The sequence below is a fragment of the Coprococcus intestinalis genome, from assembly GCF_023656595.1.
In the GTDB taxonomy this organism is placed as follows: domain Bacteria; phylum Bacillota; class Clostridia; order Lachnospirales; family Lachnospiraceae; genus Coprococcus_A; species Coprococcus_A intestinihominis.
On record NZ_JAMOKJ010000008.1, the window covers coordinates 1 to 57,671 of the forward strand.

Consider the following 57,671-nt stretch of genomic DNA (forward strand, 5'->3'; position numbering starts at 1 on the left):
TGTTTGATTTTGGTTAAGATTCACAGCTAGCTGTTATCTCTTCCCGTTTTACTTTGGTTTGTGTTCTTAAAAATTCTTTTTAGGAATTTTCGGGATTGTTTTGTTGTTCAATTATCAAAGTTCGTTACTGCTCGTTTGAAGCAGCTTGTCTATTTTATCAAACCGGAAAAAGTTTGTCAACAACTTTTTTCATTTATTTTCAAATTTCTTTCTGATCTGATGGAATCTGTGCTGTTTCGCATTGTTCTCGCTGACAGCTTGATTATGATACCACTCCCATTTTGAATTGTCAACAGTTTTTTTAATATTTTTGATAATTTGTTGAATTTCTTTTCCTTCCTTCAAAATCCGATGCTGTTATCGTTGTTAACAAACTATCTCTATTATTGTTTCTATATTATCTCTATTGATCTTGAATTGTTTTAAAGTCATTCTTCCAAAATGATGCACATTTTGGAAGATGACCTTTCTGAACATCCCCCCAACCGTTTTGTTATCCCTATATGAAATTTAATGCTGCTTTCATACCATCAATCCTAATCAAATTCTTTCAACACTTCACTCATTGTCAATTCAAGTCCCGGCAATGTGCCTACCGGAATCTTTTCATGGAAATCATAAACCGATGTTTCTATATTGTCCTCCCCTTCTGGCACAGATGGCAGATAACGAACCACCATGACCTGCTGCTTCCAATCATTGACAATCCAATACTCACCCACACCATGGTACTGATACAATTGGGCTTTGTCGATATAATCCTGTGCGGCCGTTGCAGGCGTTACAATCTCAATAATCCACTGCGGCACTCCCCTGTAAATATTATCATAAATCACTTCCCCACTGCTGATGAGGAATAAATCCGGCGACACAACCGAATCCAGCAGATCCAGTTTCTTCAGTTCCACCAAAATAGGAGCAAAACACAACTGATAGGGAAGTTTCTCCCTTTTCAAATACGACTTTATCGCAAAATACAAATTGCCGCGCACATTCTGATGTCTGAATGCCGGCATGGCAGACTCCCTGATATTACCCAACAGCAATTCTACCAACGACGTATACTGCAGTTTATTCTTCCTCGTATTCATCCACTCATAGAAAGCTTCTGCTGAATATTGTCTCTCCTGATAGCCGCCATACACACTGCTGTTCTCAGCCACAACCTGTACACTATTCTCAGGATAGATTTCCTTCTTGAAACGGTAAAACATCGCCAGCTCTTTCAGGCTTCCTCCGCCATCCCACAAAACATCGGAAATACAGCATTCAAATCCCGGATAACACACACTCCGCATGCTCTGCTCAAAAGAATATCTTCTATATTCAAATCCATTTCTATAGGAATATGTATAAACAAATTCTTCATTGAGATCGATCAGCCAATACTCTCTCACCCCATTCTTGCCGTATAATACAGCTTTATCCAGACAATCATAGATTGCATTGCCATCTGCCAGAACTTCCACAATCAATTTCGGGATCTTGTTCAATTCAGAAGTACGAATCATACCGCCGCTGTAACTCTCACTCTGCTCAACAACTGCAAGATCCGGCTGAAAAATATTGCTCTCATCCAAATGAAAATCTACCGGTCCGAATAATACCTGATCCGTTTTCTTCCTATTAAACAAATAATCCTCCAGCATTGTTCCCAGCAGGAAGCACAGCTTATGTCCATCCTCCCCAGTCATCTCCGACTGTACAACATGCCCACCAACAATTTCGCAGCTAATACTCTGTGATGCCGCGTTTTTTCTAAAGTTTTCCAACTTACACATATTTGCTTCCAATATTATACCTCTCCTCTTTCTGCCTTCCCCTCATTGGTTCAAGCAATATTTACAATAATTGTTAAAAGAAGTATAACATGTCCTCATTTCCCGGTAAAATATCATCCATTGACGGAATGTGCCATCTCCCTTCACAATATGACACACCCCACAATCAATCTTCTCTATTCGACAACAATCGACCCTGTTTCTTTTTAAAATTTTATTACACCTTCTTTTTTAATTTTATCTTGTCGTCTTTCTGTTAATTCCTGTTGCTACGTTTTCCACACGAAAAAAAGACTACTATCAAAATGTATCTGCACATTTCAACAATAGTCTCTTTCATTGTATTCTATAAGCATACAGCCTATTCAACGTATCCCTTCAATCTTGTACAAACGAAATGCAAAATCCTACGCGATTGGTATAGTTATTTACGAAACGATGTACTAGTGATGGAACAGTCTGATACCTGTAAAGCACATGGTCATACCGTATTTATTGCAAGTTTCAATGACCTGGTCATCTCTGACAGAACCGCCCGGCTGAGCCACATATTTCACGCCGCTCTTATGGGCTCTCTCGATATTATCCCCGAATGGGAAGAAAGCATCTGAACCAAGTGCCACATCCTGAAGTTGATCAAGCCATGCTCTCTTTTCTTCACGGGTAAATACTTCCGGCTTTTCTGTAAATGTTCTCTCCCATTCACCATCTGCCAGCAGATCCATGTATTCATCACCGATATACAGATCAATGGCATTGTCTCTATCGGCACGTCCGATTTTCTCCTTAAACGGCAGATTCAATACCTTTGGACTCTGACGCAGGAACCAGTTATCTGCCTTCTGACCTGCCAGACGGGTACAATGGATACGGCTCTGCTGACCTGCGCCGATACCGATAGCCTGTCCGCCCTTCGCATAGCATACAGAATTGGACTGTGTATATTTCAGTGTAATAAGTGCAATCACCAGATCGATTTTGGCTGATTCCGGCAGTTCTTTACTTTCAGTAACGATATTGTTCAGCATCTCTTTGTCAATAACCAGTTCATTTCTCCCCTGTTCAAATGTAATGCCGAATACTTCCTTGTGTTCCACTGGTGCCGGACGATAGGACGGATCAATCTGGATAACATTGTAATTGCCCTTTTTCTTGGCTTTCAGCATTTCAAGTGCCTCCGGTTCATAGCCCGGTGCAATGACACCGTCTGAAACTTCACGCTTGATCAATTTGGCAGTTGCCACATCACACACATCCGACAGGGAAATAAAATCGCCGAAAGATGACATTCTGTCAGCACCGCGGGCACGGGCATAAGCATTGGCCAAAGGTGTCAGTTCACCCATATCATCAACCCAGTAAATCTTTCTCTCAACGTCAGTTAACGGCAGACCAACAGCTGCACCGGCAGGGGAAACATGTTTAAAAGAAGTTGCCGCAGGAAGTCCCGTTGCTCTCTTTAATTCACTAACCAGCTGCCAGCCGTTGAAAGCATCCAGAAAGTTGATATATCCCGGACGTCCGTTTAAAACAGTAATCGGAAGTTCTCCCTCATTCATAAAAATACGGGATGGTTTCTGATTCGGATTACAGCCATATTTTAATTCTAATTCTTTCATCTGATCTACCTCCGATTAGTGATTCTTGTTGATGATTCTTGACTCGTATTTACCAGTTGCAATATCAATAAAACGAACAAAAAGGGAAACTTTATTGTCTTCATTGAGGTTTTCCCAGATTTCTTTTGTCCAGGCATCAATGTCGTTAGTATCAACTTTCACCCATGTCGGCTCACCCTCAAAACTTGGCAGTGGATTGCCGTCCCCCATATAAGTATGAATAAAATGGCCTTCACCTGCAGGCACGTTGTTATATGCAAATGTATAGCGGTTGCATGAATCCGGATTGCCGTTGTTGCTTTTTAAAATAGACATAGCATAGTTGAATTTTGCATTCTCCACATGCAGGATACCAGAAATACGAGGTGTGTAATTCGGTGCATCCGGCTCAAATTCACGGCTTCTGAGAGACTGCTCGAATGTAAGCTGGCGATCCATACCTTCATAAATGGTATCTGTCTGGTCACCATTTGTCACAATGGTCTTGTTGCCAAGCACTCTGACCGGTGCATAAATAATCAGGCTTGGGTCTTCAAGTTTGGAAGGATCAAAAGCTTCTGTACGAATACCTTCACCATCTTCTACAAAAACACGATTTCGGCTGTTGACGCTTCTTCCCATAATAAAATAAGCTGTAACCGCTTTGCTTCCATCGGCAGAACGACCAATGATAATACCTCTGCCCGGATAAGATGTAGATGACAGTTCCTGACTGATTGCTACCATTTTCATGAATATTCCTCCTTGTATTCCATCATGTATAAAATGCATGTAAGTTCAATACCTACATGCATTTTAACACTAGTTGTTTTTTTTTACAACAGGAGAGGCTATTAATCTGCATTAATATTACTTTGCATTTATATAAGTAATATTAATATATCTACAAAATCATCGCCATACACGTAAACAGCAACGCTGCAACAACTGCATAAACAATGGTTATGATAATTCCTTTTGTCCAAATAAACTTTGTGTCGATGCCTTCATATCCAAGTAAGATTGGCGCAGTTCCATTCGCCGCAACCGTCAAATACGCATTCCATGCACAAAATACAAGCGCCGTCATAATAACAACCGGATTAATATTTGTAAAATTCGCTACAAAAGGACCTACAACACTGCCAAAGATAATCACTGTCATCATATTGGAGAAGAAATTGCTTACAATAATTGTAATCAAACATACAATCAACATTAATACAAAGATATTATCAATACCACCCAAAATCGGTTTAAATACCTGGCTCAGCCAACCCATAATACCTGAATCTTCACTTGACACATAATTTCCAAGCATCATAAAGCCGCCAATTGCAAAAAGCGTATTCCAATCCACACCTTCTTTGAGTGCCCGTCTGATATCCATGATCGGTTTGCCATCCATATGAACAATACAAAGAATAGCCACAATCATGCAAAACCACAAAGAGCCACCAAATCTACTTAGAAAAATCGTGATTGCCGCGCCTGCAGGAAGTAATGCTACCACAAAGCTATACAGTGCTGCAATGATAAAAGATATAACTAAAACCAACTGCTTTTTTGTTACCTTGTTGTCACCTTCGGATGATAATTTGCCTGCGTCAATATTTGCCATCTTACTCATATCTGCTCTAAAAACAAATTTCATCATAAGAACATAGATAATAATAAATACGACATCAACAACTAACCCGGAGATGGTATAAGCCACTGTTGAAACTTCTGCACCAAATGCTGTACTAATAGAATTCAGTGAAGCAAAAACCATACCATTTGTAAATGGGAAAAACATACAACCCATTGTTGCAAACATATAGGTTCCCACCTGACACAGCTTGTAGTACTGACTATCTGTATCGTATCCTGCCTGTTTACAAAGTGTTTTAACCAATGGCAATCCGAACATTAACGCGCCAAATACACTTGTAAAAATTGCCATAACAAGGAGCGCAAAGAACAGAACCATCGTAAACAATACCGGTCTTCCTTTAAGCACTTTCCGTGTTAATAAAAAGTGGGCAACGACATATCCAAATCCACTTTCATTTAATGCCCAACTCAACGGAAAGACACCAAGCATCATAACAACTGTACCATTGCTAAATAATGCTGCTGCAATCGCATTACCGTCTGTACATCCATAAGCAACTAATCCTGCCATTGCTGCAAAGATTGGCCAAATCAAACTATTACTGCCGATTACCATCAACAATGTACCAACAAATACAAAGAAAATCGTAACGCCTGCAGGTGTCAATGTACTCCACGGTTGTATAAACGCCGGACATATAAATGCACAGATTAAACCTAATATAACAAAAATCCAATTAACCAGACTAAACCCTTTGATACTCTCCATATTCACACCCTCTTCAAAATGAATTATAAGTCAAAATATTTCTCAGCATTTTTATAATAAACTTTTTCAGCATCAACAATCGATATAGGTAATTTGTCAACAAATTCGACACTGCGAATCATGTCTTCCATCGGATAATCTGTCCCAAACATAATTCTTTCACTTCCAAATGTATCATACGCACATTGAAATGCAGGAACCGAAAAATTACCACTCGTTGTCATCCAAATATTGGTGCCAAAATATTCACTTGGCATTTTCTTATTTTTTGCTAAATTCGTCCACTTTGAGCGAAGATAAGCATCATCTAATCTTTGAATAAGGAATGGAAAAGCTTCACCACTATGCCCGATAACAATTTTTAACTCTGGCAGTCGATCAAAAATACCACTTAAAATCAGTCTTGTAAGTGCCACTGCCGTATCTTCCGCAAAGCCTAATCCAGATGTGGCCAGCGCAGGGCCCCAGCCTTTAAAGCAGTCCGCAACAGGTACTGTAGGATGTATGTACACAAACATTCCTAAATTAACCACCGTTTCAAATAAAACATACATGTCTGGATCATCCAGATTCTGACTGCCATAATTTGAAAATGCATTCCATCCTACAAAGCCATATTTCTTTCTGCAGCGTTCTAATTCACGCACTGCCGCCTGTATATTCTTTACATTCAAAACCGCATAGCCTTTAAATCGATCTGAATACTGAGCAATGGCACTTCCCAATGCATCATTTATTTTTTCAGCTTCTTTAATTCCCATTTCTGCAGGTAACTGCTCCACACCGAGAGAAGCTGACAAAATGGCCGTATCTACACCAGCATCATCCATATCTTTGATTCTTTTTTCACCCAATTCCAAAAGTTTCGGAATGATCGGCCGAATCCCAATCCTTCCGTCACCCCCATGATACATGCTTTGATCAGAGGTTCTGAAGCTTGGAATTCCTTCTCTGTCAGCAATTGCATCGAAAAAGTCCTGCGTATAATAATGTGCTTCAAAATCAATCTTTTTCATCAAATATATCCTCCACTATATTTTTCAAAAGATAATCCGGATTCTTTCTGCTTATAATTATATAGACTTTTTCTTTAAAATTGAAATATCAGAACTAAATGGATTCACCATTCATTTATTTAAAATAGGCATGAATGTTTTATTTTTATCAATACACTTTTGAGATATTTGGCACGACAGGATGTGCTGCTTCTTCAACCTCACTGACAAAATTCTGGATACAAGGGTTATCATTATCTTTTCTCCAGATCATCTCCAGATTAGCGACAGCCTGTATGCCCTCGAGAGTCAATGTATGAAATCTGTCATCTGTCAAAAGCACAGATGTAATTAATGATGAAAGCAAGGAAACACCCATTCCTGCCTGTACCATCAAAAAAATAGCTCCCGGAGAGAAATTACCTGTAATAAAGTTCGGCATAAAACCCGCTTTCATACACATATTGGTAATCTGTTCCTGCAGCTCAGGGGTCTCCCCTGCATCAAACATTAAAATTTTTTCATCTTTTAACATTAATGGATTCACCATTTGATAGGCGGCTAATGGATGTTGATTACTTACGATCAGTTCAACTTGTCCTGCAAAGATATGGCGATATTCTAATTCTGGTTTGCGCTCCAACATATCATGTGTAATGGCAAAACCAACATCCCATTCTCCATCTAAAACTTTTTGATTGGCTTCCTGTAACCTGGTCTCTCTTAATTGCATATCAACCATTGGAAACTTTTCATAAAAGCTTCTAATGGCAACGGGCAAAATATTCTGCGTAAATAGTTCAAGATAGCCCACTTTTAACGTTCCTGACAAACCTGTTCCCAATCGGGCAACCCGATTAATCAAGGCATCGTATTTTTTTATAATTTGAAGGCTTTCATCATAAAAAAGCTTACCCGCCTTTGTCAATACGACACGGCGGGTAGTTCTTTCAAATAATTCGACCTCCATTGTTTCTTCCAGTTCACTGATATACCGACTCAATGTCGGCTGACTGATATAGAGCTTTTCTGCAGCTTTTGTAAAATTCAGACAATCCGCTACAGCAATAAACATACGAAGTCGATTAATATCCATTTTAGTATGCTTTGCCCCAGTAAACCATCTTCTTAGCCGGACGTCCGCAGCATACGCATACATCGGATAAATGTTCCTGTGCAAATGGCATACATCTGGATGTTGCCGTTGTTTCTTCTTTGATCTTGTCTTCGCAGGCACGATCACCGCACCACATCGCTTTCACAAATCCAGGCTTATTGGCAATAATATCCTTGAATTCATCATAGTTTGTGGCTACATAAGTGTGTGCATCTCTGTGTGCACGTGCCTTTTCAAACATATCGGACTGGATCTGTTTCAGCAGTTCATCCACCTTTGTTTCAAGTTCATCCAGGCTGACAACAATCTTTTCACCTGTATCACGGCGAGCCAGGACAGCCTGATTCGCTTCGATATCCTTTGGCCCGATTTCAACACGAACAGGGATGCCGCGCATCTCTGCCTCTGCAAATTTCCAGCCAGGTTTGTTATCTGTTGCATCCAGTTTCACTCTGAAACCGCTGAGTCTGTTTTTCAGTTCTTCTGCTTTCTCAAGGACACCTTCCTTGTGCTGGGCAATTGGAATAACAATCACCTGTGTCGGAGCGATCATTGGCGGCAGGACAAGACCATTGTCGTCACCGTGAACCATGATAATAGCACCAATCAGACGGGTTGTCATACCCCAGGATGTCTGATGGACATACTGCAGTTTATTTTCTTTATCTGTGTACTGAATGCCGAAGGCTCTTGCAAAACCATCACCGAAGTTATGGCTTGTACCGGACTGAAGGGCCTTGCCGTCATGCATTAACGCTTCGATGGTATAGGTTGCTTCTGCACCGGCAAATTTCTCCTTCTCTGTCTTCTGGCCTCTGATAACAGGCATAGCCAATACCTGCTCACAGAAATCTGCATAAAGATTCAGCATCTGCTCTGTTCTCTCTTTGGATTCTTCTGCTGTAGCATGGGCGGTATGGCCTTCCTGCCACAGGAATTCTCTGGAACGCAGGAACGGACGTGTCTCTTTTTCCCATCTTACAACGGAACACCACTGATTGTACATCTTTGGCAGATCACGATAGGACTGGATTTCTTTGGCATAGAAATCGCAGAATAATGTCTCGGATGTCGGGCGGACACACATTCTTTCCTGAAGTTCATTCAGACCACCATGCGTCACCCATGCAACTTCCGGTGCAAAACCTTCTACATGATCTTTCTCTTTCTGGAGCAGACTTTCAGGGATAAACAGCGGCATGTAGACATTCTCAACACCTGTTTCCTTGAAACGTTTGTCCAGCTCATGCTGAATATTCTCCCAGATTGCATAACCTGCAGGCTTTAAAGCCATACAGCCTTTAACACTTGTATAACCGATCAGACCTGCCTTAACAACAACATCTGTATACCACTGTGCAAAATCTTCGCTCATGGATGTGATCTCACGAACCTGTTTCTTTTCCTTTGCCATTTTACATTCTCCTGTTTCTACTATAAATAAATAAAAAGGGGAAGTACGCTCTGCTGCAGCAGAAAGCACTTCCCCTTGTCTATTCTCTCCACTGCCAGCCATCAGCTGAACAGGGACCAAAATTCATTCGGCGGTACCACCCTATTTGAAATCTTCACTCGATTGCCTCGAAAATGTCAGACAGCAGATACTGCATCTGTCCTGATTCATATACTGAAGACTTCCGCTCAATTGTCCATAACGCCGGACATGCGCTGTACTTTCATACAGAACTCCAAGGCAGGTTCATCTGTACATATGGAGACACCTCACACCGCTGATATCCTCTCTGAGCCACTGACGCAGACTACTGATCCTCTTCACTGTCATTCACATATAAATATGTTTTCACAAAAATCATTTTATGACAGGAGATGGCCTTTGTCAAGATTTTTTGCCTTATAACGACTGTGTAAATGAATTTTTCCTTGCACTTCTCCACAAATAAGTCATCATCGTCCTTGGCTTTTCTTTTCTGCTCATTGCCATTGAAGGATGGCTTGAGGGCAAAGTCGCTGTTTCCGGTCTGCTGGCTGTTGTCAGTATGGCCTGCGTTCTGAAAGCCAAAAGTACAACTTTCGTATCCAAAAGATTATCTGAGAAATTCGGCAAACTCTGGCTGGCAGCTGAAGTCATCCTCTTTGTTCTTGTGGGTGCCGCTGTGGATATCCGTTACACATTGGAAGCCGGCCTTTCTGCCGTTTTGATGATTTTATTATTACAGCGCCACTTGGGGCACCGGAAATGGATATGACGTATAAAAAATTCTTAGAAAAAGAAAAATAAAATCGCGCAACCATAGTTCATAAAACCCTATAAAATAAGTTCAAATATCTCCCGGACATCCATCTCCGAAAATGGAATAAATGCTTCCGGATTCTCCGGATGTTCCCCGATCATCTTCTCCATCCAGATCATGTCATACCATCTATTGAACTTATAGCCGCACTTCTTAAATGTGCCCACCAATTCATATCCCAGATGCTCATGAAAATGCATACTGTCATTTGTCAGATGTTCGTCCTCATGCTCTGTATAGGCAATGCAGGCATACAGATTGCTGATATGCTGTTTCTTGAGAATCTTTTCAAGTGCCTGATACAAAAGTTTTCCGCAGCCGCTGCGTTTGTAGTCTTTATCCACATAAATCGACGTTTCCACAGCCCAATCATAAGCCTTTCTTTCATGAAAAATCGATACATAAGCATAGCCGATGATATGTCCTTCCTGTTCAGCCACGATATACGGATAGCGTTTGAGGGTGCTTTCGACTCTTCCTCTGAATTCTTCTTCCGACGGTACTTCATACTCAAATGAAATCGCTGTATTTACCACATAAGGGGCATATATTTTTAAAATCTCAGCAGCATCCTCCGGTGTCGCCAATCTGATCATCACTGTTCTGTTCATTTTCTATTTCTCCTGCTTATTTACATTCTTCAGCTTTAAAATGGGCTGTAATCTGTGATCCTGCAGGCACTTTAAATGCCAGATGCTTCTTTGTCACCGGATGATCAAATTCCAGATGCCATGCAAACAACGCCAGGTCAAACCAGCCTTTCTTATCCGCAAAAACGGGATTGTAGCGGGTATCTCCCCAAAGCCCTGCACCGGCATGGGCCATCTGGACACGGATCTGATGCCGACGTCCTGTGATCAGATGGACATTCACCAGAGAATACTGCTGACCCTCGTCAAATTTTGTCCGTTTAACCTTATATTCAAGCACGGCTTTTTTGGCGCCGGAAGTTTTGGCGTCCACCACCTCTGTTCTATTGGTCTTGCCGTTGCTGAGGAGCATATCTTCCAACCGTCCTTCTTTCTTCGGAAGGGTTCCCGTCAATACCGCCAAATATTCCTTGGTCATCTTATTGCCTCGCACCTGTTCACTGAGCTTTCCTGCCGCCTGCTGCGTTTTGGCATAAACCATGACACCGCCCACAGGCTTGTCCAAACGATGGATCACACCGATATACGGCATACCTTTGACCTTCTTCTCCCGAACAAGATAATTCTTCAGCCAGCTCACCATATCCATATCCGCCAAGCGTTCCTCCTGGGAGGCCATCCCGGCAGGCTTCACAACCACAATAATGTCTTTATCTTCATATAAAATCTTTACTTCTGCCATTTATCTATCCTTTTCTGTCCTTTACATTTTTATGTCTATTTCTTTGCTTCATTCAGAATATCGACATTCTTCTATCCACTATCATAGCAGAAGTATGGACACTTTTAAAGTACTCCTGCAAAGTTCAACTCAATATAAAATTCAGGTAACCGTTCATAAAGAGAAGGGGCCCGCATGAAAGCGGAGCCCCTTCTTGGCATTCGAATATTCAATTCATCAGGAATTATTCCTCATCTTCTCTTTTAGATTTCTTTCTGAGTCTTAATCCTAAACCACCAATACCAACGGAAGAAATTGCTGCACCAAGCAAGCCGAGTACGCTTACAGGATCACCTGTCTTCGGGCTGTTCTTACTTGTTGTCGTATTTTTGTTTGTTGTATTGTTCTTGTTCGTTGAATTGTTGTTATTATTGTTGTTTTTCTTGTCATCCGTTGTCGCAGTTGTATCAGCTGCTTTCTTCAGGCCATCAATTGCTGCCTGCAGTGTCTTTGCTGCTTCATCTACAGATTTCTGAGATTCTTTGACATCCAGGGCTTTTTCTGCATTTGTTAAAGCCGTCTGCAAAGTTGACCAGGTTGCGGCTGTGTAGTCATTCTTCTTGAGCCCCTTAGCTGTTGCAATGACCTTTTCAAGAGCTGCTGTATCCACAGCTTCTGTCTCATCCTTCTTATCATCCTTTGTCTCTTCTTCTGTTTCAGCAGGTGTTGCTGCTTTCAGTGCATCAATAGAAGACTGGAGACTTGCTGATGCTGCATCCACTGCTTCCTGTGACTCTTTTGCTTCAAGGGCTGCCTTTGCTGATGTCAGAGATGTCTGCATTGCTGCCCAGCTATCTGCTGTGTAGTCTGCTTCTTTCAGTCCTTCTGCCTTGGCAATGGTTGCTTTAAGGGCTTCTGTGTTGACTTCTGCCGGAGCAGGAGCTTCTTTTGTTGTATAAGTGAAACTCTGTGGCAAATAACCGGTTGCACTTACTGTAATCTCAAATGTATCACCTTCTGCAAATGGTGCGGCATCTGTCTTAATAGAACCATCTTCGTTAATAATAACTGTTGCGCCACGACCTGTTGCTCTATAATCCTTACCATTAACATTGACTACAGTAATGTTCTTGATGTAATCAACAAATTCTTCATCTGTCGCATCTGCTGCCTTAACAAAGGCTTTCTTATCCGCATCATATGCAGCCGGCATTGATTCTGTGTAAAGTTCAAAATCTGTTGTGATATCTGCATATTTGCCATTCTTATCAGAAATTGTTAATGTGTATTTACCTTTCTTTGCATTGCTGAATGTTAATACACCATTCTGAACGCTTACCCCGTCAAGGCCATCTACTTTGTATTCAGCAGCATAATCATCCGGCAGACCGGTTACAGTAACTTCTGTCTTGCCTGCTGTAATTGCCGCATTGGCTACTTCAAGGTCATGTGTGAATTTAACCGGTACATAAATATCTGCCAATGGAATATTGTACATACCTTTATCTGTATAATAGGTGACAGAAGTAATTGTCTGACCCATCATTGCTTTATAATGATCAGATGAAGTCGGGCAGCCATGAACAGCTTCTGTAAAGCCTGCTGCCCAAGCCAGTTCTTCCATTCTCCAAATGTTCTCAAGATGACGCAGACCATAGCTGCTGCCTTCTTTTGTATTGATCACAACGCCATTGATATTTGTCACACCAAGCTCTGTCAGTTTATCGCGAAGACCATCAATATCTAACTGATAATCGCCGTAACCTGTCTCTGTTGACAGTTCTGCGCTTAAGCCTTCCAGTGTTGTCACATTGCCGACTGTCTTACCGAATGTCAGATTGCCATCTTTATCAACAGAGACTTCCTTGTAGTAAGATGGAACTTCTGTCAGATTATAATATGCATAATCTGCATTCTGGAACAGAGCATCCTTGCCTTTGTAAGTTGTTGTACTTGTCTGTCCTCTGTTTGTAACTGTAATGTCAACAGAATCGTCATCTGTTACCTGTGTATATTTGGACATATCCATATCATCCGTTACTTTAACAGGGAATGTGATACCGTCAATCTGACTGCCGTCAGCATTTGTATGGTAAGAACCACCTGCCAGAGATGCTGTTCTTGTCTTATTCAGTGTTGCTGATGTAAATACGTCTACATCCACATCATTGTTCACTTCTGCCTTGTAGAACGCAGAATATGGAATGTTCATCAGCACATACTGAGATTTCAGGCTGGCAATCGCATTATTCAAATGTTCTGCTGCTTCATTCACCATTTCCTGAGTATGCTTTCTCTCAAGCTCTGTTTCTGCCTCTTCTAATTCGCTTTCTACATTACTCCAGCTCTTTGCGGTGTAAAGTTCCTTATTCAGACCTTTTGCTTTTTCAATTGCAGCTTCCAATTCACTTGTATCTGTCACAGGATTCGCTTTGGCAATATTCTCTTCTGTTGCCTGGAACTGGTAAGTCACATCTTCATATCCAAGGGCAGTCACTGTAATTGTCCAGTAGCCTGTACCATCTGTACCTGCAGGCAATGTGCATCTGAGAGAATCTGTCAGGCCAAGCTGAATACCCGTTGATTTATGCATCCAGTTATCAGCTGCAAACTTTGTACCATAAGTTGCCAAGGCATTCTTATATGTACTGTCTGAACCATAATATGTCCACTTCACAGCCTGCATATTTGCGGCAAGATCGCCATAGTCTCCTTTCATATCTACACGAAGGAACTCACCATATTTTCCTTCTCCTTCCTGAACTGTCAAGCCAACATCAGTTGCAGAAGGTGCTGTCTTTAATGCCTGCTCTTTAATACCGGATTCTGTACCTGCGGCTTTCGCAGAGAAGCTGAAGGAGCCATCTGAATTCTTAGTTGCTGTCTTAAGTCCATTTGTTGCAGATGTTACTTCTGCTACCAGACCATTGTAGCTGCTCAGTTTGTTTTCAGAATAACCGCCTGCCAGTGTGCCGCCATTTTCAACTACATCATATTTTGCTTTGAAAGCTTCATAATCATCTTTTGCAACTTTGACCGGCACATATTTAAGACCTGTTACATGATGCTCAGTCATTTTTGTTGTTGTACCATCTGCTTCTGTAATTGTTCCGCGGTTAAATGTAATCTCATTGCCATCTGTCAGCACTGCTTTTGTTGTTTTACCTTCAGATTTCCAGTACGAAATCTTGTATTCCTTACCATTTTCTGCCTCAATCACATCTGTACACTGGAAGCTTCCTCTGTGAAGACCATGATTTGCTGTTGCTCTTGTAACTGTATCAAATGCACCCTTGTCATACTCATCACGAAGGTCATATGCATCGGAAGAAGAAGCATCACCTGCAGCCTGAACGCCTTCGGCTGCCCAGTATTCTGCCCAGCTAAGGCCTGCATAAACATAGGTATAAGCGTCTTCATATTTATATGTAAAAGTATAATCTTTTGCATAACCTGTTGCTTTGACAACAATCTCAAATTCCTGTCCATCCTTTGCATTGGCAAATGGTTTTGCAGTTGCATCAATAGAGCCATCTTCTTTGATAATTTTCACAGCACCTTTGCCGGAAGCCGCATAAGGTGTCCCATCTACAGATACAGATTCAATACTCTTGACATAAGCAGCTAAATCATCTGCACTGTAACCGTCTGCAGGTACAAGTGCTTTCTGATCGCGTTCATATATAATTGGTGTAACTTCTGTTGTTAATGTGAAATCAGCAGAAATGTCCGCATATTTGCCGCTCTTATCTGTTACCTTTAATGTGTATTTGCCAACCTTTGCATCAGCTGCTGTATAAGTCAGCACGCCATTTTCTACCTTAACATTTTCAAGACCTTCGACACTGTATTCAGCCTCATAATCCGATGGAAGCTTGTTCAATGTTATTTTTGTTTCACCGCTGGATGCTTTTGCATCAGCAACTTCTACACTGCCGTCAAATTTTACAGGAACATATACACTCATAGGGATCTCATAGATACCTGCATTTGTGTAATAGGTTACTTTACTGATTGTCTGTCCCATCATTGGAACATAATCCTTATACTGAAGCTGGTTGCCGTGCGCTGTTGTCACAAAACCTGTGCTCCATGCCAGCTTAGATATTTTCCAGATATTCTCTACATGACGAAGGCCATAGCTATCGCCTTCCTTTGTTCCTACAACAACACCATACACTGTTGTAATATCATCTGGCAAACCTGAAAGATTCATCTGATAATCACCGTAGTTTGATGAAGTTCTGAAATCCGCAGTCACATTACTCAGTGTCTGTACTTCCGCGCCTTCTGCTTTACCAAAGCTTAAAGAACCATCTTCATTAACAGTCGCTTCCTTATAATATGAAGGCACCTCGCTCAACATATAATAAGAGTAGCTTGGGCTTTCAAATAACGCATCTTTGCCTTCATAAGTTGTTGTTGTCTCCTTGCCTTTCATTGATACGGTAATATCAACTTTACTGCTGTCTGTCACCTGAGTCAGCTTGTCAAGAGCAGACGCATCCTCAAGCTTAACAGGATAAACAATGCCCGTAATATCTGAACCATCACTGCTCACATGATAAGAACCTGCAGCAAGGCTGGATCTTGTCTTATTTAATGTTGCTGATGTGACAGCATCGGCATAGTCAACACCTTCTGCTGCGTAGAATTTGTCATAAGGAATATTCATTAATACATAAACTTCCTTTGCTACTGCATTCTTTTCAAGAGCCTCAATAGCCTTTGTCAGTTTTGCCTCTGCTGCATCCACCTTTTCCTGGCTTTCTTTGGCTTCAAGAGCTGCCTTTGCTTCTGTCAGAGCTGTCTGCATTGTCTTCCAGCTATCTGCTGTATAATCTGCTTCTTTATCTTTAAGCGCATCTGCCTTTGCGATGGCTGCCTCAAGTTTTTCTGTGTTGACTTTTACCTCTTCTGGTTTCTTTGCAAGGGCATCAATTGCTGTATTCAAATTGCCCGCTGCTGTGTCTACTGCATCCTGGCTTTCCTTTGCTGTAAGAGCTGCATCCGCTGCTGTCAAAGCTGTCTGTAATTTAGCCCAGCTTTCTGCTGTATAATCTGCTGCCGTCAGACCTTTTGCCTTTGCAATAGCTGCTTCAAGGTTAGCTGTGTTGACTTCTACTGTCGCTGATGGCGCATCATTAATTGCAGAAACAAGTGCTGATTTAACTGTCTTTGAAGTACAAGTTGCCCCAGATACAATATCCCATGCATTAACAGTATCTTCTGTAGCTGCTTTGCCAACCAAAGAGCTATATCCAGCAGAATCTCCCCAGCCATCCCTTGCATCATTCATATATGACTGGTTCTTTCTATCCACGTTGCCAACTGGAGTTACCGTAATATCTGAGAACTTTCCATCTTTAACCGTGAGAGATACCTGAACATCATATGCTTTGAATTCCCCATCCTCATCAGGTTCAATCTTTACTGTCTTCGTATACGTATTATCCGCTGCAATAGTCTCTCCAGTCACCGCAAATGCAGTTGTCGGGCACACGCCGGCTGTCATCGCTGCAATCATCAGACCGGCCAATGTCTTATTAATTAATTCATTCTTTTTCATATCGTCCTCCTTGTAAGTATGAAATTTGAATTATGCATTTAGTGTAAAATCCAACTCAAATCGAGCCATTTATTAAAAATCAGCGTTAGCACACGCTAATCATTAATCCTTTTTATGGAGCTGTATGCCAATGGCACCCCAGCCCCTGTTTTTTGATTCAATCACTCATTTTCCGGCGATTTTTCTTTCGCCAATACTTAAATTCCCAGCCAAATAAACAGGCCAAGCAAAATCAATGCCCTGATCACAGTGAATACCACTTCATTGCCTTTGATGCCCGGCAGTCCGCAATGGATATTCATCCGTGGACAGGTGTCAATACATTTCTGGCACTGGAAACAGTCACCGCTGACATCCAGCGAACCGGCCTCCGGCAGACCGATATCTGACGGACATTGTTTGGTACAGGCACTGCAGCCTTTGATGCACTGTTCCCGTTCTCTCTTAAGGGTGAAGAATGGCAGCATCGGCAGTAATGAGAATACTGCACCCATCGGACACAGGAATCGACAGAAAAATCTTTCCTGAACAGCCATGCCCACCATAATCAGTACCAGCAGGACAATTCCCAGCAGATAGCCGCCTAGCTTAAAGTTAAAGGCATGCAGCATAGAGAAAACATCCCATGGACTGTACCCCTGTGTCTGACTGTACACACCTTTGAAGCAAAGGAGTACAATCACAGCCAACACAACGTATTTCACCTTTGAGAGTTTTGAAGTTACTGTTTCCGGCAGTTTCACCGGCTTTTTCTTGATTTTTTTGCAAATCCACACATAGACAAAGTGAACTGCATCCCCAAAACTTCCGAATGCACATGCAAATCCACAGAAGAAACGCCCGAATACAATGGTATACAGACACAGGACAATCAGTACCGACACAAAAGAGGTCAGACCGATTTTTTCCCCTGCACCCAACTGTGTGAAAATATATTTGACGCCTGCAAAAGCGGCTGTATAAGCTGAGGGCAGAAACAGGAAATATAAAAGTTGTATGATTGCCCGAAGCCAGCCGTGCATCTGCTTGCGCTGCTTTTTTGTAAGATGATGTATATCGATTTTGCTCATTTATTTTGCCGCCTCTTCCAATGCCTGCGCAACTGCATTTTTAATCCCGGTGGAGCTGAATGTTGCTCCGCTGATCGTATCTACATCTGCGCTCTGTGCATCAATGATTGTCGGGATAATATCCTCCGCCATGGAAAGATAAGCGCCATCCTCCTTTTCTGCTGATACAATACTGATATCTGTAATGGAACCGCCCTCAACAGTGACTTCCACCTGAATGACTCCGCCAAATCCCTGTGCCTCGCCTTTCCAGATGCCATCTTCATAACTGCCGCCTGCCGCATCCTCCTGGGACTGCATGACAGACTGCTTATATAAATTGGCACTTTCCAGGTCTGCTGTCAGTTTCGCAATCTGATCATCCTTATCCCGCAGTGTCAATACAGTGTTATAGCCGATTAACAATGCAACGATAAGTACCAGATTCACCGCTCGAACCGAAAATGTCTTCATCTCTATTTACCTTCCTCTGCCAGTTTTTTTGCTTCATCCAGTGCTTTCTGGCAGCCTTCGATAATCGCATTGGAGGAACAGGTTGCTCTTGCAACTGCATCAATGCCTTCCGGCATACCTTTTTCTGTAATTTGTGTCACCACACCCACATACTTTGAAGTACCCTGGGCCGCTTTTTTTATATAGCTGTCATTGTCGCTGTCACCATTGCCGCTGATGCCTGAAATATCTGTAATCCGGTCATTTTCAATTTGAACCGTCATGGTCAAATCGTAAGCTTCAAAATCTCCATCTGCATCCGGCTCACAGATAACAGAAACGGTATAGGTGCCATCTGCATAAGTTCTGTTTGCCGGTTTCTCTGTCTCGCTTTCTCCCGGTGTCCGCTTTGCAGCCTCTAATGCCTTCTGGCATCCCTCGATAATGGTATTGGATGAACAGGTTGCTCTTGTCACCGTATCAACGGCATCAAGGCCGCCTTTTTCTGTAATCTGCGTTACAACCCCCGGCAGTTTTGAAGTACCTTCTGCTGCACGTTTGATATAGCTTTCATTGGATTGATCGCCATCACCGACAATGTCTGTGACTGCTGTAATTTTGTCATCTTTGATATGAACGATCATTGACAGATTGTAAGCTTCAAAATCCTGATCCTCATCCGGTTCACACACAACAGAGACGGTATAGGCACCATCAATATAAACGCTGTCGCTATTTTCAGTATCTGTTTCGCGTTCTGTCTCTGTTTCGCTTTCCGTTTCAGTCTCAGTTTCTGTCTCCGTTTCCGATTCTGCTGGTTTACCGCTGTTACCGTTTTCAGCTGCTTTGAAAGCTTCCCTCAGGGCTTCAACAATACCGTTGGAGCTGTACGTTGCTCCAGACACAGTGTCAATACCTGACAAATCTGTTGACTGGTTTTTCAGGACTTCGTTAATGATACTCTTGGCTCTGTTAAAGAAAGCAGCATCATCTTCACATTCTGTCACCAGTATGGCTTTGATGGTCTTATCCTGGATCACAACTGCCAGCTGAATATCTCCGGCATATCCTTCACCTGTGCCATAATAGATACCCTCTTCGTAAGGTACTTTTCCTTCGACAATTGTCGAATTATTGTTGCTGTTGTTATTGTCATTATTGTTATTGTCATCATTGCTGTCATCGGCATCATTTGAAGAACCATTAACTACTGCCTGTTTCAGTGCCGCACGCACCGCATCAATAATACCTCTGGAACTGTAAGTAGCACCTGAAACCGCATCCACATTGGTACTCTGGAAACTGATGATATTTGGAATCAATCCCTGGGCCTGACTCATAAAACTGCTGTCATCATTGTGGCTGACGACGTTAATATCAGTGATTTTTCCATCCGCAATAACAACCTGTACCTGCACTTCACCATTAAATCCGGTGCCGCTGCCATAATAGGTGCCGTCTTTCCATGTCTGATTGGAATCATCCACAGTTTCGATGGATGGTGAACTCTGACTACTGCTGCTTGCCGTCGTAGCCGGTGTGCTTGTATCCTGCTCTCCAGTCAGGGCATTCTTTACAGCACTGATGATACCGTTGGAGCTGTAGGTTGCCCCGGACACCACGTCCACATCCAGTGTCTGTCCGGCAATAATTTTGTCAATGGCACCCTTGGCTCTGTTAAAGAAAGCCTCATCATCCTGGGTGCTGAGAATATTGATTGCAATAATACTCTTGTCTTTAATTTCTACAGAAACAGAAACTGTACCAGCAAAACCGGTGCCGCTGCCCTTGTAAAAACCATCTGCCAAATCGAAGTTTCCCTTCTTGGCCTGCTTAGTTTCTTCTGTTTCCTGCTTTTTCTCTTTTGCATCTGCTTCGGTACTCTGAATGTTTTCCGGCTGCTCTACCTCATAAACCGGCGCTGCATAGCCTTTCAGCGCCGTACCGACGCATCCCACGACAACAATTGTCGCAAGAATCGGCATATAGCCGCCAAATCTTTTCCAAAACTTCATCCTGCGTCATCCTCTTCTACTTTTCTACAATTTCAAATTCTCTGTCTGATGTAAAGCTGTCTTTTATCCCCTCTGAGACATAAAGCTTTTCATCATCTGTTAGGAGAATCATATCAAATTCATCACTGTGCGCTTTCCAGTAATCAGTGGCTTTGTCCTTTCCCATAACAAACAAAGATGTAGAAAGACCATCTGCCAATGTACCGTCCGCACTGACAATGGTTACGGAAATTAAGCCGTTATCCGCCGGATATCCTGTTGACGGGTCGATAATGTGATGATATGTCACACCGTCTTTTTCAAAATAGCGCTCATAACCGCCGGATGTAATAATGGCCTTATTCTTCGTCTCAAGAACCCCCAGATATTCATCTTCTGAATCGGGGCTCTGAACCGCTACACGCCACAAGCTGCCATCTGGTTTTGTACCAAATACCTGGGCATTTCCTCCCAGATTTACCAGGCCGCTTGTCACACCCTTCTCCTTGTAAATATCCATAATCCTGGAGGATGTATAGCCCTTGGCAATACCACCGAGATCAATCTGGACACCATCCTTTTTGAAGCTGACGGTTGAAGTCTCCTTGTCATAATCAATCAAAGAAGGATCCGCCAGTTCCAGCGTTGCCTTCAATGTGTCTGCATCCGGCACCTGATAATTGCCGTCAGTAAATCCCCAGGCCTTCATCACCGGGTAAATCGCCACATCAAATGCGCCATTGGTGCTTTTATAAAGTTCCAGAGAACGTTCCATCAGTACCGCACCATCTTCTGATAACTGTCCGCCATTATTCGCATTAATCTGCCCAATCTCGCTGTCTTTCTTACCTGTGGACAACAGCGCATCCAGTCGGTTAATCTCATCCACCGCTGCATCAACAGCCGCATCACCGTTAGAACCGTAAGCCTTCACTGTCATATAGGTATCCATGGCAAAAACATCTCTGACCGCCTCTGCATCATCAGAAGCATTTTCTGAAGTCAGTTCCGAAGATGTGACAACGTTTTCAGAACTCACCTCAGAAGAGACCTCAGTTTCCATTGAAACATTTCTCCCGGAGCAGGCTGTCAAAATAGCAATTGTCGCAGATATCATAATAGTTCTTATTATTCTCTTCATCATAATATCCTTTCATTCAGTTAGGTTCTGCTAACGATTAGTATTTTATCGCGTAAGAAAAAAGCTGTCAATTAAAAAAAGCCGCTAAACATGCGGCTTAAATGATAAATTCTCTTAATAGGATTTAGCAATAAAATTTTCTCAGTTATTTTAGGTTAGTTGATAATAACTTATCATTAACAGTAACGTAAATCATTTTCATTTATTCTCTTTGCCAGAGCTTAACCATGACGATATTCGAAATTTTCCCCCGCCGCATACAAAAAGCCCCGCGGCCAAAGCCGCAGGGCAAACATAATACATCTGGTATGAAATTATGCGTTTACTTTCTTGATCTGATCGATCATGATAGGGATGATAGTGAACAGGTCACCAACGATACCATAATCAGCAACATCAAAGATAGGTGCATCTGGGTCTTTGTTGATTGCTACGATGCAATCAGAACCAGAGATACCAGCAGCATGCTGGATAGCACCAGAAATACCACAAGCGATGTACAGCTTAGGACCTACAGTCTTACCTGTCTGGCCTACCTGATGTGCACGTGGAATCCAACCTTCATCAACAGCTGCACGGGAAGCACCTACTGTTGCCCCAAGTACATCTGCTAACTCACGGATAACACCAAAGCCTTCTTCTGAACCTACACCACGACCACCGGAAACGATGATTTCAGCTTCTTCAAGGTTAACAGCTTCAGCAACTTCTTCGATTCTCTTGATCAGTTTTGTTCTGATCTGATCAGCAGCTACATGGATATCTTCACGAGTGATTGTACCCTCTCTGCCTTCAACCAGTTCAGGTTTCTTGAATACACCTGGACGAACTGTACCAAGCTGCGGACGGTTGTCTGGGCAAAGAATCATAGCCATCAGGTTACCACCGAATGCCGGACGTGTCCAAACCATGTTGCCAGCTTCTACATCATAGTCAAGACCTGTACAGTCAGCTGTAAGACCTGTATTCAGATCACAAGCCATCTTAGGACCAAGGTCACGGCCGTTGTTGGTAGCACCGATCAGGATTGCTGATGGTTTATGCTTGTCAACAAGTGTCTTCATAGCGATGCTGTATGCATCTGTTGTATAGTTAAAGTATTCGTCGCCTTCAACGAGAATAGCTTCGTCAGCACCGTATTCGATTGCTTTCTTAGCGATATCTTCAACCTTACCGCCGATAACAACTGCAACAAGCTTAGCGCCCATCTTATCTGCAAGTTCACGGCCTGGATTAAGAAGTTCGTAGCCAACTGGCTTTACTTCATTCTCTTCTGTCTCTACAAATACCCAAAGATTCTTATATTCTTCAAAACTCATGCCCATATCCTCCTTACAGTACTTTGGCGTCTACAAGCAAATCAACAAGCTTAACTGCTGATACTTCAACTTCGCCTTCATTAACCATTACACAGTTCTTATTCTTCACTGGTGTAAATGTCTTTCTAACCTTTGTAGGAGAACCCTTAAGACCACAACGTGTCAGATCGATATTCGGAATATCTTCTGATGTGATAACTGTGATTTCTTTCTTGCGGGCTGCCATCTTACTCTTGATCGTAGGATATCTTGGATCAAATTCAGTCTTAACAACTGTTACGATTGCTGGTTTCTGAACAGAAATCATATCATAACCTTTGTCGCTTTCTCTCTTAACGATGATATCATCGCCTTCTACAGAAACTTCTGCTGCATATGTAACCTGTGCAAGACCCATATGTGCTGCAATTTCAGGACCAACCTGACCTGTATCACCATCGATAGCCTGTTTACCAGCAAGGATGAGGTCAAATTTGCCTTCTTTCTCTTCGATAGACTGGATAGCTGAAGCTAAGATGTAGCTTGTAGCCAGTGTATCAGAACCGCCGAATTTTCTGTCGCTGCAAAGATATGCTTTGTCGCCGCCAACTGCGAGACACTCTTTTAATGCATCCTTTGCCTGATCTGGACCCATGGATAATAATGTAATCTCTGTGCTTGGATCTGCGTCTTTGATTCTTGCTGCAACTTCAAGTGCGCATGCATCAAATGGATTGACAATACTTGGTACACCTGCACGAATCAGTGTATTCGTTACTGGATCGATCTTAATCTCTGCAGTATCAGGTACCTGTTTTACACATACTAAGATTCTCAAAATAAATACCTCCTTATTTCAGTAAGCTTCTTAATCACACATATTCATACCAGATTAAATATGTAATGAATCTCTCAGAAACGCCACTACATACATCCTACACGTTTTAGAATGTTTTGTCAAGATTTTGACCAACTTTTCAACGTTCCAAAAAGTAAGTTTTTTATTCCTAAAATTCATTAATTCCGCTATTTTATTGAAATTCGTCGAATTATTTTGTGAAAAAGGCACAGTTGGCTTTTCATAATAAATTCAAAACCAGTCAAAATTGCACATAGTATACAATAGTTTGTACTTATATTAATTACCATGCGAAATATTTTTTATTGCTTGCACGCAATCGGATGTTCGAATATTTGTGACAACTCAGTTATTTTTTTGTCGGACCAATTTTTTTTAGGTTCAAAAGCTGCAGTACCCCAAATAAGTGCAGTACGGACTTCAAATATCTAAAAAGGGATTCTAAACGAGCTATTTTTCACAGGCCGCTCTCGCTTCCAGCGCTTGTGTGAAAATAGTCCCGTTCAGAATCCCTTTTTGAATTTTACTGACCATACTGCGTTTATTTTATATCCCGGTACAATGCAGTTTTTATAGCATTTATAGACAGTATACCAATATTCCCATTATAGCCTGCTTTAGTCCGGTATGTTGATGTTCTTAAAGTCCTCCGGCTGAAGCATGAACATGGCTGCTTCTTCGTATTTATTGTCAAGAACAGTCATGAAAAGATTCTTCATGTTGCGCTTTTCGAGGCTTGCAATCGCTTCCTCAATAATGGCCATGATATCTTCATAATCAACCGAATAGCCATCCTGCATACGTTCACGCAGCAATGTCTTCAGCGAAGCTGCTCCCGGTCCTGAGATCTCATAGCCTTTCTTCTTGGCGTATCCCTCTGCCAGCTGAACAAGTTCATTCTCATTGTACTTGCCAATATGAATGATATTCAGGAACTTGCTGTGAAGAACCGGATATTTTCTGAATAATTCCTTGATCTTATCCTCTTCGCCTTCCAGAACAATGGCTACGTCCTGATTGTCCTGCTGAACAAAATCAACAATAATGCCCGCAGCCTTATCATCCAGCATACCTGCTCCATCAATGATCAGGCAGCCGCCTTTCAGTTTCTCAAAGATCATAGAAAAATCCCGGCCGTTCAGATCCTGTGCCGTTGCTCGGACAAGCTTGTTCTTATCACAGATGCCATATGTATTCAAGGCCTTTGCAATACCAATGGCGATCTGGGACTTGACGCTCATATCATAACCGGTTACAACAAAGTTAATATCATACGGTGCCAGCAAGTCCATATTGTCAAGTGCCGGATCTTCAAACTTGGTGAATGTCTTCGCCAACTGACTCTTAATACTCTCTACACCTGTCACCGTGCCGAAAATATCCAGAACTGTATCAGAGGCATGAATATCGTCCGAGATCTCATCCTCCTCGTCATCTTCATCCTCTTCTTCGTCCGCCGAATCATTCTGACTGCTGCTGTCATCCTCCGAGATCACTTCATCTTCGTCATCATCTTCATCTTCGTCATCATCATCTATCAGCTCATCTTCATGGACTTCACCGGCGATGCCAAACAGATCATCCAATGTATCCTCTTTTGTCTCCGGAATGACTTCATCCTTCTCGTCATCACCGTCTATGATAATTTCATCTTCCGCAGCTGCAGCTTCTGGTGCTTCATTCTCTGAATCATCATCATCGATAATAACCGTATCCACTGACTCACCATCATCATCCACAATGATCTCCTCTTCACTGTCCTGGCTGCGTGTGTAATCCGCAACAAGATCTTCACCCATCAGTTTGCCGAAGAAATCTGCATCCTCCTCGCTGAGTCCCTCTGTAGAAATCGCTGCATCTTCGGCTTCTTCTGATTCCGGCACTTCTTTCTCCGGTGCATCCTCTGCCACCGTATTCTCTGACATTTCCTCAACAGGCATTTCCTCATGAAGGAAAATATCTTCATCCTTCTCGCCTGCCTGACTCTCCTGGCTCTGGGCGGCAGTGATCGCTGCAGCAGCCAGTTCGATCTCGTCAGGCTTTTCCTCTTTTTCTTTTGCCAATTTCAGAGTAGACCAGTCAAAATGCTTCTCTTTCTCTTTCCTGCCAAACATCAATGAGCTGAACAGATGGGCAATATGAGACTTCTCATTTTCTTCATCCGGCTGTTCTGCTTCACTGTCTTCATCAGCAGACTCTGCATGCCCGTCATCATCTGCCGTATTTTCATCTGCATTCACCGTTTCGCTGTCTGTATTTCCCGCATCAACGGCCATTGCCGCATCCTGCGTCTCTTCACCTTCAGCGCTTCCCGCCGACTCTTCATTTTCTTCTAATACCGGCTCTTCCACAATCACTTCATCCCGAAGTGTATCCTCTGTCACAGCTGTTTCGACAATCGGTTCATCTGCCGCTTCAGGCGCTGCCCCATCCATTGCCCGCTGAATGAGATCAAGATCAATGCTTCCCTCATAATCCGCACCGGCAAAACCCTCAATGCCCATCTCTGCACCTATAGATTCTGTCAGCTGCTTCTCATGAGCCGCACGCTGTTCTTCCTCAACGCGATGCTGTTCAACCGTTGAAATCTCCGGCAGCGGCTCACCTGTCAATTTACATTTCAGCGCAATGGCCTTGTCCACATATTCTCCATGGCCAAACCACAGCACGATCTCATCACATTCATGAATGCATTTCTTCGTCTCACCGCTGGCCTCATATAAAGTCGCCAGCTCATAAGCCCACTCCTCTATGTATTCATAATCCTTTAACTTCTCAAGGGTATCGATCAAAACAGAAAGACGTTCCCCTTTGCCCTTATCCAATCTGTATCTCAGAATGTAGCGATGCAGATCTCTGGATGCCACACCAATGAACTCTTTATAATAATATTCTGCCTCAGAATACTCACCTTTATCAATATACAACGTTGTCAGCAGATCAAGGATTCGTCTTGTATTCGGATTCTTCTCATAAACACGCAGAAGTATCTGTTCTGCTTCATCATAACGTTTCAGGCCCATATAAACTTCACCGACCAGGCAAAGGATAGAGATATTGCGGATCTTGCTGACTTCAATCTCATCCAGAACCTTCATGGCTTCTTCATAACGCTCCTGCATCACAAGGGTCTTGATCTGCTTGGTCAGCGCGCCTTCATTTATCTTATTATTCTCCAATTTATTCATCTCCTCACTGCAAAGCCGTCGACTCCGCTAAGGGCATTTTAACACACAAGTAAACACTTGACAACTAACGCCCTAAACAAAGTCAAAAACTTCCTGCTCATAATTAATCTTCACATATTCCATTTCGTCAATCTTCACATTGGAGTGATAATCTACGACGATCGTCTGCTGACGATGATTCATCAGCTTCTGTCCCAAAACATAATTGACATCAAATTTACCTGTAATTGCCGGCGTTGCACCTCTTGCCGGAACAATCAACTGTACATCATTGGTTTTTAATAAGGCAAAAATAGGCTCCCAGATATAAATATCCTTGGCTGCGCCAAATGGATTATCAATAAACAGGACTTTCCTGAGATGCTCACCTGCAGCCGCGCCTGCATGAATAGCTGAAATATAATGGATCACTGCAATCAGGAACTGAATATAAATTCCCTGGGACTGCCCCGTACTGCCCACCGCCTCTTCATACTTCAGATAACGACTTTGGCTGGCAATTCTCTCTCTCTTGTAGAGTGTCAGCCGAATGGCATTCATATCTGTTACAATCACCGAAAACAGCCGCTTCCAGGCCAACTGTTGCCGGATATAGCGCATTTTCTCTTCCTGCGTTCCAAGGGCATCCGATTGATTAACAATATCATCAATATAAGCAGACATTTTCTCTTTGTAAAAATTCTCTTTAACATAAGGGATGGTAAGGCCGACCATCTGAATCTGCTCGTTATCCATGACAATCGCAGACATCTTCGGCAGTTTATCCAGTTCCATCCGGATGTTCTGACAAATCTGAAGACACTGACTTTCAAAACTGTCCTTGATGCTGACAAGGTCTTCCATGTTTTTTCCGACACGCTCTTTCTCTATACGGATCAGGGCAATGGTTTCCTCAATTTCCTGCATCACTCTGCCTGCCGCTTCTGCATTCTCCGGAAGGCTGAGATGTTCACGAAGTTCTGCCGCCAGACCTTCTGCACCTAACTGATGCAGTTCTGACACTGCTTTGGCTTTGTCCTTTTCAAACGCATCTCTTTTTGCAAAATACTGGGACTGCATCTGCTCATAACGTCTCAGAAGTTCCTCATATCTGCGCTTCAATCCGATCTGCTCATCCAATGTTTCTGTTGTCAGATTTTCCTGTACATGGCAAAGCTTCATCAAGCGTTCCACATCATGCCTGATTCCCTCCAGCGCATACAATTCCTTTGTCAGACGCTCAATACGTCCAGTCAGCGAACGATACTCCGCCGAAGTATTTTCATAGAGCTGACGCATATTCTCCACGTAGGATTCATAACTCTGATCATTTAACGCCACCTCTTTATAGGCACCGTATTTTTCCTCAATCACATTGACTGCCTGAGCAACACTGCCGCACAGACGATTCTTGTCCGCTTCAATGGCCATCAGCTGCTGCCGCATATTATCGGCCTGCTGTGCCATATTCTCAAGGTTCTGCCTGATCTGCCTGATATTCTCAGCCGCTGTCTGATAAATCTGGCCATCCGCCCGCAGATTTTCCATACGCGCCATCTGGAGATTTCTATCGGCAATACTCTTTGTCAGACGCTCCATAGAACGTGCATAGCTTTCCATCAGCTGCTTTTTGTCATCCAGATCCATATGTTCTTTCTCATAAGCGTCACGAATGCCATAAAAGGCCGCCCGCAGCGCATCATCCGTCAAATCTTCCGGCACCTGTCCTTTCGACGGCTGTTCACCCAAAAACTGCTGTCCGTCTGTTTCAACAGCATAAAGCTTCCAGTTGTCTTCCCAGTCTTTTATCAGCAGATCTTTCTCACTGACTGTATGTTCACACACTTCCGACTGTTCCTGCATTTTGGTGCGCAGCAAAGTTGCGGTCTGTTCTTCCTCCTGCTTTTTTGCCGCCAATTTTCCATATTTCTGTCTGACTTCTTCGATCAGATGCTTTGTCTCAGTCAATGCTGTATTGACATCCCGCAGTGACTCAAGTACCGCATACTGCTCTTTTGCCGTCTCCGCCTGCTTCCCGGCTTCCTCAATACTTACAGCATCCCCGGACAGCTGCCCATCCAACTGCTGTATCCGGTCTTTGATCAACTTCTGTTTCTCCAGAAGCGCCAGCTCTTTCTTCTGGTTTTCCCGAAGCGCTTGTCTGTTTTCTTCCTTTTTGCTATCATAGACAAGGAGAAAACTGCTCACTGACTCCATATCTTTTTCATAGGTCTGCTGCTGATCCTCCATTCGGGCAATCACCCGCTGAAGTTCTGTCAGCTGCTCCCGGCTCTGTGCGCATACTTTATGACGCATATTTTCATCCAGATAGAAACTGCTGCCTTTTCCGGCAAAAAGCAGTCGGCTCTTCTCCACCGGCTCCTCTTCAGAAAGTACCGTTTCAAGACTGATCACAGGAATCGCATGCTCCCCGAAATCTTTTCCCTTTAAAAGTTCATCCGCCGCTACTTTTGCAAAACCATCTTTTAAAATCACTGTGTACGGCAAAAACGGCATCCGTGCAAGCAGTGCACGCCGCTCTGCATCATTTGTTTCCTGAAGATACTGAGCCCCATAAACACAGGTAATTCCATGGCATGTTCGGATATAATCCATAAAATCCTGAACATCCGCAGGTATACGCATCAGCCCGCCATCTTCCAACTGATGAATTTTTTCTTTCAGTGCAGCTTCCTGTCTCTGACGCTCTTCAATATCACACACAAGCTTACGATAGCGTGCAAACAAATGCTCCTTGAGTAAACCGGCTTCTGTCACCTGATAGACCTGAAGCAGTTTGGCGATCTGCTCATATTCCCGCTGCCAGGCTGCCATAAATTCATTGCCCTCACGGATCAATGTCCTAATATGTCCCAACATCTGTGTATTCCGGGCTTCCTGAAGCTGCTGTTCATTTTTTTCTGCCTCTGCGGCTTTCGCATCCTCCATGAGCTGCATCAGTTCAGCTTCCTTTGCTTCCAGTTTCTTTTTCTGGCTGAGCAGTTCCTTATCGACTTCCTCAATCACCAGAAGTCCTGATGCTTCCCTCAGCCTTGCAAAATCCTTCAGATACATTTGCTCCTTTTCACGGTTTTCCTGGGACTGATGCTCCAGAACCGCCAGCATTCTGTCATCTTCACGCTCTGATGATGCCAGTTCATCCAACTTTTGCTGAAGATTTTCCATTTCTTTCCGGCCTTGTACAATACGGTCATCCAAAACGGTCATCCGCTTCTGGTAACGTTTCTGCCATGCCTTTGCATAAGCCCGAAGCTGTGCCAGCTGCTCCTTCTGCCCATCCGTACTATGACGGATCGTATTCTCCACGGCCTGATATTTCTGCTGTTCTTCCAGATATTCCAGGTAATCATTCATACTCTCTCTGAGGTTCAGATCATCCCTGCTGACAGCCTGTTCCAGCTGTAATTTCTCAAGCTTTTCGCTGCAGTCGGCCGCTTCCTTTTCAAGATAGGCCAGCTGTTCCTTGCTGGACTGGATTTTGACCGTCTCCAGCTTTCTGGCATAGTCTTCCATATGCCCCTTTGCCAGCTCCTGTTCTCTTCTGGCCGCTGCCAGATCCGCAGTCCTGTTTTTCTGTCTGGCAAGTACAGTCTGCCATGCTCTGGCAATGTCCATCCGCAGTGTCATTTCCTCACCATACATAACATCCAGCGTCCGGATTCGCTCACCCAGGCTGTGCATAACTTCCTGCTGTCTATCATACTGGCCGATTTCCGCTTTCTTGCGGGTCAGCTCCGCTAACTGATCTTTGATCTGATACAACGTATCCGCCATCAACGACGTATTATCACCATTTTCAGCCCGTTCCGATGTCCGCGCCATAAATGCTTTCTGGATAATCTCCTCGATCAGAAGATCCTCCACCACCTTGCGGGTTGTCCGATAATGACTTTCAAAATAGGTCCGCACATGACCTTCCGTCTTATTGATCCCACGGATAATTTCCCACTCGCTCTCATACAGTCCATACCGGCTGATAAAACGCTGGTATTCACCTTTGCGCTCAAATAAATGAACCTGCAGTTGGTAATCCTTTCTTGAAAGATTTCTGAGATAATTTTTAAGCCCCGGCCATGTAATTCTTTCCTTACCGTCGCTGAGCGGAAGATTCACGATATCATTGTCATTGTAATGTCTGTAAAAAATGACATAGTTAAAATATTCAATCGCCGCTGCGTCCCCTGCTGCATTTTGATTTTCATCATCTTTTGCCTTTCTGGCGCAGAATCCCGTCAACATATATCTGTAATCATCTTTGACAAGATAATCGTCCAGCTTCCATTCGATCAATGAATGGATGACCGTACTGCCGCCTTCACCGCGAAATAATTTTTCCACCGGCTGCTTGTCATCCAGCGTACAGTTCGGAATCAGATTCTGAAGCAAAAGCAGTAAAAGAACACTTTTGCCGCCGCCGTTGGCCAGGTCATACAGCACATTTTTACAGTCAAAGCGCATAATAAAATCATCATAAAACTGTGTACCGAAATTATAGCGTACATTATTGACACGCACTCTGTTAATATGCGGCATTTTCCTCATCCTCCTCCGTCTTGCTGTTTCGGTCCTGCACAGGTTCCTTCACATCACCCTGCCGTTTTCTCTCAATGTTCTCCATATTGCCCCGCCTGCTCTGTTCAATGACTTCATACAGCCGTCCTTTGCAGCTGTCAAAATAGTTCTCGACCAGCGCCCGCATTCTGTCCGTTATATAATATTTGCCCGCCGATTCCACAAAAAGCGCCTGCGTGATCAGAAAATTGAATACCAGCTTGACAAAACCTGTTTTGGACCCTCTGGCAGCCTTTAATGTGGAAATATCATCATTTTCAGCCATCAGAGGCAGCTCATCCCACAATAATGCCAATGTTCTGAAACTGTTTTCCTCAATATCATTCTGAACAATCGTCTCCAGTCTCGCCATCACACCGGAAAGCAGAGCTGTTGTACTTTCAATGACCATATCTGTCTTCACATAGGTCAGCGCTGCCTCCCCGGAGGTGGTCTCATAAAACAGCGTCATCACGTCATAAATAATGAGGTACGCCAGAAATAATTCTCTGTTCAGACGCAGCCCGATGGCTTTTTTCAGCTCGTCGTTAGTGTAGCCGAAAACCCTGTTCTCATCTCCGGCAGTCACATATAGTGTATTGTGATATTCATAAAGGCGAAGATTGGATTTCTTTAAAACCGCATCCAGAATGTCATAAACCTCCGCCTGACTGCTGTAGGCTTCATAGAGATCTCTGTGGTTTTCCCTGCCCACTGTCTCCCCTGTAATCAGACATGCAAATATCTCCATTGCTTTGTCCAGATTTCTGTGATCCATTATTCTTCCGTCCTTTCAAATCGAATATTACTCATTTCAAACCGCTCCAGAATGGAGATTGTTTCATCCGGCAGATAAATCAACCTGAATTTCAGTCCTTCATATCCCGGATTCGCCTTCAGAAAATCCGCCATGGTATCCTCAAGAAATGTATCCGGATGATCCTTGATCATATCCAGATCATAATGTTCTTTCTGGCTCAGGTGTACAAGAAACGCATAGTAATCTCTGTTTTCCAGTACCTGATCCGGGAATTTCATGGCATAAAGGTCATTAAGTTGTGCCAGCGTTACTTCTTTTTTCTGTTTAATCTTGTCCAGAAGTACCCTCAGAAGATAACTGAAATTGTCCTTCATTCTCTCCTCTGCAAGTTCATCCTCATAAACATACATCTGCTCCCGGCCCTTTTCCACCAGTTCACCTGCCGCCGATTCTTCCGGCTTATAGAGCAGCAGGTCGTCCACCCGGGACATCGGAAATGTCTTCTTTATCTTCGGTGCAAAAAGCGGCAGCACCAGATATGTCAGGAGTTCCGGATTATCCGCCTCGATCATCCGCTGTCCCACATCCATAAAATCCACGGAAGGACGAAAACGTGTCCTTTTCGCCTTTGCAAGCGCCTCATCTCCGGCCTTCTGCATCTGCATATAAGCATGCATCAGCTCTTCGTGACGCTTCATGGCATTTTTCAGCGCCGTATCCAACTGATAGACTTCCTCCGCTGCCTCACCGGTGATCCTGTCCGTCTCCATTTTCTGCACGGCCCTTGCAGACAATGCCATATTCGAGGCAAAAAGGCGCTGTTCCTCACTAAACCACTTCATCAGACGATCATGATAATTCTCCAGTGCAGCAAGCCCCTCCGTCACATGGCGGTTCAAAAGTGTCTGGATCTCATGTCGTTCCTCCATCAGGCGTCCCACTTCCATGTTGATGCGCCCGATAACCTCCAGCCCGCCTCTGAAATTCTGCGCTTTTATCATCTTCTCAAGAAGCAGCTGGGCAACGCTGATATGGCTTTCCTCCCGAACTTCCTTTGTATCAAGATAAAAAGCCACCGCATCAGATGAAATTCTGTAAAGTACCTGCTGATCTTTCAGTTCACTCTCAATCAGACGCACTCGCAGTGTTTTCTGCTGATGGGCGGCCGGGTCATAGTAATCCAGTTCAAATGGTCGTCCCTCGTTGCATAATTTATCAAAAATGTATTGATACAGTTCATCATCGGCCTCTTCTTCGGTAAAATCAAAATCTCTCACCAAAAGTCCGGCCATGAATTGCCTGTAATCCTCATAGCATACCGGCTGATCCTGAAAATGATTCGCCTCAATAAAAAAACGCAGGACGGCAAGGACAATATATGACATATCCAGGCGTCCGTAACTTCCGTCCCTGTACTGGGACAATCCGGTATCCATTAATCTGAAAAAAGGATAATAACGCTTCAGATGCATCATACGCGCCTCATGGTCCTGCACCATATCATTCATTAAAATATAATTGTCCACTTTCTCCTCCTGCTATCTACTGCAACATCCAGGAAAACTGTTCGCCGCAGCGTCTCAGCTCTCCCAGAACCGTCTCCAGCCCCTTTTTACTTTCCGCCCAGTTATCACGGCTGATGCCCTGTGTAACCGCTGGGCACATCAGGAATTCAATCTCCCTGTCCTGAAATACATACTCAAAATACATTCTGCATCTTCTGGCATGAAAAGCCTGGCAGCAGATAATGGCCCTTTTTATCGGAAGGTGCTTTTCCTCCAGCATCTTCCTGATATATTCAGCATTTTCAAGAGTAAATGTGGCTTCTCTTTCCTGAAGAATGGCTTCTCCCGGCACGCCTGCCTGCATCAGCACATCTGTCAGGAAATCCGCTTCTGCAGCATAAGGCCCCTTATAACATTCCCTGTCACAGGATGTCCCCTCAAAAGCCGACCGGCCTTTGCTGTATCTGCCGGACACCACAATATAAGGTGCCATCCCCGCCTGATACAGCGCCGCAGCCCTCCTTGCAGGCTGCGGCCATGTATTGCCGGGTACGATGATGATATCTGCCTTTTTCGGCAGATCTTCAAGAAAAATAAACTCCGTAATATCTCTCAAAAACTTCATATCCTGAATGCTCTTTGCCGATTTTCGGCGCTTCTTTCTGTCAGTGCTTCTATCATCTGTCCGTTTCTTTACTTTCTCTTAAAAGTAGAAGCATAAGCCTGTACGGCAACTGCTTTTTCAGAGTCCGAACCGTATTCGGATGACGGAACAACTTCCTCAGATGCCACCGTCCACAGTCCGCCCTTATTCTGAGGCAACAGGATGACAGTCTTTTCCTCGTCATAATTGCTGTACCATGCCACATCTGAAAGCGGTGCCTTCACTTCATAAATCTTCGCTGTTTCAGGGAACCAGCAAGTGGCATAGTTTTTCGCCACTTCCCTGTCCAGGCTGAAAGCAAATCCTTTCTCAATAACTCTGCTGGCGTCGTCTTCTCTGCCAAATGGGCGCTCAAAGCTGCCGCGGTAAACAGTCAGATTGCCGTCACTATCAATATATTCAGCCAGTTCCTGTTTCATGTCTTCGATTCTCTGATTTCTGACATCTTCCGGTTCCTGTTTGAATGCCTTGGCAAATGTATTAACGAAACCGCCGTCTACACTGCTGTCAAGATATACCTGCACAACCAGCGGCAGTGCCACGTTGGCCGGAATCATGCCCTCTCTGAAATAGTATTTGAACCACTTGAAAGTTTCATCGGAATCTCTGCCGTAAGTTCTTGCCAGATAGGCAAAACTCTCTGCCCATTCTGATATATCAGCATTCTGCTCTTTTGAAAGCCTCTGGATATCGTCCAGTACTTTCTTTGTTCTTGTCTTTATAAAATCCGCCACCAGTTTTTCATCCGGTGTCAACACTTCACTCATTGACATTTTTGTATGATCCATTGTTCTTCCTCCTGTTTTTAAACCATTTCACACATCGGTTCACGATCCAGTCAATAACCCCATCTATGATACTTTCAAAAAAACTGACAATGATGTCCATTTATCCATCCCCCTGTCAGGCACCTTACTTCATAAATAAGTGCTGACTGAGTATTTTCAGCATCTGAGCCGCTTTGGCATTGCCGTTATCCGCAGACTGCTTAAATAACTCAATGGCTCTGCTCTTATCTGTCTTCACGCCCTCGCCGTACCAGTAACAGTAACCCAGATTGTACTGTGCACTGGCATGACCGCCCGCTGCGGCTTCTCCATAGAGTCGAATGGCCTCTTTGACATTCTTATGTACGCCTCTGCCCTTCTGATAGCAGAATGCCAGGTTGTTCTTGGCCTCAATATTCCCCTGGGCAGAAGCCATCTCATACCAGCTGACAGCCTCTTTGATATTACGGACAACCCCCTGTCCGTATTCATAACAGTAACCAATCTCACTCTGTGCCTTGGCATGACCGCCGAATGCTGCCATCTGACACCACTTGGCCGCCTCTGTGATATTTCTTCTGACACCAATGCCCCTGTCATAGCAGACACTCAATTGATACTGGGCTTCCGTATGCCCCTGGCTGGCCGCCTGTCTCAGGCACTTAAATGCTTTAACGCCGTCTTCTCTTGTGGTGCCATTCTCAAGGATCCGCATACCCTCAGCAAATAAAGCATCTCTTGTAGTCAATTCTTCGACTGCTTTAGCCGGTTCACTCTGCTGAGACTGATCTGGCTGTTCTTCGGCAATCTTTTCGTTTACTATTTCCGGTTCTTTTTCTGCAGCCTTTGATTCTGTCGCCGAATCTGCATTGAATTTAATAACTTTCGGTTCCGAAGAAGCCATTGCTTTTTTCAGTTCATCTACAGATTTGGCCTCTACAACTTCCGGCTTGGATTCAACAGTTTTTATTTCAACAACCGCTGTATTTTCTCCCTTTGCTGCTGTTGTGATAGTTTCTGTATTCTTTGATTCATTCTTAATTACCGCCGTCTTTAGTTCTGCATCTGCTGCTTTCTGGCTCAGCATCTGGTACTTGTACTTAAACAATGCATGCAGCACATCCAGCTGAACATCCACCTCTGAGGCCATCTGTGCCCCATCCAGATGGAAAAGCATCGTATCCAGTTCATGCTTCAGCGTGTAATTCATAATTTTCCGATAACTCTTGGAAGTGTGTGCCGCCGGTGTCCAGAAATGAAGGACACACAAACTGCCTGCCACCCTTTCCTCGCTTCCGTTGCCGTGATAAACTTTCACACCTGTCTTCTCAATATCTTCAATAATTTTCTGCACATACTCATAATCTTCATATGCGTAATTTATATATATATATCTTTCCATTTCGTACTCCTTTGTGAAATGTCGAAATTTCCCGATGATAATCATACCATAAACAGCCGCGAAAATCCACAGCAATCCAAAAACTGGCGGTGTGAAATTACAGTTTTCAATTGACATCCACACAGGTTATCGTTATGATGTTCATACAGGAGGTGCGTATTTATGTTCCGTTTATGGGGAAAAACATTTCTTCACAATCGTATGACCAATGATCTGGTCGTCTGCAACGATTCCGAAGAATCCCGAACAACCAAAATATTTCAGGCTGTTACAGAAATTTGCCAGACCTTTGACCTTTCCGAACCCATCTGGCTTGATATAAATATTCGTGACTTCAAACGTCACAGCAAAACCAGATTCACACAGGATAATTTCATTGACAGTATTGACTTTGATTACCTGGAAATACAGGTCATTGAAGAGGATTAAAAATGCCACACATAAGCAAAATGGGTTTCAAAAGAGGCATCTGTGTTAAACTGCCTCTTCCGAAACCCATTCTTATTTTTCGCTGTATTTGCTTATCTTTCGTATAATTATACCTCTTAAGAAATATTAAATTCCTTCATCAGACGCTCTCTGTATTCTTCATCTTCTGCCGCACGCTGAAGGTCATCCAAACGTTTTGCCTGCAAAAGTTTTGAAATAAGTGCAGACATCAATCTTCTTTCTTCTTCTCTGCCACGAACAACACCATCATCAAATATCATCTGTCCGATTCTCGTCATTGCCACTGCCTCCTTTACTTCTTCCAAATCATTGCCTGTTAGGAATTTATCTGCCAGTGTATAAAGCATTGCCATCGTCTTTTCTGCTGTAATGCTTTTTTCTGTTTTACTTAACTTTATTGATTCCAGAATAACATCTTTTCGTTTTATCTCGCTGCTCATTAAGGGTGTAATTGCCAGCTGTGCAAAATCTTCTTCTGTAAATATCTCGCCCCTTTGTTTCTTTTCCCTAAGACGTTTCAAAACACTGTCTGCATCTTTCGCTGTCAGAAATATTGGTATGACACGATAGGTATACGTCCCGCACTTCATTTCTGTAACTGCATGCTCTATCCCACCGGAATAAATCACATATGTAATGACATTTTTCCCTGTTTTGTGGGATAATACACTCTCATACGCATGGAATCTGCGAAGGTCTTTCTTCCCGGAATCCGTCGTCTGGAACTCTATATGAATATAAAAATCATCCTTTGTCAAAAAAGTAAAATCCATATACAAAGAATGTATCGTCAATTCCACAAGTTCCGTAATGCCGCTCTCTACAAAGTCATGGTGTATCCCCAATATCTTTAAAATCGTGTCACGAAAATAGTCAAACCCCATTTTCAAAATCGCATCTTCATGTTTTGTGTTCGCCATTTGGCTCCCTTTCTTTCTCCATTCAGTATTGTATGCTTTTGTATTTTGAAAATGTCTTTGGTTTATTTATATTAAAAATTAGAAATTTCCTTTCTAGCTTTCATTTATCATTTGTCATCTATAAATTCATTTTCCTCCTTTTATTCATTGTATCAAAATCATACATTTTCATCAATAAAAACCTCATCAATAATGCCATAATACAAACAACTTTTCATTGGCGTTACGAAAGTAATACAATAAAACGTTTTTCTTTCCATTCTTGCTGCACAATATTATCCAGCATAAAATATAACAAAGTGTACGCTTGACGCACACTTTCGCGCGTTCGCGGATAGCACAGCTATATATTTCTCTCAGTGAACTGCGCTTTCTGGCACGCAGTACCTTTTTATGTAATAGGGAATTCCAACAGAATTTCTTATTACATAAAATAATGGGATTTGAAAAGAAGCCTATATTATCACTCTTTTCAAATCCCATTATTAAAATCCTAGTAACTGTTCAGAGCCAACCTCCAAAATGCTACGCATTTTATACCTGTTTTTGAAATTTTGCTTGGCTCTGAACAGTTACAAATTCTATATGTTTATGACGAATTATTCCGCAGCATCAATCATCATGCCGGCTTTCATCATGCCATTATCAAACGCCACAACAAAACGTCCTGCATTCGCTTCAACAATCTTTCTTGCATTGTCAAAACTGTTGTCACCGGTAGCGGCCTTGACCGCTTCTTCCGTCTTATCCGGAGCAACGGTAATCTTCACAATGTAAACCACCTTGCCGTCCTGACGATAAACTTCCACGTATGCACGCTCATTGTCTGCTGAGAAACGCTCAATCTGTGTAAAGATATCTGTAATAATCATCTTCAGACTGTTTCTGTCGATATCAATAATCACCGGTTTCTCCGGCGCACGCACTGTGACGCCGACACCTCTGGCCTTGAGTGCTGCTCTGAATTCCTTACGGACATCCTTGTTGAGCTGTACAAAATTCACTCTGCCGTCATCTGCTGCTTCCATAATTGGCTGTTTTGCTGTCGGCTGTTCTTTCACCGGTTTCACAGGTGCCATATTCACAACTGTTTCTTCAGCAGGTCTTACCGTCTGTGCTGTCTGAACCGGCTGTGCCTGTGGACGCGGCTGAATCTCAGGTGTCAGTCCTGATTCTCTGATAGCTTTCTCTACATCCTCAACAGAAAGAACTTCTGTCTTTCCGTCTGTTACATCCACAACATTAGATGCCACATAGCCAGTCATTCCTTCGGCCATGTCATCCTGCACATTCAGTACCGTCTGCTCACTGAGAATATCTGCAGATGTATTCTGTCTCTTCTGGGTCTGGCTGCGCTCTGCTTCCGCAATCGCCTTGCCAAGATCCATTGCTTCCCAATCCATCGGTTCATCATTCGCCGGTGTATTCTGCACACGCTCAGTCTCCTGAACCTGTGTATTCTTTCTTCCAGGTGCTGCTGCAATTCTAACATCATCTTCTTCATCAACCGGTTCCTGTTCTGTCTCTTCCTCGACTTCGTCATCTTCATCATCACTGCCGCCACTATGTACAAGCAATGCAAGCAATTCTATGATAAAGATAACAGGCGCTGCAATAAACATAACCGGAATACCCTTAACTGTATACTGACGCATGAAGATAACACCATAAATCAATCCACCGTTAATAACAACCAGGATCACTGCACCAACAATCACATTCAATGGAGACGGCAACTTGCCAATACCGCGGCTGATACCGCCCACAATCGTTCCGATAATGGAACATCTGAGAAGACGTCCGGCTTTGATACGTCTGACAATACTGAAATAGGAACGGATCACCCATCCATAAGTCACAATTGCCAGTGCTGCTGCACCATAATGATACAGATCCCCATCCATCTTCATCAGCTTGCGAACACCAATACCCAGGGCAATTGCCACTGCAATCATCACCACCAGTGCAATCTCTGTAAAGACTCTGTCCCACCATGTCAGACAAACACCGTCGTAGCCACGCTTCATACCTGTTGACATAATACAGAAAATGAGACAAATGACAAAAATGACGGCTGCTATGATGCCAACAAATCTTGCAGCACCAAAATATTCACCCATTTTCTCGAATGACAGCTCTGCCTTGTAAAATGAATCCGGCTGTGCCAGGGTATTATCGACAGCTGAATATATAATATACTTATTGCTGGTCTCCGAAAGGACCTTCGTCCATGCATCCTTGTTCAGAAGTTTACCTGCAATTGGGCTCTGAATGCTGGTCTGGCCATCCGCATTGGAAATAGCCACATAGTGATTGCTTCCTTCAATACGATCCTTCGCATCGTCACCGCTGGCAGCAATACGATACTTGTCACTGTCCAGAATCATAAATGAGAAGTTCGTATCCTTGCCCATATAATTCTCAACAAGCGTTGTCAGCAGTTCTTCATTGCCTGCCTGGGTCACAGAAGGATCTGCCTCCATTGCCTGTACCAGTTGCAAAAGCTGATCCATACTCTTGTTATATTCATCTGCAAAACTTGCACTGTCAAAGAAATCTGTGCTGTAGCTGCCGCCGGCATAACGATCATTCACATATTCATAAGCGATATAGGCTGACACAAGTGCCACCAGACACGATACCATCAGCAGAAAACGCATGATCACCTTCAGCGGAAGGCTCTTTACAGCTGACCATTCTTCATCCACAGCAACTTCTGCTGTATCATCATCTCCGGTCTGATCATTATCTGAAACAGTATTCAAATCTTCTACATCATCCCAGAAATCATTCTTTTTCTTTCTAGCCATTCTGTCCTTCTCCTTATCTAAAACTTGGTATTCCATAATGATTTATTTTACACCATTCAGGGCTCTGAATCAATAGCTTTTCTAATTAAGCTCTTTATGGCAGAGAATTCTCAGCATATTCTCTACCAATGATTTTTCTTCCAAAAGCAGCCCCTGACCTTTGAAACCATTCATATTTACAAGGAAATACGGATTCTTTGCTGTTGCCTTAAACTGGATTCTTCTGCCGTACTCAGCCAGAAAATCCGGAATAGCCGCAACGTCCACGTCTGCACGCTCATGCATATAGATCCTGGTCTCTTTTTCCTTATGCACCAACTGAACAACACCGGCTGCATGGGCCTCTGCACGGATCAGCGCCACAAGAAGCAGATTGGCCGCCGGTTTCGGCAATTCCCCGAAACGATCGATCAGCTCATCCAACATCTCACCATATTCATCCGCATTCTGTATCGACGCAATTCGCTTATACATATCCAGCTTCTGAAATTCATTTTTAATGTAGGCAGATGGGATAAAGGCATCAATATCAATATCAACAGATGTCTCGAAGTCTTCCTGAATCTTTTCGCCCTTCGCCTCCATCACAGCCTGGTTAAGCATCTTGCAGTACAGATCATATCCTACAGCCTCCATATGTCCACTCTGCCGTTCACCAAGCAGATTACCTGCACCTCTGATCTCCAGATCCCTCATTGCGATCCGGTATCCCGATCCCAATTCCGTAAATTCTCTGATTGCCGATAAACGCTTCTCTGCCACTTCCTTCAGCATTTTGTCACGTTTGTACATGAGGAAAGCATAGGATGTCCTGTTGGATCGTCCGACACGCCCTCTCAGCTGATAAAGCTGTGAAAGTCCAAGTTTATCCGCATCGTGAATGATCATTGTATTGACATTGGAAATATCAAGCCCTGTCTCAATAATCGTGGTTGAGACAAGCACATCGATCTCCCCGTTAATAAACTGATACATAATTTTCTCCAGCTCACGCTCACTCATTTGTCCATGGGCATAGGCCACTGAAGCATCCGGCACAAGTTCTGACAATCCCGCAGCGATTTCATCAATACCATTGACTCTGTTATACACATAGTACACCTGACCGCCTCTGGCCAGTTCTCTCATGATAGCCTCCCGGATCAATTCATCATTATATTCCATCACATAAGTCTGAATCGGCTGACGATCCACCGGTGCTTCCTCCAGCAGACTCATATCCCGAATACCGATCAGGCTCATATGCATCGTTCGCGGAATCGGAGTGGCCGTCAATGTCAATACATCCACATTCTCTTTGATTTTCTTGATCTTCTCCTTGTGGGTAACACCAAATCGCTGCTCCTCATCTACCACCAGCAGACCAAGGTTCTTAAACTCTACATCTTTCGACAGAAGACGATGTGTGCCAATAACAATATCCACCCGTCCGGCTTTGAGATCTTCCAGTGTTTTCTTCTGTTCAGCCTTTGTTCTGAATCTCGAAAGAAGTCCAATATTCACTGGATATTCCTTCATACGCTGACAAAAAGTATTGTAGTGCTGCTGAGCCAGAATCGTTGTCGGCACCAGCACTGCGCATTGCCGTCCCTCCTGCACCATTTTGAAAGCTGCACGAATGGCAACTTCTGTCTTGCCAAAGCCCACATCACCGCAGACAAGTCGATCCATGATCTTTGTACTTTCCATATCACGTTTTGTTGCTTCTATGGCATCCAGCTGATCCTGCGTCTCCTCATACGGAAACATTTCTTCAAACTCCCGCTGCCACACAGTGTCCGGGCCACAGACATATCCTTCTGACTCCTGACGGGCAGCATACAGCTTTACCAGATCCATAGCCAGCTCTCTGACCGCCCCTTTTACCTTCGTCTTGGTACGGGTCCACTCCGGTCCGCTCATTTTATTGACCTTCACTTGTTTGGTATCTTTATCCGCATATTTCTGGATCATGTCCAGATTTGTCGCCAAAATATACAGGCTTCCGCCACCGCCGTATTCTATCTTGATATAATCCTTGGCCACACCGTCAACTTCTACATTTTCTATGCCCCGGTAAATACCGACGCCATGTCCTTCATGAACAACATAGTCCCCAACAGACAGTTCTTTGAAGCTTCTGATGCGCTCTCCCTCCGATGCAGGCTGTCGGCGTTTTCTCCGCTTCTTCTTATCTTCACCAAACATATCTGATTCTGCGATAATGGCAAATTTGATCATCGGATACTGTATGCCCTTATGAAGACTGCCGTGAATAATCATAATCTCTCCAGGCGCCGGCACCCGGTCCCTGTCTTCTGAATAAAAAGCCAACAGATCATACTCTGCAAGGTCTTTGACAAGACGTTTGCCTCTTGTCTCCGAACGGCAGACAAGAATCAGTCGATAACCGCTGTTTTTCCATCCTGTCAGTTCTTTTACCAACAGCTGAAAATCCCCCCTGTAGGTATGCATGCTGCTGGCCATCATACTGTATTTACTCTTAACTGCAATATGCGCTGAATTATAGGAAAGCGTACTGAGCAAAACCGTCCGCAGACTTCCCATCCGTGCCAGAATCTTCCGACATTCATAAATGGCCTCTGTCTGTCCCGGCAGCACATAGCCCTTTTCCAGCCTGCCCATCATACTCTCTCTGTATTCTGCCGTTACAGCCTCCCCCTTCTCTGCCACACGGGCCGGCTCATCCAGGATGATCAGACTATCCTTTTCCGTGAAATAATCCAAAAATGAAACTGTATGGTCATAAAAATACTGCACAAGACTATCGATACCTGAAGCTGCGCTGCTCAATTCCAGATTGTCCTTCAATTCCGCAACTGCCTGTTTCAATCTGGCCGCCGCTTCATAATTCCCGGCATCCTTCAATCTCTGCACCTGCTGCTTCATGTCCCGATCGATCAGCTTCAATCCACGGTCCCGTACCGATACACTCATAATATACTCGGCAGCCGGATCAATTGTCACCTCATCAACCTGTTCAATAGACCGCTGACTCTCTGCATCAAAACTTCTGATGGAATCGATTTCATCTCCCCACAATTCGACACGATAAGGGCACTCATCCGCCAGATTATAAATGTCAAGAATTCCACCGCGGACCGCAAACTGGCCCGGACCTTCCACCTGACTGACTCTTTCAAACCCAAGCGCCGTCAATTTCCTGCTGAGTGCTTCCAGCGGCAGAATATCTCCCACCTTAAAAACACATCGGTTCTTCTGAAGTTCTTCCAACGGCAGCAGTCTGTCTGACAGACCATCAATGGTTGTCACCACTGTAACCGGGCATCCATCCATCATTCGCCGGATCACGGCCATCCTCTGACTGACGATCAGATTGCTGTGAATGTCTGCATTATAAAAAATAATGTCTTTGGCCGGATAATAATAAACATTCCGGTCAAAAAACCGGTAATCCTCATAAATTTCTTTTGCTTTAATCTCATTATAAGTGACGATCAGCTTAAACGGATAAGGTTCTCCGATACTGCTGATGAGATGGCATTTCTGTGAATCTATACAGCCATCTATATGAATTGGTGTCCGCTGTCCGGCAAGATCACTGACAATCTGATCATATTCACTTAAATCATGTAATGGCTGTGTAAACGCTTTCATGCCAAACTCCTTTCACGCATCTGCTATCAGGCCTTTTTCTTGGTATTATACCGGTTCATGGCCCCCCTGACATCATCCATAACCATCATTTTGACCGCTTCAGCAGCTTCCTTCTGTGCCTCGTCAATGATCTTTCTATCCTCGGCACTATAACGTCCCAGAACATAATCCGCCAGATCCCAGCCCTTCGGTTTCTCCCCGACACCTACCTTGATTCTCGGGAATACCTCTGTTCCAAGATGCAGAATAATATTCTTAATCCCATTATGTCCACCGGCGCTGCCCTTCTCACGGATTCTCAGCTGTCCCACATCCAGACTGATATCATCATAGATCACAATAATATTCTCTGCAGGAATCTTATAGTAATCAGACAGTTCTCTGACACTTTCACCGCTGAGATTCATAAATGTCTGCGGCTTTGCCAGAATAACTTTCTCGCCCTCAATATAACCGCTACCATAAAGTGCCTTGTGTTTCTTCTCTTCCACGCGGATTTGATTCTCCGCTGCAATTCTGTCAATTGTCTCAAACCCGACGTTGTGTCTGGTTCCTTCATATTGTTTTGTTGGATTGCCCAAACCTACGATTAAATGCATATCTTTCGCTCCGTATACACTGCTAATATCTCTGAGTTTCCTATCTGTTATAATATAAAAGTTTTATATTTCTTTGTCAATACGGTGAAAAGAAGGGATGCCTTCTCTCTGTCGGCATCCCTTCCCGGAATTATTTCCTATTTTTTGCAATCATTCTGTGCAGATTCGCACAACGCATAACAGCTCAGTTTTCCATCTGTTATTCCTGTTCTGTTTCCAGTGCAGCTTCCTTGTATTTCTCAAGGATCTCTCTCTGAATCCGTTCACGGGTATTGGAATTAATTGGATGTGCGATATCCCTGTACTCGCCGTCTGCTGCCTTACGGCTTGGCATTGCGATAAACAGGCCTTTCTCCCCATCTATAACCTTGATATCATGAACAACAAATTCATTATCAATGGTAATTGAAACAACCGCTTTCATCTTACCTTCTTTCGTCACCTTGCGAACTCTTACATCTGTAATCTGCATATGTATACCCCCATTATTCTGATACTTCCCCAACTGTTCATTCATGACAGCTGCAGCTTCCCACTTATCAGATTATATATCTTTCGTTTTCTTCGACAACAATTCTTACCTTGCCGTCCTCACCCCTGTAAGTTTCGTTCGCGCGAATTGTTCCACGACTTTCAACAATACAGTTCTCAATCGTCGTATTATCTCCAATATAGACATCATTAAGAATAATCGAATTCCTGATCACACAGTTATTCCCCACATATACCTTGCGGAACAGAACCGAATTCTCAACCTTGCCATTAATAATGCATCCGCTGGCCACCAGACTGTTTCTCACAGACGCCCCCGGATTGAACTTTGCCGGCGGCTGATCCTCAACCTTCGAATAAATGCCCGCATAACCGCCAAAGAAATAATCTCTGACATCCTTCTTCAGAAAATCCATATTCGTTCTGTAATAGGAATCTACAGTTGCAATATTATTCCAATACCCCGGCATTTCATAACCATAAATCTTCTTTGTCTCACGATATCTGACAAGAATATCTTTGACAAAGTCATATCTTTGTTCGGCATTGGCCTTCTCCAAAAGTCCAATGAGCAACCTTCTTCTGATAATATAGATACCTGTTGATACAGTCATATTATCTGTAACAACCGGTTTTTCTTCAAAGCCAAGCACACGTCCGTCAGTATCCATCTGCATCACGCCAAAACGTGTCGGATCATCCTGACCTGGCGCCAGCTTCGTATACCCTACTGTAATATCTGCCTTCTGATTGATATGATATTCCAGCATCTTATTAAAATCAGTCTTGTAAACACAGTCCCCGGATGTAATGATTACATACGGTTCATGACTTTCACGCAGAAAATCAATATTCTGATACATGGCATCCGCTGTTCCTCTGTACCAGGAATTGTTCTCCGTTGTCATCGTCGGTGTCAATACAAAAAGTCCGCCCTGCTTACGTCCAAAATCCCACCACTTGGAAGAATTGAGATGCTGATTCAATGAACGTGCATTAAACTGTGTACATACAGCGACTTTCTGTACATGAGAGTTCGACATATTGCTCAGTGCAAAATCTATGCTTCTGTAGCTACCTGCTATCGGCATAGCTGCAACGGCTCTCTTATTCGCCAGTATACCCATTCTGCTGCTGTTCCCGCCTGCTAAAACAATACCAATCGCTCTCATTATATTTCACCTGCCTTTATAATAACCTGTCCACTCGCCAGCAGGCCATCCGGATAATCTTCCGGTACAGTCTTTCCGACAATCGCTGTATTCTTGCCAATCTGTACATGATCCGGAATCACAGAATTCTCCGCGATTGTCACAAGATCAAACGCATAAACCTTTGGATTATAAACATTCGGGGCAAATTCACCCACACCCAGTCTGCAGTCCCTGCCGACCTGTACAGACTCGGCAATAATTCCCTTATCAACCGTTGTTCCAGCGCCGATCACCGCTCCCTGCATAACAATAGAATCACGAACAACAGCACCTTCTTCGATGATAACGCCTGCGCCGATGACGCTGTTCTTCACTTCTCCATAAATCTCCGCACCTTCTCCGATGATACACCTGTCAACAACAGCCTTCTCACCGAAATATTGCGGCTTGATCATATCGTTATTCGTATAAATCTTCCAGAATTCCTCATACAGATTAAATTCCGGAATGATATCGATCAATTCCATGTTGGCCTGCCAGTAGGATCCCAGTGTTCCAACATCCTTCCAGTAGCCATTGAATTCATACGCATAACAATTATGCGTACTATTATGTACATAAGGAATAACATGCATACCGAAATCACATCCCGGCTGATCCTTCAAAGCAATCAACGCCTCTCTCAGTATCGGCCAGTTAAAGATATAAATACCCATAGACGCAAGGTTACTGCTCGGCTTCGGCGGTTTCTCCTCAAAATCCTTGATATTGCCGTTGTCATCGGCAATAACAACGCCAAAACGGCTAGCCTCAGCCCAAGGTACAGGCATGCAGGCAATTGTGACATCTGCCCCTTTTGCTTTATGGTAATCCAGCATCACTTCATAATCCATCTTATAAATATGGTCACCACCAAGGATCAGTACATACTCCGGATTGTACTTCTCAATATATTCCATATTCTGATAAATAGCATTGGCTGTTCCTGTATACCAGTCTGAACTCTCGCTCTTCTCATAAGGTGGAAGCAATGTCACACCGCCGTGATTACGGTCCAGATCCCACGGAATACCAATGCCGATATGGCTGTTCAGCCGCAAATGTCTATATTGTGTCAGAACACCAACTGTATCCACTCCCGAATTGATACAGTTGCTCAACGGAAAATCAATAATACGGTACTTGCCGCCAAAAGCCACTGCCGGTTTTGCTACATTCGAAGTCAAAACACCAAGTCTGCTGCCCTGCCCGCCGGCCAGAAGCATGGCTATCATTTCTTTCTTAATCACGCTATCACCTCTGTTGTTATTTGTGAACTCATTATATCACTATTTATATAAAAAGTGAACAGTATTTACTAATTTTTTTACGACAAAAAAACAAAATGTATGCAATCCTTATAGCATCAGTAGGTTTTATGCAGCTTTTTTCTGACAATTTTCAACAATTTTTACATAGTTTTTTTGTATACAATACATAATTTACATTTTCATAATTTTCATTTGATTTTTCATTAAATGCGGTTATAATAGCAATAGGTAACTATTCCGTGCAGGATATGCACAGTCACAAAAGTTATACACTTATTAAATTTTATAGAATAGGAAGGATTCTGATGTATCAAATCAATTTTAATAAACCGGTAAAGATCCACTTTATGGGCATTGGCGGCATCAGCATGAGCGGCCTGGCCGAAATTCTCCACGCCAAAGGCTTTACTGTTGTCGGTTCCGACGCTCACGAATCTGCCATCACAGACCATCTGGCGTCTCTTGGCATCCAGATTGCCTATGGCCAGCGCGCAGAGAACATTACACCTGATATCGATGTGGTTGTCTATACAGCTGCCATTCATCCAGATAACCCTGAATTTGCCGCTGCCAAATCTGCAGGTCTCCCGATGATGGACCGTGCGGAACTCCTTGGTCAGATCATGACCAACTATACCAATGCCATCGCCGTTTCCGGTACCCACGGCAAGACAACGACAACCTCCATGCTGTCTCATATTCTGCTTGCAGCAGACACTGATCCTACCATCAGCGTGGGCGGTATCTTAAAAGCCATTCACGGCAACATCCGCGTAGGTCACTCTGACAACTTTATTACAGAAGCCTGCGAATACACCAACAGCTTTCTGAAGTTCAATCCGAGCCTTGAAATCATCCTGAATATCGAAGAGGATCATCTTGATTTCTTCAAGGATATCAACGACATCCGTCATTCTTTCCGCAAGTTTGCAGAGAAGCTTGACGCAGACGACATTCTTGTTATCAATGGTGAGATCAGCCATGTATCTGAGATCACAGACGGTCTGCCATGTCATATCATTACCTACGGTCTAAAACCGGAGTGTGATTATGCTGCTGAGAATATTACATTTGACGAATTTGCCAAAGGCAGTTTTGACCTGATCGCTTACGGCAAGAAGATTGACCATATCCAGCTGAATGTGGCAGGTATCCATAATGTATCCAATGCGTTGGCAGCCATCGCCTCCGCACGCGAATTACATATTCCTATGGATATCATCAAGAAAGGCCTTATGGCTTTTGAAGGCACTGACCGACGCTTTGAATACAAAGGCCAGTTTAACGGTGTGACCGTCATTGATGATTATGCGCATCATCCGACAGAGATCAAAGCGACCCTGACTGCGGCACAGAAATACCCGCACCGTCAGATCTGGTGCGTCTTCCAGCCACATACTTATACACGTACCAAAGCCTTTTTCCACGAATTTGCCGATGCACTTTCACTGGCTGACAAGATTGTCCTGGCTGATATCTATGCTGCCCGTGAAACCGACCCGGGTGACATCCATTCAAGGGATATCCAGAAGCTGCTCCTTGAAAAAGGCAAAGAAGCCTACTATTTTCCTTCATTTGAGGAGATTGAAAAATTTTTACGTGAAAAATGTATCAACGGCGACCTGTTGATAACTATGGGTGCCGGAGACGTTGTTTTAGTAGGCGAAGCGCTGATTAAGTAAAGTTATCCACAATATCCACCGATTTATCAACAAAAATTTTGGATAAATCCGGTGGATATTTTTGTTTACATAATTTCTACGCAACCGCCTTTCTTTTTTCGTCTAAACTCCGCTTTTTATGGGCTTTTTCGACATTTCAAAAATTTTATTCACCTTTCCCGTCCACCAGTTATCCACATTATCCACAACTTTCTCCACCAAAATATCCACATTTATTCACAAAACCCCCGGTATTCTCAAATTTTCAGCTTTATGTTATACTTAAGAAAAAATCCGTAACTGTATCATCACCTGATCGTTACCGGAATTGAATCTGGAGGTGGCTTTATGCCGAAACCTATTACCTTATCTGCTGGTTATTCTGATGGCGTGACTGTCATCCCGAATACCTTTTTTGATGAATATCTGCCGAGAGCCAACGGAGAATTTCTGAAGATTTATCTTTATCTGCTCCGCTGGCTTTCTCATCCGGATCATGCCCTCTCCCTGAGCGGCATCGCCGATATATTTTTTATGACTGAAAACGACGTGACCCGTGCACTGAAATACTGGGAAGCCGAAGGGCTGCTCCGACTGACCTTTGACCGTGACGGTACAATTGCAGGCATCTGCCTGAACGCTGTCACTTCAATCAGCAGTCAGAAGGATACTCCGACTGCTCCCCCTGAGCAGCGCCGGCCCGCGCCGGCACAATCTGCAGTTGCTGCGCAGACAGGTACCGGTATCACCGGCACTCCGGTCGGCACACCCCCGGCCGTTTCAATGCATCCTCGTTCCACACAGGAACTGCACCGCTTTTCGGAATCAGATGACGGCGCACAGCTGATCTTCATCATTCAGCAATATCTCGGCCGTCCTCTGAGTGCATCTGATTTGAACACGATTTATTATTTTTATGATGATCTCGGCTTTTCCAGAGATCTCATTGAATATCTTTTTGAATACTGTGTCTCCAATGGGCATACCCATATGCGTTATATCGAGAAAGTGGCTTTATCCTGGGCTGATCTCCATATCACCACTGCCGATGAAGCCCGCACCCAGAGCGAAACTCATCAGAAAGCCTGCTTCGCTGTACTGAAAGCCTTTGGTCTCGGCGGACGTATGCCAGCTGCCGGAGAAGCAGAATTTATCAACAAGTGGACCCGCACCTACGGTTTCAGCCTCGAGCTCATCCTTGAAGCCTGCCGACGCACCATGATGGCTGTCCATACGCCGAGTTTTGAATATACAGACAAGATTCTGAGCAACTGGAAGTCTCTCGGTGCCTATACTATGACAGAGGTACTCGCCGCTGACAAGGCTCGAAGTGCCGAGAAGGCAGCTGCACCGGCTAAGCGCCCGGCCGTCAAACAGGCAAGACCGTCTTCCAATAAGTTTCACAATTTCAATCAGCGCAGTTATGACTACGCTGCTCTTGAGAAGAAACTGGCCGCGAAGATTCAGAATGGTTCCACCAACAAGTAGTTCGACTGAAAAGGAGACGTCATTATGAACTTGAAGAATTCTCAATATCAGGCAATTATGCGCCAATATGATCTCCGCCAGCTGCAGCACCGACACCTTCAGAGCCAGCGTTATCAGGAGATCTGCGATCGTCTGCCTGCCTACCGGCAGCTGGAAGAAGAAACCGCCTCTTTCTGTGCAGACAGAGCCCGGGCTGCTGCCCTGGGCCGGAAGGATGTTCTGCAGGATATGCAGCAGCATCTGCAGGAACTGCAGGAGCAGAAAACGCTTCTGCTGACACAGGCCGGGTATCCTGCTGATTATCTGGAGCTGACCTATTCATGCCCGGATTGTCATGATACCGGTTTTATCGGTGACAAGAAATGTCACTGTTTTAAGCAGGCCATGGTCGATCTTCTCTATCGCCAGTCCAACATCCATGATGTGCTGAAACGCGAGAATTTCGATACTTTTGACATCCGGTATTATTCCGATACGAAGAACCGCAGCCTCGGCGTCAGTCCCCGAGAGAATATCCAGGCCGTTCTCAGTACCTGTCACGATTTCATTGATCATTTCGATGAGCAGTCCCGGAATCTTCTCTTTTACGGTGACACCGGCGTGGGCAAGACTTTTCTGACAAATTGCATTGCCAGAGAATTGCTGGATGCCTCTCATACCGTGATTTATCTGACCGCTTTTCATCTTGTGGACATTCTTCAGAACAACACATTTGGGAATGATGATATGGATGACACTGATGAGAATATGTTTCATTATATTCTCGACTGCGATCTTCTCATCATTGATGATCTTGGTACAGAATTGAATAATGCTTTCATTACTTCACAGCTTTTTCTTTGCATCAACGAACGGCTGCTGGCAAGAAAATCCACCATTATTTCAACGAATCTGTCCCTGGATGAACTGCAGAACGAATACAGTGAACGAATATTTTCCAGATTAGTCAGCAATTATGAGATCATGCTGATCCTCGGCGACGATATCCGCATTAAAAAGGCAATTTCCGAGTAAGACACCTTGACATCCTATGTCGGATACGTTATAAATAAAGTGGACGACAATGTCGTCATTTGTTTGATTTAGTTAACATATGATGGAGGTATATTATGGCTCAGAACATTGAAGAGTTTAGAAACTCAATTCCAGTAGGCGATTTAGGTATTATTCCGCTTCAGAGCTGCAGTGGACTTGGCAATATGGTCAATGAATATATCGTTGACTGGAGAAAAGAACGTGAAAGTGTTCTTCATCAGGATGATAGGGTTAAGGATTCCTATATTGTGAATACCAAGTGCTCCCGTTTCGGTTCCGGCGAAGCAAAAGGCACAATCCTTGATTCTATCCGAGGCAAAGATTTATATCTGCTTGTTGATGTCACCAATTATTCAATTGAATATTCTCTCTGCGGTCACATGAACAAGATGTCACCGGATGATCATTATTCCGATTTAAAACGTATTATCACAGCAGCAGCAGGTAAGGCCCGTCGTATCAATGTTATTATGCCATTCCTTTATGAGAGCCGTCAGCACAAGCGTACATCCCGTGAATCACTGGATTGTGCCGTTGCACTGCAGGAACTTCATGCTCTCGGTGTTGAAAATATTATTACTTTTGATGCTCATGATCCACGTGTTCAGAATGCTATTCCTAACAGTGGTTTTGACAGCATTCAGCCAACTTATCAGTTTATCAAAAGCTTATTCAACAACGTCCCTGACCTTCAGGTAGACAGCGACCATATGATGATCATCAGCCCGGATGAAGGCGCTATGGGCCGTGCCGTTTACTATTCCAACGTTCTCGGTCTCGATATGGGTATGTTCTATAAGAGAAGAGACTACTCCAGAGTTGTTAATGGCCGCAACCCGATCGTTGCTCATGAATTCCTCGGTTCATCCGTCGAAGGCAAGGATGTCTTCATCGTTGATGATATGATCTCCTCTGGCGAAAGCATGCTGGATGTTGCCAAAGAACTGAAGAAACGTAAGGCAAAGCGTGTTTTTGTTGCAGCAACATTCGGTCTTTTCACAAACGGTCTGAAACAGTTCGATGAATATTATGAACAGGGTCTTATCTCCAAGGTTCTGACAACCAACGTTATTTATCAGACACCTGATTTATTATCCCGTCCATACTACATCAATGTAGACCTGAGCAAGTACATTGCGCTCATGATCGACAAGCTGAACTATGATCATTCCATCAGCGAACTGCTCGATCCTAATGCGAAAATCCAGAACTCACTTGCTTACTACCGCAAATACCACAAATAAAACCTGTGCACCACAGGCAATGATATAACAAAACGGATTCCGTTATCTCCAAATCTATCATTTGAAGCATACCGGAATCCGTTTTTCTTTTGTCTTATCTGTCTCACAACGTTTAAATTGCGACTATCGTTTATACTACAAAACTCATAATGATAACAGCAAAGAGAGCGGTGAATTTGATATGCCCCCTTTACAATTCAACATAATGATAATCGCAATTTAAACTCTCCAACATCTCAGCCTCTCTGTGATGGCATGTAAATATCAGGATCTGGCTGAAAGCTTTCTGTTCTGTCAGCCATCTGAGTGTATTTTTCAGACGTTCATCATCATACAAAACGAAGCTGTCATCCAATATCAGCGGCATCGGTTCATCATACAGCATCTGACTGACAGCCATTCTCACAGAAAAATAAATCTGATCCACCGTTCCCGCAGAGAGTTGCTGCGGCTGCAGCAGTTTTCTGTCATCATCCACCGTCACCTGAAACTTCTCATCGATGTTCAGTTTCTTATGTGCGCCGTTTGAAATATAAGAAAAAAGCTGTGAAATATAATCTGCCAGCTGAAGACCAAAAGATCCATGGATTCTGGCCGTCATTTCCGTAATCGCATTCATGCTGATGTCAATGGCCTGCATATCTTCCTCACTCATCTTCCGGTCTGCATCAAGCACCTTCAGCTGTTCTTCCAGCTCACTCAGCTCAGACTGTTTCAGATTCAGCTGCTCCAGCTGCCAGTTCAGCTGTTCCGATTGTCTCAACAGCTCCGACGCCTGACCCCGAAGCTTTTGAAGCTTCTGTTTCTGCTCCTGTCCCGCAGCCGATTCCAAAGTTACACTATCCCCATATTTCTCAAGATACGGTGCCAGAGGTTTCTGCAGCTCATCATACCGTTTACGCAGCTGCTCAAGTTCTCTCCGAAGTCTGAGTACCACATCCTGACGGCTTCTCTGATTCTGGCTCTTTTCCATGAGTTCATGGATATCCTCAATCTGATATTTATCCAAAATTGCCTGCTGCTCATTCTCCAGACGATCCATATCGGCTTTCAGCTGCTTCATTCTGCCTTTTCTGCCGCCGGATGACCGAATCAGAAATACTGCCAGTCCTACCGCCAGAGCTGTCAGCAAAACAGCGGCAAGAATATGTGTAATGCCTTTCAGTCCCACAAGACCGCCGGCAATCCAGACGATCACAGCAAGTGCAGCCACAGGGAATATCAATGCCAGATTGCGAATGCTGCTTCCTTCATTCTGTTCCTCCAGTTCACTGTATCTCGACTGATAATCCTCCAGCTTCTCCTGTCGAGCCTCGTATTCTTCCACGACACCACTCATCTGCTGCTGATACTTCTGCCCGCCTGTCTGTCCCTCAAATTCTCTGAGTTCTGCTTTTTTGGCTTTGTACATGGCCGCCACATCATTATTCTCCTGGATCAGCTGTATCGCTTTCATTCGTTCCTGCCGATCTGCTTTCATAGCGCCATCTGCATCATTTTCCAGTTGCTGTATCTGCTTTAAAATGCTTTCACGATTCTGTTCAAGAGCTTTCTGCTGCTCTGCAATGCCTTCTCTGGCTTTCAATTCATTTCGAAGCATTTCTGCTTTGTCACGGTATTGGTGATAAGTCTCCTGAGAAAATCTTCCGGCTGCCTTTTTGCGTTCATCCTTCAGATAAGCCAGGGCCCGTCCCACATCCACACTGTCCGTAGCTCCCATAGCCATATTCGCCATATAAGACTGCATATTGGTCGTAAACTGCCCATCCGGCTGGACCGACAGCTGGCCGGTACTGATTGAATTCCGATAATTAGAAAGCTGCATTCCCGGTATCAGTGATGAAATATCATCTGATGCGCATGCTTCCTGCCGCCCGCTCGTCTCATCGACCACCTCAAAATGACTGTCATCTTTATAGAAATTCCTGACTATCCGCCAATTTTTATCCTGATAACTCAGGCGCATCCGTCCTTCATAACTTGCTCCGCCTTCCCACGGCTGATATTTGGAATATGCATCCCGTCCGGCACCGCGCCCGCGAAGGCGTTCCGCACCAAACAGCATACTCTGAATAAACGCATGCACTGTAGACTTTCCCGATTCATTGGCCCCATAAATAATATTCACTCCGGGATTCAGATCAATCTCCCTGCCGTGAAATTTGCCAAAATGGTCCAGATTCAATTGTTTTATAATCAATGCCCTGCCTCCTACTTCGTCTGATAAAACGCTTTCATACCATAACACAGCGCCTTCGCCTTCAAATCGTCACTGATCTCCATTTCCGAAATGTGCCGGATATACATGCCGATGATATTATCCTTATTCTCATCATAAATCCGCTGAAAATCATAATCCGGAACAGAGTGATCATGAACTGCCAGCACCCTTCCCAGGCGCATCAGCATCCGCTCATCCAGCTCAAAATCCACATCTCTGAAACCACTTATTGCTATCTGAAACATGTTTTGTCTTCCGTTCTGCCCCATCAGCGCTTTCACCTGCTCAGCCAGCTGACGCATGGTCATCTCCGGTGCGACAGGTACATTTAATGTGATATAAGACCTGGACGCAAAAGGAACAAAATCGATCTTTGTCTCACTTTCATTGAGAACACCGCGAATATAACCATGAGGTCCTTCATCATTGCGGTCGATCGGTTCCAGTGCACCGGCATAAGCCATCGGACTCCGATCATCAATCCACGGTTTGTGAATATGTCCCAACGCAATATAGTCAAATCCCGCCTGGCGCAGCTTCTCCTGATTGATCGGAATGTGACTGCTGTCCCCGCCATGAGCCAGCAAAATATGCCTGCATCCATCAGGCAGCGGCCTGCCGTCACGAAATCTTCGCATCGGTTTGAGGCTGTCATACATAGCCTCCGTGATCTCCTGTCTGTCATAACTCATTCCATATACAATCAGATTCAATGACTGAATATAAACATAAGATATGTGATTCTTCCTGAAAAATACAACATTATCTGCCCATTCAAAATCCTTATAAAATGACTGATTGCCGATATAATCATGATTGCCCGCCACAATAACAACCTTGGCATGCGTCAGCTGCGAAAATCGATAATTCAGCTCCTTCAGCTCACGCTTCAACGGCTGCCTGTGAAAAAGGTCCCCTGCGATCAATAAAAGATCGGCACCGGATCTCTCTGTTTCATCAAGCAGTTTGTAAAAAGAATCCCATATCTCTGTTCCTCTGTCAGTCGCCCAGGTCATTGTACTGTCCGGTGCTGCACCTAAATGAATGTCTGCTGTATGTATAAAATTCAAAATGTCACCCCTGTCTCCTATGTGCCTGACGCGCCGACCGCGCGTACTGCTATTGTTTTATCCAGTATACCATATATATCCTTTTCTGGCCACTCTGCCTCCCGATCTTGCTTTGCCATCAACTGACCATATGAAATAATATGAAACTGGCCATTTCAAAAATGTCACATTCACAGTATGATATCAAGTAATGTTAATACAGAAAAGAGGTTTTACTTATGAATAAGTTAAATTCCAGAACAATCAGCATCAATGCACTTGCCATTGCGCTCGTGTGTCTTTCTACAATGTTTTTACAGTTCCCTATTCCACTGGGATATGCCCATCTCGGCAATTGTTTTATTCTGATCTCCGGTGTCTTTTTTGGCCCTGTAACAGGTCTTCTTGCCGGCGGTATCGGTTCCGCATTGTCTGACTTACTGACCGGTTACGCACAGTGGATCATCCCAACACTGATCATCAAAGGCATCATGGGCTTTGTCATCGGTTATATTGCCAACCGCACAGGCCTCACTGTCAACATGTTCAAGATTCGTACAGCCGCTGCCAGCATTGTCGGTATCATTATCATGGTTGTCGGCTATTTCATCGGCGGCTCCATTCTTTACGGCAGCATCTATACCGGTGCAACTCAGATTCCGGGCCTTGTTATGGAAGGCATTGTCGGCATCGTTCTCTTCTATGTCATCGGTTCCGCTCTGCAGGCTGCACATCTGCCAAAGTATATTCAGCGACTCACTCAGCGTTAGTCGCATGTATTTGTTTCAAGAAAGGAACTGAATATGTCAGATTATCATAATCACCAAAAGAAAATTGCATTAATCAATGACATGACAGGATTCGGCCGCTGCTCGATCGCAGTGGCGCTTCCTGTCATTTCCATGCTTCGTGTTCAGTGCTGTGCCCTTCCGACAGCTATTTTTTCAAATCACACCGGTTTTGAAAGCTTTTACTACCAGGATTACACTGATCATATGCAG

General features: G+C 43.8%; 40 protein-coding genes and 1 other annotated feature (1 of these 41 running past the window's edge). Of the genes, 8 read left to right on the forward strand and 32 right to left on the reverse strand.

Annotated elements, in window-relative coordinates; genetic code table 11:
* Positions 1-536: 536 nt before the first annotated feature.
* From NBH03_RS07335 to proS, 7 genes are all read right to left on the reverse strand, one after another.
* Positions 537-1,793 carry a Uma2 family endonuclease gene (locus NBH03_RS07335; protein ID WP_250798647.1) on the reverse strand — a complete coding sequence of 419 codons (1,257 nt, stop codon included), beginning with the start codon at positions 1,791-1,793 and terminating at the stop codon, positions 537-539.
* Positions 1,794-2,224: 431 nt separating this feature from the next.
* Positions 2,225-3,400 (reverse strand): phosphoribosylaminoimidazolecarboxamide formyltransferase, encoded by a 1,176-nt coding sequence (locus NBH03_RS07340; protein WP_117540356.1) that lies wholly within the window; start codon positions 3,398-3,400, stop codon positions 2,225-2,227.
* A gap of 15 nt (positions 3,401-3,415) precedes the next feature.
* Complete coding sequence (locus NBH03_RS07345; RefSeq protein WP_215631483.1) at positions 3,416-4,132, reverse strand: IMP cyclohydrolase; 717 nt, start codon at positions 4,130-4,132, stop codon at positions 3,416-3,418.
* 151 nt (positions 4,133-4,283) lie between these two features.
* Positions 4,284-5,744 carry an SLC13 family permease gene (locus NBH03_RS07350; protein ID WP_015513910.1) on the reverse strand — a complete coding sequence of 487 codons (1,461 nt, stop codon included), beginning with the start codon at positions 5,742-5,744 and terminating at the stop codon, positions 4,284-4,286.
* Between the two features lie 23 nt (positions 5,745-5,767).
* Positions 5,768-6,760, reverse strand: a complete 993-nt coding sequence (locus tag NBH03_RS07355; protein ID WP_250798649.1) for an amidohydrolase family protein — start codon at positions 6,758-6,760, stop codon at positions 5,768-5,770.
* 148 nt (positions 6,761-6,908) lie between these two features.
* Positions 6,909-7,835, reverse strand: coding sequence for a LysR family transcriptional regulator (locus tag NBH03_RS07360; RefSeq protein WP_250798650.1), 927 nt, complete (start codon positions 7,833-7,835; stop codon positions 6,909-6,911).
* A gap of 1 nt (position 7,836) precedes the next feature.
* A complete protein-coding gene (gene proS / locus NBH03_RS07365) occupies positions 7,837-9,270 on the reverse strand; it encodes a proline--tRNA ligase (protein ID WP_221718396.1) in 1,434 nt (477 codons plus the stop codon).
* A gap of 108 nt (positions 9,271-9,378) precedes the next feature.
* Positions 9,379-9,642 (reverse strand) — a binding site (T-box leader).
* 211 nt (positions 9,643-9,853) lie between these two features.
* Here proS and NBH03_RS07370 point away from each other — a divergent pair.
* On the forward strand, positions 9,854-10,063 hold the full coding sequence (locus tag NBH03_RS07370) for a hypothetical protein (protein WP_250798651.1): 210 nt from the start codon (positions 9,854-9,856) through the stop codon (positions 10,061-10,063).
* Between the two features lie 59 nt (positions 10,064-10,122).
* Here the strand turns inward: NBH03_RS07370 and NBH03_RS07375 are convergent, their stop codons facing one another.
* The 16 genes from NBH03_RS07375 to NBH03_RS07450 all read right to left on the reverse strand — a co-directional run bounded on the left by NBH03_RS07375 (position 10,123) and on the right by NBH03_RS07450 (position 36,619).
* Positions 10,123-10,719 carry a GNAT family N-acetyltransferase gene (locus NBH03_RS07375; protein ID WP_250798652.1) on the reverse strand — a complete coding sequence of 199 codons (597 nt, stop codon included), beginning with the start codon at positions 10,717-10,719 and terminating at the stop codon, positions 10,123-10,125.
* A 16-nt stretch (positions 10,720-10,735) separates the two neighbouring features.
* Positions 10,736-11,440, reverse strand: coding sequence for an RluA family pseudouridine synthase (locus tag NBH03_RS07380; RefSeq protein WP_250798655.1), 705 nt, complete (start codon positions 11,438-11,440; stop codon positions 10,736-10,738).
* A gap of 223 nt (positions 11,441-11,663) precedes the next feature.
* Complete coding sequence (locus NBH03_RS07385) at positions 11,664-16,988, reverse strand: penicillin-binding Tp47 domain C-containing protein (RefSeq protein WP_250798664.1); 5,325 nt, start codon at positions 16,986-16,988, stop codon at positions 11,664-11,666.
* A gap of 197 nt (positions 16,989-17,185) precedes the next feature.
* Positions 17,186-18,058 carry a 4Fe-4S binding protein gene (locus tag NBH03_RS07390; protein WP_250798666.1) on the reverse strand — a complete coding sequence of 291 codons (873 nt, stop codon included), beginning with the start codon at positions 18,056-18,058 and terminating at the stop codon, positions 17,186-17,188.
* Positions 18,059-18,511: an FMN-binding protein gene (locus NBH03_RS07395; protein ID WP_227082340.1), complete on the reverse strand. Its 453-nt coding sequence runs from the start codon at positions 18,509-18,511 to the stop codon at positions 18,059-18,061.
* Between the two features lie 2 nt (positions 18,512-18,513).
* Complete coding sequence (locus NBH03_RS07400) at positions 18,514-20,505, reverse strand: FMN-binding protein (protein WP_250798668.1); 1,992 nt, start codon at positions 20,503-20,505, stop codon at positions 18,514-18,516.
* 16 nt (positions 20,506-20,521) lie between these two features.
* Entirely contained in the window at positions 20,522-21,547 is a 1,026-nt protein-coding gene (locus NBH03_RS07405; protein ID WP_250798670.1) for an FAD:protein FMN transferase, read from the reverse strand.
* 392 nt (positions 21,548-21,939) lie between these two features.
* On the reverse strand, positions 21,940-22,944 hold the full coding sequence (locus NBH03_RS07410) for an electron transfer flavoprotein subunit alpha/FixB family protein (RefSeq protein ID WP_227082343.1): 1,005 nt from the start codon (positions 22,942-22,944) through the stop codon (positions 21,940-21,942).
* Positions 22,945-22,957: 13 nt separating this feature from the next.
* Positions 22,958-23,761, reverse strand: a complete 804-nt coding sequence (locus NBH03_RS07415; protein ID WP_250798673.1) for an electron transfer flavoprotein subunit beta/FixA family protein — start codon at positions 23,759-23,761, stop codon at positions 22,958-22,960.
* A 638-nt stretch (positions 23,762-24,399) separates the two neighbouring features.
* Positions 24,400-26,961 carry a hypothetical protein gene (locus NBH03_RS07420; protein ID WP_250798675.1) on the reverse strand — a complete coding sequence of 854 codons (2,562 nt, stop codon included), beginning with the start codon at positions 26,959-26,961 and terminating at the stop codon, positions 24,400-24,402.
* A gap of 81 nt (positions 26,962-27,042) precedes the next feature.
* Positions 27,043-31,503: a coiled-coil domain-containing protein gene (locus tag NBH03_RS07425; RefSeq protein ID WP_250798678.1), complete on the reverse strand. Its 4,461-nt coding sequence runs from the start codon at positions 31,501-31,503 to the stop codon at positions 27,043-27,045.
* Positions 31,490-32,299, reverse strand: a complete 810-nt coding sequence (locus tag NBH03_RS07430; RefSeq protein WP_015513891.1) for a DUF6063 family protein — start codon at positions 32,297-32,299, stop codon at positions 31,490-31,492. The genes NBH03_RS07425 and NBH03_RS07430 overlap by 14 nt, the downstream gene beginning before the upstream one ends.
* Entirely contained in the window at positions 32,299-33,807 is a 1,509-nt protein-coding gene (locus tag NBH03_RS07435) for a hypothetical protein (protein WP_215690783.1), read from the reverse strand. The genes NBH03_RS07430 and NBH03_RS07435 overlap by 1 nt, the downstream gene beginning before the upstream one ends.
* A 16-nt stretch (positions 33,808-33,823) precedes the next feature.
* Complete coding sequence (locus NBH03_RS07440) at positions 33,824-34,411, reverse strand: YdcF family protein (protein ID WP_250798680.1); 588 nt, start codon at positions 34,409-34,411, stop codon at positions 33,824-33,826.
* Between the two features lie 68 nt (positions 34,412-34,479).
* Entirely contained in the window at positions 34,480-35,238 is a 759-nt protein-coding gene (locus NBH03_RS07445; RefSeq protein ID WP_250798689.1) for a hypothetical protein, read from the reverse strand.
* Between the two features lie 124 nt (positions 35,239-35,362).
* The gene (locus NBH03_RS07450; RefSeq protein WP_250798691.1) at positions 35,363-36,619 is read right to left on the reverse strand and encodes a tetratricopeptide repeat protein; all 1,257 of its coding nucleotides are present in this window, start codon (positions 36,617-36,619) and stop codon (positions 35,363-35,365) included.
* A gap of 162 nt (positions 36,620-36,781) precedes the next feature.
* On the opposite strand from NBH03_RS07450, the gene NBH03_RS07455 reads away from it, so the two are divergent.
* Positions 36,782-37,048 (forward strand): hypothetical protein, encoded by a 267-nt coding sequence (locus NBH03_RS07455; RefSeq protein ID WP_015513887.1) that lies wholly within the window; start codon positions 36,782-36,784, stop codon positions 37,046-37,048.
* A 116-nt stretch (positions 37,049-37,164) separates the two neighbouring features.
* Here the strand turns inward: NBH03_RS07455 and NBH03_RS07460 are convergent, their stop codons facing one another.
* The 7 genes from NBH03_RS07460 to NBH03_RS07490 form a co-directional block, all read right to left on the reverse strand.
* Complete coding sequence (locus NBH03_RS07460; protein WP_215690775.1) at positions 37,165-37,989, reverse strand: hypothetical protein; 825 nt, start codon at positions 37,987-37,989, stop codon at positions 37,165-37,167.
* Between the two features lie 599 nt (positions 37,990-38,588).
* Complete coding sequence (locus tag NBH03_RS07465) at positions 38,589-40,799, reverse strand: MATE family efflux transporter (RefSeq protein ID WP_250798693.1); 2,211 nt, start codon at positions 40,797-40,799, stop codon at positions 38,589-38,591.
* An 81-nt stretch (positions 40,800-40,880) separates the two neighbouring features.
* Entirely contained in the window at positions 40,881-44,417 is a 3,537-nt protein-coding gene (gene mfd, locus NBH03_RS07470; RefSeq protein ID WP_250798695.1) for a transcription-repair coupling factor, read from the reverse strand.
* A 26-nt stretch (positions 44,418-44,443) separates the two neighbouring features.
* Positions 44,444-45,016, reverse strand: coding sequence for an aminoacyl-tRNA hydrolase (gene pth, locus NBH03_RS07475; RefSeq protein ID WP_015513884.1), 573 nt, complete (start codon positions 45,014-45,016; stop codon positions 44,444-44,446).
* A gap of 199 nt (positions 45,017-45,215) precedes the next feature.
* Positions 45,216-45,488: a septation regulator SpoVG gene (gene spoVG, locus NBH03_RS07480; RefSeq protein WP_117540480.1), complete on the reverse strand. Its 273-nt coding sequence runs from the start codon at positions 45,486-45,488 to the stop codon at positions 45,216-45,218.
* Between the two features lie 67 nt (positions 45,489-45,555).
* Positions 45,556-46,680, reverse strand: coding sequence for a glucose-1-phosphate adenylyltransferase subunit GlgD (glgD, locus tag NBH03_RS07485; protein ID WP_250798697.1), 1,125 nt, complete (start codon positions 46,678-46,680; stop codon positions 45,556-45,558).
* Entirely contained in the window at positions 46,680-47,951 is a 1,272-nt protein-coding gene (locus tag NBH03_RS07490) for a glucose-1-phosphate adenylyltransferase (protein WP_215690769.1), read from the reverse strand. Before NBH03_RS07490 ends, glgD begins: the two co-directional genes overlap by 1 nt.
* Positions 47,952-48,277: 326 nt before the next feature.
* Here NBH03_RS07490 and murC point away from each other — a divergent pair, with 326 nt between their 5' ends.
* From murC to NBH03_RS07510, 4 genes are all read left to right on the forward strand, one after another.
* Positions 48,278-49,654, forward strand: coding sequence for a UDP-N-acetylmuramate--L-alanine ligase (murC, locus tag NBH03_RS07495; RefSeq protein ID WP_250798700.1), 1,377 nt, complete (start codon positions 48,278-48,280; stop codon positions 49,652-49,654).
* A gap of 327 nt (positions 49,655-49,981) precedes the next feature.
* Positions 49,982-51,121, forward strand: a complete 1,140-nt coding sequence (locus tag NBH03_RS07500) for a DnaD domain protein (RefSeq protein ID WP_250798702.1) — start codon at positions 49,982-49,984, stop codon at positions 51,119-51,121.
* A 24-nt stretch (positions 51,122-51,145) separates the two neighbouring features.
* Positions 51,146-52,135 carry an ATP-binding protein gene (locus NBH03_RS07505; protein WP_215690765.1) on the forward strand — a complete coding sequence of 330 codons (990 nt, stop codon included), beginning with the start codon at positions 51,146-51,148 and terminating at the stop codon, positions 52,133-52,135.
* A 95-nt stretch (positions 52,136-52,230) separates the two neighbouring features.
* Entirely contained in the window at positions 52,231-53,400 is a 1,170-nt protein-coding gene (locus NBH03_RS07510) for a ribose-phosphate pyrophosphokinase (protein ID WP_250798704.1), read from the forward strand.
* A gap of 190 nt (positions 53,401-53,590) precedes the next feature.
* Here the strand turns inward: NBH03_RS07510 and NBH03_RS07515 are convergent, their stop codons facing one another.
* Both NBH03_RS07515 and NBH03_RS07520 read right to left on the reverse strand, forming a co-directional pair.
* Positions 53,591-55,600: an ATP-binding protein gene (locus NBH03_RS07515; RefSeq protein ID WP_250798709.1), complete on the reverse strand. Its 2,010-nt coding sequence runs from the start codon at positions 55,598-55,600 to the stop codon at positions 53,591-53,593.
* An 11-nt stretch (positions 55,601-55,611) separates the two neighbouring features.
* On the reverse strand, positions 55,612-56,691 hold the full coding sequence (locus tag NBH03_RS07520; protein WP_250798715.1) for a metallophosphoesterase family protein: 1,080 nt from the start codon (positions 56,689-56,691) through the stop codon (positions 55,612-55,614).
* Positions 56,692-56,909: 218 nt separating this feature from the next.
* On the opposite strand from NBH03_RS07520, the gene NBH03_RS07525 reads away from it, so the two are divergent.
* Both NBH03_RS07525 and NBH03_RS07530 read left to right on the forward strand, forming a co-directional pair.
* Positions 56,910-57,440 carry an ECF transporter S component gene (locus NBH03_RS07525; RefSeq protein ID WP_015513878.1) on the forward strand — a complete coding sequence of 177 codons (531 nt, stop codon included), beginning with the start codon at positions 56,910-56,912 and terminating at the stop codon, positions 57,438-57,440.
* Between the two features lie 33 nt (positions 57,441-57,473).
* Positions 57,474-57,671, forward strand: the beginning of a protein-coding gene (locus tag NBH03_RS07530; RefSeq protein WP_015513877.1) for a pyridoxamine kinase. 645 nt of this gene lie beyond the right edge of the window; the window shows 198 of its 843 coding nt (coding positions 1-198); its start codon is at positions 57,474-57,476; its stop codon lies off the right edge, out of view.

Coding starts and splice junctions, on each gene's coding strand:
- NBH03_RS07340 (WP_117540356.1), bottom strand. CDS start 3,400: ATGAAAGAATTAGAATTAAAATATGGCTGTAATCCGAATCAGAAACCA.
- NBH03_RS07345 (WP_215631483.1), bottom strand. CDS start 4,132: ATGAAAATGGTAGCAATCAGTCAGGAACTGTCATCTACATCTTATCCG.
- NBH03_RS07350 (WP_015513910.1), bottom strand. CDS start 5,744: ATGGAGAGTATCAAAGGGTTTAGTCTGGTTAATTGGATTTTTGTTATA.
- NBH03_RS07355 (WP_250798649.1), bottom strand. CDS start 6,760: ATGAAAAAGATTGATTTTGAAGCACATTATTATACGCAGGACTTTTTC.
- NBH03_RS07360 (WP_250798650.1), bottom strand. CDS start 7,835: ATGGATATTAATCGACTTCGTATGTTTATTGCTGTAGCGGATTGTCTG.
- proS (WP_221718396.1), bottom strand. CDS start 9,270: ATGGCAAAGGAAAAGAAACAGGTTCGTGAGATCACATCCATGAGCGAA.
- NBH03_RS07370 (WP_250798651.1), top strand. CDS start 9,854: ATGGCCTGCGTTCTGAAAGCCAAAAGTACAACTTTCGTATCCAAAAGA.
- NBH03_RS07375 (WP_250798652.1), bottom strand. CDS start 10,719: ATGAACAGAACAGTGATGATCAGATTGGCGACACCGGAGGATGCTGCT.
- NBH03_RS07380 (WP_250798655.1), bottom strand. CDS start 11,440: ATGGCAGAAGTAAAGATTTTATATGAAGATAAAGACATTATTGTGGTT.
- NBH03_RS07385 (WP_250798664.1), bottom strand. CDS start 16,988: ATGAAAAAGAATGAATTAATTAATAAGACATTGGCCGGTCTGATGATT.
- NBH03_RS07390 (WP_250798666.1), bottom strand. CDS start 18,058: ATGAGCAAAATCGATATACATCATCTTACAAAAAAGCAGCGCAAGCAG.
- NBH03_RS07395 (WP_227082340.1), bottom strand. CDS start 18,511: ATGAAGACATTTTCGGTTCGAGCGGTGAATCTGGTACTTATCGTTGCA.
- NBH03_RS07400 (WP_250798668.1), bottom strand. CDS start 20,505: ATGAAGTTTTGGAAAAGATTTGGCGGCTATATGCCGATTCTTGCGACA.
- NBH03_RS07405 (WP_250798670.1), bottom strand. CDS start 21,547: ATGGAAACTGAGGTCTCTTCTGAGGTGAGTTCTGAAAACGTTGTCACA.
- NBH03_RS07410 (WP_227082343.1), bottom strand. CDS start 22,944: ATGAGTTTTGAAGAATATAAGAATCTTTGGGTATTTGTAGAGACAGAA.
- NBH03_RS07425 (WP_250798678.1), bottom strand. CDS start 31,503: ATGCCGCATATTAACAGAGTGCGTGTCAATAATGTACGCTATAATTTC.
- NBH03_RS07430 (WP_015513891.1), bottom strand. CDS start 32,299: ATGGATCACAGAAATCTGGACAAAGCAATGGAGATATTTGCATGTCTG.
- NBH03_RS07440 (WP_250798680.1), bottom strand. CDS start 34,411: ATGAAGTTTTTGAGAGATATTACGGAGTTTATTTTTCTTGAAGATCTG.
- NBH03_RS07445 (WP_250798689.1), bottom strand. CDS start 35,238: ATGGATCATACAAAAATGTCAATGAGTGAAGTGTTGACACCGGATGAA.
- NBH03_RS07450 (WP_250798691.1), bottom strand. CDS start 36,619: ATGGAAAGATATATATATATAAATTACGCATATGAAGATTATGAGTAT.
- NBH03_RS07455 (WP_015513887.1), top strand. CDS start 36,782: ATGTTCCGTTTATGGGGAAAAACATTTCTTCACAATCGTATGACCAAT.
- NBH03_RS07460 (WP_215690775.1), bottom strand. CDS start 37,989: ATGGCGAACACAAAACATGAAGATGCGATTTTGAAAATGGGGTTTGAC.
- NBH03_RS07465 (WP_250798693.1), bottom strand. CDS start 40,799: ATGGCTAGAAAGAAAAAGAATGATTTCTGGGATGATGTAGAAGATTTG.
- mfd (WP_250798695.1), bottom strand. CDS start 44,417: ATGAAAGCGTTTACACAGCCATTACATGATTTAAGTGAATATGATCAG.
- pth (WP_015513884.1), bottom strand. CDS start 45,016: ATGCATTTAATCGTAGGTTTGGGCAATCCAACAAAACAATATGAAGGA.
- spoVG (WP_117540480.1), bottom strand. CDS start 45,488: ATGCAGATTACAGATGTAAGAGTTCGCAAGGTGACGAAAGAAGGTAAG.
- glgD (WP_250798697.1), bottom strand. CDS start 46,680: ATGAGAGCGATTGGTATTGTTTTAGCAGGCGGGAACAGCAGCAGAATG.
- murC (WP_250798700.1), top strand. CDS start 48,278: ATGTATCAAATCAATTTTAATAAACCGGTAAAGATCCACTTTATGGGC.
- NBH03_RS07500 (WP_250798702.1), top strand. CDS start 49,982: ATGCCGAAACCTATTACCTTATCTGCTGGTTATTCTGATGGCGTGACT.
- NBH03_RS07505 (WP_215690765.1), top strand. CDS start 51,146: ATGAACTTGAAGAATTCTCAATATCAGGCAATTATGCGCCAATATGAT.
- NBH03_RS07510 (WP_250798704.1), top strand. CDS start 52,231: ATGGCTCAGAACATTGAAGAGTTTAGAAACTCAATTCCAGTAGGCGAT.
- NBH03_RS07525 (WP_015513878.1), top strand. CDS start 56,910: ATGAATAAGTTAAATTCCAGAACAATCAGCATCAATGCACTTGCCATT.